Origin of the sequence: Gallibacterium genomosp. 1 (genome assembly GCF_001678575.1) — a bacterium.
GTDB lineage: Bacteria > Pseudomonadota > Gammaproteobacteria > Enterobacterales > Pasteurellaceae > Gallibacterium.
In genome coordinates this window covers 1-48,079 of record NZ_JTJP01000044.1, presented here as the reverse complement: position 1 = coordinate 48,079, position 48,079 = coordinate 1, and the positions used below count along the sequence as shown (strand labels likewise).

The window sequence follows — 48,079 nt, the reverse complement described above, 5'->3', positions numbered from 1 at the left end:
TTAAATATGAATGGATGTTAAAGGACGGTTATTCCTCATTAGATGAAGCTAATGGACGAGCTGGAATATTAACCTGTTTTTTGTACCGCCCCTAAATTTCAGGTATTTTGACCGTTTTGCTTTGATTGTGCCGCCAAAGTGATGCAGTGCGGCGTAATGCAGATTAGTGCTGACCATTGCATAATCATTATCCTAACGGGTATTTACTTGTCAATCCTAATGCTTTTTTACCTACTGTGAACTCACGTTCAAATTTTGCAAAATCTAATTTAAAACTTTCTTCACCCATTTTCCTGTTTGGCAAATTGATGGGCTAAGACTTCAGGGTAATTATCTAAATGCGGCTATAAACACTGCGACCGGCGTGATAATCAAAGCTTTTGTAGGCAGTAAACAGCTGATTACCGAGTTTTATACCGGTGGTGCGGTAGCTTGTTTTTTTCATTGACATACGTTTCCAGTTCAGCGGTTTCCACAGACGAAAAGAGTAAGATGGCTTTAATGCAACTGTGGTGTGATAAAAAAATTAAATACCTGTTAATAAATGTATCAACAGGTATTTAACATTATAATATTACCGACTAGTACACCCAATATTTTGTTGAATTTTGCAATTCCAGATTAAGTCTTATTAAGACACAAAGTTACCTCCTGAATTTCATTGATTCTTCAGATAAATTCGCATTTTTTAGTGCGAAATTGAGTTCCTGTAATAGTTGTAATCGCTCCTCATACGTAATAAGTGAATAATATCTGTGCTGCAATGCGCCAATGAGTTTCCAAAATAGATCTAGATGGACATTACCAATCAATTTTCTGATCCGAATATAAGTTTCTATCGCCCCTATCTGTCTTAGTGTGCGGACATTTTTTATATCAACACGATTCAATAACAACTCGTGTTTGAAATTAAGGTTTGGTAGATCCTTAATACGAGATTGGCGTTTTTTCTTAGTTTGTTGTTTTTTCTGTTTGACTTGTTCTATAGAAAGTAATATCAATGAACGATATTTTTGCTTATCTTCAGTAATTTCTTTAGGTAGATAGAAATACATATTTGAAGGTGATGTATATGGATAGGGAACACCTCCAAGTTGAATGATAAGTTTTGCTAATTCTCCAACAGCTCGAATATAAACAACATTATTTCTATAGATAGCAAACATATGAGAATCTTTGAAAATGCCATAGCCGTTAAATAGACTCTTTATTACGACTGTCCCAACTAACTCTCCCATAATTCTAGATACTTCGTCAGTGTTTCTTCCTGTATACGTTTGCAGAATCATAATAATTCACCTATAGTTGATGTAATTTAAACAAAAATTGCACTATCGGTAACGATTGCATAGAAAATATATCAATAAAAATTTTTATTTAGAAACGTTTTTATGATAAAAAAATGGATTATGTGAGGTTGATCGATAAACTGAAAAAAACTTGCATTTTTTATAACACTTTTGCCGTTATGTGAATAATAATGATATAAAATGTAAGTTTTTTTAACATTTGATGTTTGTAAATGCATCGTGTTCTGCTATACGGAAACATAAAAGAGATTAGAACAATGAAAGGAAACCATAATATGCAATGTCCTTGCCAATCTGGATTTGAATATCAAGACTGTTGTCAGCCATTACATCTATATCAAAAAAAAGCAGCAACTGCAGAACAATTAATGCGTTCCCGCTATTCGGCATTTGTATTGGCAGAGATTGATTATATTGTAAAGACGACAGCACCAGTACAGCAATCACTACTAAATAGCAAAGCGTTACATCAATGGGCGTTAAATACCCAATGGGACGGATTGGAGATCGTGAAGGTCGTACCGGAAATGGATAATCATCACGCACTGGTTGAATTTAAAGCTTTTTTTCTGCACCAAAAGAAACGAATGACACACCACGAATTATCTATTTTTGTGCGGATTGCGCAACAATGGTATTTTTTAGATCCGACAGTTGCCACTAAATGGGGATTAAAAGAGCCCTGTTTCTGTCATTCAGGAAGAAAATTTAAACAGTGTTGTGCTAAATATTTGTAAATAATCGTATCCTTAAATTCTTAGTTATTATCGTTGTATGTACTATACGCTTCCATCAATTCTTTTCCTTGTTTACCTCAAAGTAAAAAAACAACGGAATAGACGGAATTTCGCTATAATAGCCTGTAAAAATTGGAGAAAGGTCGAAGTTCAATCATTAAAGAGGTGTAAATAATGATGCAGGCTATTCACAAACAGGATCAAGGATATTGGTTATTAACGCAAGGATCGGCAATTTATTTGCAGCAGGGAGAGTTGCCTTATGGAGAGGCAGCATTATATGGAGTAGAAGGGTTATTTGGTTGTGTAATTGGTGAATATCACCAACACCCATTATGGTTGGTGGAAGAGATTCCTAATGATGAGCAACGCGAGTATGTATCGTTGCGTTCACAGCTTTATCGTAAAGAAGAGGAATTTAATCTATTAAATCGAGGTGTGGCGTTGAATTATTTCTTTAAAACACACCGTTATTGTGGAAAATGTGGCGAGAAAACCTATTTGACAACTGGTGAATTTGCTGTGGAATGTCCTAAATGTGGCTATCGTCATTATCCGGTGATTTGTCCTTCAATTATTGTTTCTATTAGAAGAGGAAAAGAAATTTTATTGGCAAATCATCAACGCCATATCGGCGGAATTTACACCACATTGGCAGGCTTTGTCGAAGAGGGGGAAGCATTGGAGCAAACTGTTGAGCGAGAGATTTTCGAAGAAGTTGGTTTAAAAGTAAAGAATATTCGTTATTTTGGTAGTCAACCTTGGGCATTTCCAAATTCATTAATGGTTGGTTTTTTGGCTGATTATGACAGTGGTGAGATTCGTTTACAGAATAGTGAAATTCACGATGCAAAATGGTTTCGTTATGATGATGAGCTTCCTCTATTGCCGGAGGAGGGGACAATTGCACGCAAATTGATTAAAACAACATTGGCACTTTGTGCAGAGGATTAATAATTTATGACCCAATTAAAAAATGATCGTTATTTACGCGCTTTATTACGGCAACCGGTTGATATGACACCGGTTTGGATGATGCGTCAAGCAGGGCGTTATTTACCAGAATATAAGGCGACTCGGGCGAAAGCCGGTGATTTTATGTCATTATGTCGTAATGCAGAGTTGGCGTGTGAAGTAACCTTGCAACCACTGCGTAGATATGATCTCGATGCAGCAATTCTATTTTCTGATATTTTAACCATTCCAGATGCAATGGGATTAGGTTTGAGTTTTGGTGCAGGAGAAGGGCCTAAATTTGCAAAACCAATTAATTGTAAAGAGGATATAGATCAATTACCGATTCCCGATCCGGAGCAGGAGTTGGGCTATGTGATGAATGCGGTAAGAACAATTCGTCGTGAATTGAATGGTGAAGTGCCATTAATTGGTTTTTCAGGTAGTCCGTGGACATTAGCGACTTATATGGTAGAAGGCGGATCAAGCAAAGCGTTTACCAAGATTAAGAAAATGCTCTATAGCGAACCAGCATTGTTACATGCTTTATTGGATAAATTAGCAGATAGTGTGATTTTATATCTTAATGCACAGATTAAAGCAGGCGCGCAGGCAGTAATGGTCTTTGATACGTGGGGTGGTGTGTTAGCTCACCAACAATATCGTGAATTTTCATTGCGTTATATGGAAAAAATTGTTAAGGGTTTGATTAGGGAATCTGAAGGGCGGATTGTACCGGTTACTTTATTTACTAAAGGTGGTGGTTTGTGGTTGGAAGCAATCGCAGATACCGGATGTGATGCAATAGGTTTGGATTGGACGATTGATATTGCGCAAGCAAAAAAGCGTGTTGGTGATAAGGTAGCGTTGCAGGGAAATATGGATCCTAGTGTTTTATATGCGCCAGCGGAACGTATTGAACAGGAAGTTAAAGCCATTTTAGCCGGATATGGTAAAGGTTATGGACACGTCTTTAATTTAGGACACGGCATTCACCAAGATGTGCCGGTTGAAAGTCCTAAAGTGTTTGTTGATGCGATTCATCGTTTTTCAAAAGTGTATAAGACAGCCTAAGAGGTAGATATGAGGAACCCGATTCAAAAACGTTTGGCAAATTTGGAAAGTTGGCAACAGTGTGTTTTTATGGCCTGTTTGTGTGAACGAATGTATCCTAATTTTGTGATGTTTTGCAATATTACCGAACAACCGCAGCAGGCAAAGGTTTACCATAATATTATGAACCTTGTTTGGGAACATTTAACTATTAAAAATGCAAATATTAATTTTGAACACCAGTTGGAGAAGTTTGAGCAAGTTATCCCGAATATTAATGACTACGATTTTTTCGGTATTGTTCCGGCGGTGGATGCTTGTGAAGCATTATCTAATTTGTTACACGCGCTAATTGGTGGAGAAAGTTTAGAGCAAGCAATAAGAATTAGTTTGTTATCTTTGCAAACCATTGTGTCATTATTGGAAACGGAAGAAAATCGCCATTTTAGTGATGATGAATTGAAAAATAATGAGTTAATTATTGATGAGTTAGATATTCAATGGGCGATTTATCGTACACTCAATGAACTGGAAAAACGTGATATTGAGGTGATTAACGGTTTGAAAAATGAGATCCATGCCACAAAAATGAGTAATATCGGAGTTGAATTAAGCAATTAATGTGACTTTTTTCTAATTTTAGTAATAAATCTCTTTTAATATGATTAAAGTTAGATTAATCTGTTCACTCAAGACAAGGCTTGAGCTGGGGTGGATCAAGGGATATTCACCAACGAGGCTATCTCGGCTTTTTCAAAAAATTGAAAGAGAATCTATTCAATTTCTAAACCACAGTAAAATATAGAGGGTAATATTTATGAACAAAACTGAATTAGTTGACGTAATTGCAGAAAAAACTAAGTTAAGCAAAAAGGATTCTAAAGCAGCATTAGAAGCTGCCTTAGAAGCAATTACTGAAAGCCTTAAAGCAGGTGATGCAGTACAATTAATTGGTTTCGGTACATTTAAGGTTAACCAACGTCAAGAACGTACAGGACGTAACCCACAAACCGGTAAAGAAATCAAAATCCCAGCAACTAAAGTGCCTGCATTTGTTTCCGGTAAAGCTTTAAAAGATGCTGTAAAATAATTTTGGTGAAAAAAGTCGCTATTTTTTATAATAGCGGCTTTTTTAATGGCTAAAAATAGGCTTTTATTGCCTGTTGAGTAAATAGTTGTTTATCTTCCCAGCGTAACATCGTTAATCTATTGCCCCAAACACAACCGGTATCTAATGCATAAATATTTTTAGGCGTTGGATAATCAACAAGGCTTGCCCAGTGACCGAATAAGATTGCTATTTGCTGATATAGTGGATTTTCTAATTCAAACCAAGGTTTTAATGGGGCTGGTGATTCATTTGGCGGTAATTTACACTCAAATTCTAAGCGATTATCCGGATAGCAGTAACGCATACGCGTAAAAACATTAATGCTGTAACGTAAACGTTCAATGCCGGTTAAGTCTTTAGACCAGAGATCAGGTGAGTTTTGATACATTTCACGTAATAATTGTAGATAATCGCCCTGTTGCAACACCTGTTCAACTTCCGCAGCACATTGTTTCGCCGTTGCCAAATTCCATTGTGGACAGATACCAGCGTGAGTAATGACGAAACCAAGATCGGAACGATCAATCAGCAAAGGCTGGTGACGCAGCCAATCAATCAAGTCTTTAAAATCCGATGCTGAAAAAATAGCATCAACGTGATCTTTTGCTTTAATTTTTTTAATGCCGAAAGCAGTGGAAAGCAAATGCAGATCGTGATTTCCTAATACGGTTTGTGCTGATTTGTCTAATGATTTGACAAAACGTAGACATTCGAGAGATTTATCGCCACGAGCAACTAGATCACCGACAAGATAGAGTTTATCCTGTATTGGATTAAAATTGACTTGTTGTAATAGAAGCTGTAGCTCATCAAAACAACCTTGTAGATCGCCAACAATATAGGTCGCCATAAATTTTTCCCTTTATAGTGTAATGATTAAGTAAGCGAGGTAGATAAAATATGTTGCTAGTAGAATTACTCCTTCACTTCTGGATATTTTTTTACCTGTTGCTGCAAATAGCCAGAGTAATAACATACTAATAATCAACATTGCAAAATCAAGATAAGATATATCTCCGACAGCAAGTGGAAATATGCTTGAACAAGCGCCCATTACAAAGAAAATATTGAAAATATTGCTACCGACAACATTGCCAATCGCAAGATCTGAACTGCCTTTTTTGGCAGCAAAAATAGAAGTTGCCAATTCAGGAAGTGAAGTACCACCTGCAACAATAGTTAAACCGATAACAGCATCACTAACGCCAAAGTTTTGTGCGATCTGAATTGCTCCAGAAACAAAGAGATCTCCACCAATAATTAACACTGCTAAACCGATGAACAGATAGAATATTATTTTTATTGAAGAGTGCGGTGTTATCTCATCTATTTCATTCTCTTCGGTTGTATCCTGTCTTGCATTGGCAAAGGTGTAGCTTAAGAAAATAGTAAAAAACAGTAATAAAATTAAGCCATCACCACGAGAAATAAAGTCAATAGATTGATTATTCAATAGGCGATCAAAACAGAGAAAAATAAAAGCCAAGGAAGCCAATAGAGCAAAAGGAATCTCTTTTTTTACTGAACCAGCTTTGATCATAATAGGTGATGCTAGGGCACTGGCGCCAACAATGACTAATGTATTAAATAAATTGCTACCGATAATGTTACCGACAGATACACCGGAATTGCCTTTTAATGCTCCCCAGAAGCTAGTAATGAACTCTGGTAGTGAAGTGCCAAAAGCAACAATAGTTAAACCGATAATCAATTCATTAATTTGGAAACGGCGAGCAACGGCAATTGCGCCGTCAGTAAAGCGGTCTGCTCCCCAAAGAATGCTGACAATACCAATGAGTAACGTAATATATTCCATTATTATGCCTCATCCTTATTTGTTGGAAGTGGGGGATTATCAGCAAGCCAATTAGCTAAGCGAGTATAATCTGCAATAGTAAGGTTTTCAGCACGATCGGTCAGTTTAATACCTAATTCTGTAAGTTGTTCAGCTGTAAAGAGATCCATCAATGAATTTCTTAAAGTTTTACGACGTTGATTAAATGCTTGGGTACAAACGCGGTTTAACCAGTAAAGATCTTTTACTGGATGAGGCAATACTTTATGGGGAACTAAGCGTACAACGGCGGAATCTACTTTGGGAGCAGGTTTGAAAGCTGATGGGGGAACTTCCAATACAGGAATAACTTGGCAGAAATATTGAGCCATAATGGTTAAGCGACCGTATGCTTTACTATTTGGGCCTGCACATAAACGGTTTACCACCTCTTTTTGTAACATAAAGTGCATATCCTGAATCACATTGTGATATTGGAAAAGATGAAACATCAAAGGTGTTGAAATGTTATAAGGCAAATTGCCGAAAATTCGTAATGGTTTCTCTGCCTGCTGTGCTAATTGTTGAAAATCAAAACGCATTACGTCTTGCTCAATAACGGTCAATTTTTGATGTAAAAACGGATGGTGGCGTAATCTTTCTGCTAAATCACGATCCAATTCGATCACGGTTAAATGTTCAATTTGTTCAGCAACCGGTTCGGTCAAGGCACCGAGACCGGGACCAATTTCGATAAGAAAATCATTTGCTTGCGGATTAATCGCAGCAACAATACTTTGAATAATTTGATCATCGTGTAAAAAGTTTTGCCCGAAACGTTTTCGTGCCGTATGTCCTAAATGTGTTTTTGAATTCATCAAAAAAATCTCCTCAATAGTTGGAATCTTGCTGTTGGTGGCGACAGAATGTATTTATATTGTTGTTTTTGCAATAATCTTTTCTAGAAAAAATAACCGCACACAGAGTGTACGGTCGCTATTATAACTAAATCGCTTAATGTTGAATAACGAGCAATTACTTTTGTAAAATCTTAATATCAGCTGATTTTCTCAAAGTTTTTACCCAATCTTTAGAGGCTTCCATTGCTTGTTGATTAACTACTTGCTGATAGGCCTTTTGCATATAGGCTTCTTTGGTTTTATCCCCTTCACGTTTATCAACAACTTCTAGAATATGCCAACCATATTGGGTTTTAAACGGCTGAGAGATCACACCTTTTTTACTATTTTTTATCATTGCTTGAAATTCCGGATCATATACTTCAGGGAAATTCCAACCTAAACTCCCTCCGTTAGCTCCGGAAAGGTAATCTTTGGAGTAAGATTTTGCTGCAGCGGCAAAAGTGGTTTTACCTGCGATAATATCACTACGCAAATCAGATAATTGTTTTTTGGCTTGAGCATCATTTAATAGAGGATTTGTCTTTATAAGGATATGGCTGACAAGATATTGTGGAGATTTTACAGTCTGCAATGTACCTTTTTGCTTTGCTTCATTGTACATCTGCATACCCAATTTTTCTATTTGTTCACGTGAAACAGAGATACTTTCGTTTATTGCTTTATTACGAACTTCTCCCATAATAATTTGGTGGGCAATCTGTTGACGGAACTTTGCTTCACCGATTCCTTGATAATCTAATACGTCAAGGAATTGACCATAAGTTAATCCATTCTCATTGGCAATTTGGTGCATAATTTGTTGAATTTGTTGTTGAGATACATTGATGTTAGCACCTTTGATTGCTTTTTGTACCAACATATCATCAATGATGTCATTCAAGGCAGCGGCACGATTGGCTTCAGTATTGGTACGTTTACCCAAAGCCTGTTTAACTTGACTACTTAATATCGGCGTACCGTCAACGGTCGCTACAACTTTTTCTACGGCATAGCTTGTTGATGCTAATGATAAACAGCCTGTTAAAAGTAAAAATTTGATCCATTTTGTTTTCATAACCTATTATCCTATTTGCTATATTTTGTACTGTGTTCCGTTTCACATTAGATGACTAGATAAAAAGATCTTAATTATTTCTTAATAAATCTACTTGATAGCAGCCATCATATTTCATTGTTTTCACTTGTATCTGTTCCTGTCTTGAAGTAGGGATATTTTTACCAACATAATCGGCACGAATAGGCAGTTCACGATGCCCTCTATCAACAAAAATTACCAGTTCGATTTTTGCTGCTCTGCCGAAATCGATTAATGCATCCAGTGCAGCACGAATGGTTCGACCAGTGAATAATACATCATCCACTAAGATAACTTTTTTATTTTGAATATTGATTGCTTCCGAAGAGCCGTGATACACCGGAGATTCACTGGATTCCGCATATTGTAAATCATCACGATAAAAAGTGATGTCCAGTTCCATATAAGGCAAGGTTGTGCCGGTCAGCTGTGCAATTTTCTGCCGTAAAAGATCAGCAATTTCCGCTCCTCTACGGCGAATACCCACAATGATTAAATCATCCAATGTTTGGTGTTTTTCAATAATTTCATGGGAGATACGTGAGATCGTACGAATAAACTGGTTTTCATCGATAATCACTTTTTCCATAAATAAAGTAACCTTCTAATTTAGGATAAAACGGGATTAAAAATAACATAAAATCACAGTTAACGCACATTGAAAACGTATTTTTCAGAAAAATTAGGTTTTGTCGAAATGACAAAACCTAATAGCAAGATTAGATAGCCCAATGACCAGCATAGAATATCACTAAAATGATAGCAATAATGACTGTGCCAAGGTTGAGTTTACGCCACTCACCGGCGATAATTCTCCCAATGACTAAAGAAGCAAATCCTAGCATAATGCCGGTAACGATATTGGCGGTTAAGACGATAAATACCGCACAGATTAAACCACTCATTGCAGCGACAAAATCATTGAAATCCAATTTAGCAACATTGCTCAACATTAATAGACCAACATACATCAATGCTGGTGCCGTGGCATAACCGGGTACTAGAGCAGCCAGTGGTTGGAAGAATAACATTAATAAGAATAATAAACCGACAACAATTGCAGTAATACCAGTTTTACCTCCGGCAGCAGTGCCGGCAGCTGATTCAATATAAACGGCAGCAGGTGCGGTGCCGAACAGACCAGAGAATAAACTACTCAAGGAGTCTGAGGTTAAGGCTTTGCCTCCGTTAATGATTTGCCCATCCTTATCCAATAAATTAGCTTGCCCTGCTACTGCTCGAATAGTTCCAGTAGCATCAAAAACAGCTGTCATCACTAAGGCGAACACAGCTGGTAATACCATTGGTTGTAATGCACCGGCGATATCTAATTGTAGAAAATGTGAGGTTTCACCGAAAGATGGTAATTTAAAAACTTGACCGGCAAAATTAACATTAGGATCGAAAATTAAACCGATAATCGTGATGGCGATAATAACTAACAGAATACCACCTTTTACTTTTAAACGCTCTAAACCGATAATGGCGGCAAGACCAATCAAAGCCATCATTACTGGGAAAGAGGTGAAATCACCTAATTTAACTGGTAAGCCAGCATTGTTAGCGACAACTAAACCTACACCGTTTGCAGCAATCAAAAGTAGGAATAAACCGATTCCAATACCGGCACCGTGAGCGATACTAGCAGGCAGATTACGTAAAATCCAAGCACGAATACCGGTGGCGGAAATCAATGTAAAGATAACCCCCATTAAAAAAACAGCACCCAATGCCACCGGAATGCTTACTTGTTGTCCAAGTACTAAGCTAAAAGCGGTAAAGGCAGTTAATGAGATTGCCACGCCAATAGCCATCGGTGCATTTGCCCAAAAGCCAATAAGGATAGAACCTAAACCTGTTACTAAACAGGTAGCAATAAAGACGGATTCAGCGGAAAAACCTGCGTTGCTTAACATTCCCGGCACAACAATAACAGAATAAACCATTGCTAAGAATGTTGTTAGCCCGGCAATAATTTCTTGGCGTAAAGAACTTTTGCGGGCGGAGAGTTCAAAACGCTGTTCAAGCATATTAGACATTGAAATACCTTAAATTAGGATAAAAGGGAAATGTAGGAAAAGAATTTTACCTGAGTCAGCAACAATCTACTATTAAAAAATGCAAACGTTTGCGTTTTTTTGAAAATAAAACGCCTTACCTCTTTAAAGTAAGTCAGGTAAGGCGTTATTGATTTTAGCTCTGTAATGAGTAGATATTTAGGTGATCAAGTTTGTTTAAACCGTTTGCCAAAGCGGTTGCACCATTCATTGTGGTTAATACCATCACTTTATGTTGTAAGGCACTACGACGAATAGAGTGACTATCTGCAACAGATTCAGGTTTGCCGTCAACTGTGTTGATAACCAGTGCTATTTCTCCATTCTTGATTGCATCAACGATGTGAGGACGCCCCTCACGAACTTTATTAACGTGTTGAACAATAATGCCTTGTTCCGCAAGGAATTTAGCAGTGCCGTAAGTTGCGCATAAACCGAAGCCAAGTGCTTGTAATTGTTTGACTACAGTCAATAAACGTTGTTTATCCTGATCGGCAACAGATAGGAACACTTTTCCTCCGTGAGGGATATGTTCACCAGCACCAAGTTGTGCTTTGATAAAGGCTTCAGCAAAAGTTTCACCTACGCCCATTACTTCGCCAGTCGAACGCATTTCAGGGCCTAAAATAGTGTCTACTCCCGGGAACTTGATAAATGGGAACACTGCTTCTTTAACTGCAAATTTTTCCGGAATCACTTCTTTTTTAATATTTTGCTCTGCTAAGGAAATACCTGCCATAACGCGTGCAGCGATTTTAGCTAAAGGTACGCCGGTAGCTTTACTAACGAAAGGAACTGTACGAGAGGCACGTGGATTAACTTCAAGCACATAAATAGTGTCGCCTTTAACGGCAAATTGAACGTTCATCAACCCGACCACTTTTAAAGCAAATGCCATTTCAGTGGTCTGACGGCGGATCTCATCCTGAATTTGTTGGCTCAAAGAATATGCAGGAAGAGAACAAGCGGAGTCGCCACTATGGATACCAGCCTGTTCAACGTGCTGCATAATACCGCCAATAACAACTTGTTTCCCATCGCAAATACAGTCGACATCGACTTCGATTGCATTATCGAGGAAATGATCCAGTAAAATCGGACTATCATCAGAAACCTGTACGGCTTCGCGGATATATTTATTAAGTTCATCTACATTGTAAACAATTTGCATTGCACGGCCACCTAAAACATAAGACGGACGCACAACTAAAGGATAACCGACTTCGTCAGCTAATTTTACGGCTTCTTCTGCATTTTTTGCCGTGTGGTTAGATGGCTGTTTTAATTTCAGATCATTTAAGATCTGTTGGAAACGTTGTCTATCCTCTGCTGCATCAATGCTGTCGGCAGATGTTCCAATAATATTGACGCCGTTTTGTTGCAATTTATTGGCTAGTTTTAGTGGGGTTTGACCACCATAATGCACGATTACGCCATACGGGTTTTCAATGTGAATAATCTCTAAAACATCTTCAAGTGTTAGCGGTTCAAAATAGAGACGATCAGAAGTATCGAAATCAGTAGAAACGGTTTCCGGATTACAGTTAACCATAATGGTTTCAAAACCACTTTCTCGCAAGGCAAGAGCGGCGTGTACACAGCAATAATCGAATTCGATTCCTTGACCGATACGATTTGGACCACCTCCCAAAATCATAATCTTTTTACGATTTGATGGGGTAGCTTCACACTCTTCTTCATAGCAAGAGTAGAGGTAAGCCGTATCTGAATTAAATTCACCTGCACAGGTATCAACACGTTTGTAAACTGGATGTAGATTGAATTGATTACGGCGTGTTCTCACATCACTTTCACTAGTTTTAGTTAATTGCCCAATACGTTTATCGGAGAAACCTTTTCGTTTTAAACGGCGCAACTCAGCGTAGTCTAATTGATCCAATGTTTTTTGTTCTAGTGTCAACTCTTCTTGTACAAGATCTTGAATTTGTCGTAAGAACCACGGATCAATTTTAGTGTAACGATAAACCTCATCTAATGACCAACCTAAACCAAAAGCATCTGCAACATAGAGTAGGCGTTCAGGGCCAGGATTAGAAATTTCGTGACGTAATTTTTCATTATCTTCTGAACGTAAATTAAATCCGCAAATGCCTGTTTCTAAACCACGCAATGCTTTTTGTAAACTTTCTTGGAAAGTACGCCCCATTGCCATCACTTCACCGACAGATTTCATTTGCGTGGTTAAACGGTCATCTGCTTGTGGGAATTTTTCAAAGGCGAAACGTGGTACTTTAGTAACAACATAATCAATTGAAGGCTCAAATGATGACGGAATTAATCCGCCAGTGATGTCATTGCGTAACTCGTTTAATGTGTAACCGACCGCTAATTTAGCCGCTACTTTGGCAATCGGGAATCCTGTTGCTTTTGAAGCAAGTGCAGAAGAGCGGCTAACACGAGGATTCATTTCGATCACAATCATTTCGCCGTTTTCAGGATTGATAGCAAATTGTACATTTGAACCACCGGTATCTACACCAATTTCGCGTAACACCGCAAGGCTTGCATTACGCATAATTTGGTATTCTTTATCAGTGAGAGTTTGTGCCGGAGCAACGGTAATTGAGTCTCCAGTGTGTACTCCCATTGGGTCGAGATTTTCAATGGAGCAAACAATAATACAGTTATCTGCTTTATCACGTACTACTTCCATTTCATACTCTTTCCAGCCTAACACCGATTGCTCAATTAATAGTTCGTGAGTTGGGGAGGCATCAAATCCACGTTCACAAATAGCTTGAAATTCTTCCCGATTATAAGCGATACCACCACCAGAACCGCCCATTGTGAATGACGGACGAATTAAGGTTGGAAATCCAACTTGTTCCTGAGCTTGCCACGCTTCAGCAAAGGTGTGGCAAATGAATGATTTTGGCGTATGTAAACCGATTTTCGCCATTGCTTCTTTAAAACGACCGCGATCTTCTGCTTTATCAATTGCATCTTCAGTCGCACCGATTAATTCCACATTATATTTTTGTAAGATACCGTTTTTGGAAAGATCTAATGCGCAGTTCAATGCAGTTTGTCCGCCCATTGTCGGCAAAATGGCATCCGGGCGCTCTTTGGCGATAATTTGTTCCACTGTTTGCCAACGAATTGGCTCAATGTAGGTAACATCAGCCATATTCGGGTCGGTCATAATGGTTGCTGGATTTGAGTTAACAAGGATAACTTTATATCCTTCTTCACGCAATGCTTTACAGGCTTGTGCACCGGAATAGTCAAATTCACACGCCTGCCCGATAACGATTGGACCGGCACCGATAATTAATATTGTTTTAATGTCTGTGCGTTTTGGCATAATTTATTTTTCACCCATTTTACTGATTAACGTGCCACATAAGAAGTTGCTGTTTGTGTATGGCTTGCAATATCCATTTCGTGAATAAATTTATCAAAGAGATAAGCAACATCGTGCGGACCTGGGCTGGCTTCTGGATGACCTTGGAATGAAAAAGCTGCTTGTGTTGTTAATTCAATCCCTTGAACCGAACCATCAAACAGAGAACGATGTGTGATGCGAACATTATTTGGCAGACTATCAGCATCCACTTCAAAACCGTGATTTTGACTGGTAATTAATACTTTTTTGTTATCTAAGTCTTCAACAGGATGGTTTCCGCCGTGATGACCAAATGCCATTTTTTTTGTTTTCCCGCCAACAGCTAAACCGAGTAATTGATGTCCTAAACAGATACCGAAAATAGGTTTTTTACTTTCTAATAATTGACGGATAGCAATAATGGCGTATTCACAAGGTTCAGGATCGCCAGGGCCGTTAGAAAGAAAAATGCCATCCGGATTCAGTGCTAGCACTTCACTAGCTTGGGTATTTGCCGGAACAACCGTAATATGACAACCACGTTCCGCCAACATTCTGAGAATATTCCGTTTAACGCCGAAATCATAAGCGACAACGTGAAAACGGTAATGTTGTTGTTGAGGATAACCTATGCCAAGCTGCCAAACACATTCAGTCCATTCATAACTATTTTTACAAGTTACCTCTTTAGCGAGGTCTTTACCTGCCATTGAACCGAAACTTTGTGCTAGAGTTAATGCTTTTTGCTCATCAATTTCACCTGCCATAATACAACCAGACATTGCACCTTTGTCTCGTAATAGACGAGTTAAGCGGCGAGTATCAATATCTGCAATTGCGACCACATTATTTTGCAGTAAATATTGATGCAAAGACATTTCACTGCGGAAGTTACTGTGTAAGAGTGGCAGATCACGAATAATTAAGCCAGCAGCGTAAACTGCATCGGATTCTACATCTTCGCTGTTGGCACCGGTATTGCCGATATGTGGATAGGTTAAGGTAACAATTTGTTTTGTATATGAAGGATCAGTGAGGATTTCCTGATAACCAGTCATTGAAGTATTAAAAACCACTTCACCTATGGTATGTCCTAGTGCGCCAATGGCTTTACCTCGGAAAACAGAACCGTCAGCGAGGACGAGGATAGCTTGTTCAGACATCAATTACTCCTAAATAATTTTATGTGTTAGGTTGAACACTTACGAATGCTCATTAACCACAACTTAGATCAAATGGCGATTTACGCTTTTGGCTAAATTGTGCCTGAAAGTTTTCGCTAAAACCGAAAAAATCGCATTATTTTAATTGAGCAAACGATTAAATACAATGTTTCAACCGCTAACAATCTTGTTTAATTGTTAATGTTGTAGTGTACTTTATGAAATAATATGCAATATTTTTGAATATTTATTCATTTAAGGCAAGCGGTATTTTTGATTTAACGATTTTTTTCAGCCTGAAATTTGATTAGAATAAATAAAGTTTAGAGAAAAATAAAATGGGAATGACTATGGTAAGACAATTGAAAAAAACATTATTTACTGCAATGGTAATAATTCTGGTTGGTGGTTGCTCAAGCCATCAGGATAATGGAGAACGCAGTGACCCATTACAGGGGATTAATCGTACAATGTGGAACGTAAATTATAATTATCTTGATCCCTATATTGTACGTCCTATGGCTAAAGGTTGGCGTGATTATGTGCCACAACCAGTGAAAACTGGAATTATTAATTTTGCAGATAATTTAGATGAGCCTATGAGCTTTGTTAATCGCTTATTGGAAGGTAATTTTAAACAAGCAATGGTGCATTTTGACCGTTTTTGGATTAATACGATTTTTGGTTTAGGAGGCTTTATTGATCTTGCCAGTGCAAGTGAACCATTAAAAAAGCAGGAAAAGCGTGAATTTGGTGATATGTTGGGGCATTATGGTGTTGGTACTGGTGCTTATGTGATGGTGCCAGGGTATGGTGCTGCGACACCACGCCAGGACTTAGGGCATTTAGTTGATATGACTTATCCAATGTTGTCTTTTCTTGGACCTTGGGGGCTTTTGAAATGGGGAGTTCAGGGTATTGATAGTCGTTCTAGAGTATTAGATCAAGATGTTCTATTACAACGATCACAAGATCCATATGTTACTTATCGTGAGGCTTATTTCCAAAACCTTAAATTTAAAGTGAGTGATGGTAAGTCAGAAACGAAGACAAGTGAGAAGCTGGATAAAAATATTTTAGATGAAATCGATTAATCTTTAATTTTATTGATTGAAATTAATAACTACAGTCGAAGAATCCTTTACAGTAGTTAGCAGTTTAATTTTTGATTTAGAAAAGGATAAAAATATGGAAATGACATCCATTCAACGTTTAATTTTGGCTAACCAGTATGAATTAATGGCATTATTAAATCCAGAACAGGCAGTGCATTTTCGTCGGTTGAAAACAATTGTACAGTCAGGTTTTGCAAAAGAATTGCAAGAATTGGATAAAGGCTTCTCCTATTTGAGTGAAGCGGAATGTGATGCTGTACGAGATACTTTAGAGATGTATCACGCATTGCAGATTTGCTATAACAAATTACCGGATAAATCCGTGATTAGTGCTAACCAAATCAAGTTTATTGGTTATTGTGCTATTAGAGAGAAAAAATATTGTCAATATGTGAAATTTTTACGAGAAAGTGAAAAGCTTTATGCAGATGTTGAATTTTATGCCGATGATAATGATGCACAAATCTGTATGGCAGAAAAATATCAAAAAATGTTGGCTGTTTGGCGTAGTTGTCCACACGAATACCACCTCAGTGCGGAAGAAATACATCGTATTTTGGTAGCTTAGCAAGAGTGCATGGTAAAAACGGTAGGTTTAAGTACCTACCGTTTTTCTTTATTTATTTGCCTGAATTTCTATTTCTTTATTAACTTGACCGTAAATCATCATCGTAAAGACAACTGTTCCACCCAGAATATTGCCGAAACAGGTTGGTAATAAGAAAGTGATGAAGTAGTCATAAAGTGAGGTTTCACCTTGGAATACAAGATAGGCAATTTCCGCTGAACCGACAATAACGTGTGCAAAATCACCAAGAGCTATCAGATAAATAAAGAAGAAAATCATAATAAATTTTCCACTGTTGACTGATGGCATCATCCAAACGATAGAAGCAATCAGTATCCCAGCAGGGATTCCTTTTAAAATATTTTCGGAAACAGTCATCTGTTTAACGTGCATTGCAATTTCGTGCATTGCATTGACAAACTCAGGGTTAAATGCCTGATGATTTTGTAAAAATAGTGCGGCTAATGCTGTGCCTATTAAGTTTGAAATAAGCACAATAGACCATAAACGTGCGACTGCTGCGACTTTACGCCAAGTCAATGGATTAAACAGCGGTACAACAGTTGTGATAGTATTTTCCGTAAACAATTGCATTCGTCCGAGAATCACAAGTAGAAAGCCGACAGTATATCCCATATTAGTGACCAACGGTGACCAGCTTTCGTTAGGCAAATAGGCGGTAAAAATTGCTTTAAAAACAAACGAGAATGTTACTACTAAACCGGCAGTAATACCGGAAAAGATAAGTGCTTTTGTTGGACGAGTTAGCTCTTCAATGCCATCCTGTCGAATAATTTCATATAATAATCGTGGACTAAGACGTTCATATTCCTCAATCGCCATTTTATCTCGATAGGAAAGGGTTGAAGTATCTAATTCTGATTTCATTGCGTTTCCTTTTTAGTTAAAAATTATAAAAATAATAGCGAAAACTATCTAAAAAATAGGGTGTATATCTTAACATAATGCAAAAATCACACCTAATTTTCTTGTTAAAGAAACTAGGCTAAAACAACGGAATATTTTATAATCACGCGTTCTTGAAACAGAAAGAATAAATGAAAAGATATGTTTGAAATTAATCCTGTAAAAAATAAAATCAGTGATATTAGTGAAAGAACCTTGGCACTTAGGGGGTATCTTTGACTTCGACAATAAAGTTGAACGATTAGAGGAGGTCAGCGCTGAATTGGAGCAGCCGGATGTATGGAATAATCCGGAAAAAGCACAAGCATTAGGAAAAGAACGTTCTTCATTAGAATCAGTGGTAAATACCATTAAATCTTTGCAACAAGGTTTAGATGATGTTGAAGGATTATTAGAATTAGCAATTGAAGCAGATGATCAGGCAACATTTGATGAAGCTGTTGCCGAACTGGAACAGCTGGAACAAAGTTTGGCTAAACTTGAATTTAGAAGAATGTTCAGTGGCGCCAATGATGCCGCTGATTGCTATGTAGATTTGCAAGCTGGTTCAGGTGGTACTGAAGCCCAAGACTGGACAGAAATGTTGTTACGGATGTATTTACGTTGGGCAGAGAGTAAAGGATTTAAAACTGAATTAATGGAAGTGTCCGATGGTGATGTTGCTGGCATTAAATCAGCAACCATTCGTGTTAGTGGTGAATATGCTTTTGGTTGGTTGCGAACAGAAACTGGTATTCATCGTCTAGTGCGTAAAAGCCCATTTGATTCTAATAATCGTCGCCATACCTCCTTTAGTGCGGTATTTGTTTATCCTGAAATTAATGATGATATTGATATTGAAATCAATCCGGCGGATTTACGCATTGATGTTTATCGTGCATCTGGTGCTGGTGGGCAACACGTTAACAGAACCGAGAGTGCAGTGCGAATTACTCATATCCCGACCGGTATTGTAGTGCAGTGTCAAAATGATCGTTCTCAGCATAAAAATAAAGATCAGGCGATGAAGCAGTTAAAAGCTAAATTGTATGAGCTTGAATTGAAAAAGAAAAATGCTGAAAAACAGGCATTAGAAGAGAGTAAGTCTGATATTGGTTGGGGCAGTCAGATTCGCTCTTATGTGTTGGATGATGCACGTATTAAAGATTTACGCACTGGCGTTGAAAACCGCAATACACAAGCTGTATTGGATGGCGACTTAGACAAATTTATTGAAGCAAGTTTGAAAGCTGGACTATAGCTATGCAAGGTTTGTTTAGTAAATAAAATTGACTGATTTTAGTAAGAATTGAATAACGATTTGCAAGAATATGCATTAAAAAATTAAAGGTAAAAAAATGACAGAACATACTCAAGAGTTAGATTTAAATGGAGAAATGCTTGCTCGCCGTGAAAAATTGGCAACCTTACGCCAAAAAGGCAATGCATTTCCGAACACATTCCGCCGAGACAGTTTAGCCGGTGATCTTCATCAACAATATGAAAATGAAGATGGTGAAGTATTAAAAGAGAAAGCTATTCCTGTCAGCGTAGCAGGACGTATTATGACACGACGTAAAATGGGAAAAGCTAGTTTTATCACGTTGCAGGATATGAGTGGAAAAATCCAACTGTATGTCGCTAGGGATTTATTACCGGAAGGTGTTTATGAAGAAATTATGGCGATGCTTGATCTTGGCGATATTGTTGGAGCAAAAGGAACGCTATTCAAAACTAAAACTAATGAATTGACTGTACGTTGTACTGCTCTTGAATTGTTGACTAAAGCATTGCGCCCATTACCGGATAAATTCCACGGTTTAGCAGATCAAGAAATGCGTTACCGCCAACGCTATTTGGATCTTATTTCTAATGAAGAATCTCGTCGCACTTTTATTATTCGTTCAAAAGTGATTGCAGGTATTCGTGAATATTTTATCGGCAAAGGTTTTATCGAAGTCGAAACCCCAATGTTGCAAGTGATTCCGGGTGGGGCGGCGGCACGTCCGTTTATTACTCACCATAATGCGCTTGATATTGATATGTACCTTCGTATCGCACCGGAACTTTATTTGAAACGCCTTGTTGTCGGTGGTTTTGAGCGTGTATTTGAGCTAAACCGTAACTTCCGTAATGAAGGGGTTTCTGTACGTCATAATCCAGAATTTACGATGATTGAATATTACCAAGCTTATGCGGATTATCACGATTTAATGGATAATACCGAAGAATTATTGCGCAAATTGGCATTAGATATTTTAGACACTACAATTGTGCCTTACGGTGAATATGAATTTGATTTCGGTAAACCGTTTGAACGTATTACAATGCACGATGCCGTATTGAAATATGGTGCAGATAAAGGCATTGTTAAAGAAGATCTTTATGACTTTGAACGTGCTAAAGTGGTAGCTCAAAAACTTGGCATTGAAATTCAAAAGTCTTGGGGCTTGGGAAGTTTAGTCAATGCGATTTTTGAAGAGATAGCGGAACATCACTTAATTCAGCCAACCTTCTTAATGGCTCACCCTGCTGAAATTTCACCGTTGGCTCGTCGTAATGATGAAAATCCAGAAGTTACGGATCGTTTTGAATTATTTATTGGTGGACGTGAAATTGGTAACGGTTTCTCTGAGTTGAACGATGCGGAAGATCAAAATGAACGCTTTAACGCACAAGTAGCAGCGAAAGAAGCAGGTGATGATGAAGCAATGTTTAAAGATGAAGATTTCGTGGTGGCGTTGGAACACGGTTTGCCACCAACAGCAGGTGAAGGCTTGGGAATCGACCGTTTGGCGATGTTGTTTGCTAATGCGGAATCAATCCGTGATGTGATTTTATTCCCAGCAATGAAACATAAATCTTAAAATTTTTTAGTAACGAAAAGGTTGGTTGTGAAAGGCAATCAACCTTTTTGATTTTTGCGATCTGCTCCACATTTTTTCTCTTTTTTTGCTTATATACCCATCAAATACTTTATGCTGAACACCTGATATTTAGAGGAGAGCATAAATGTACTATCTATATCTATTTTTAGGTTTAATTTCTTTTTCTGTGATGGCAAAAGAGTCGGTAATGTTATTGCAGGAGTATAAAGATCAAGATTTACAAGGTTGGGTGATGAGCGAAAAACTAGATGGTGTAAGAGGATATTGGGATGGAGAAAAATTGTTTACTCGTCAGGATAATCTTTTGAATCCTCCGGGTTATTTTATTAAAGATTTTCCACCATTTGCGATTGATGGGGAGCTATTCAGTGAGCGAGGCAAATTTGAGGAGATCACCAGTATCACCCGTTCTATAAAAGATAAAGGTTGGCATAAATTAAAATTATATGTGTTTGATGTACCGAAAGAAAAAGGAGATTTGTTGCAAAGGCTGGATGTGCTTAGACAATATTTATTGCAACACCCAACGCCTTATATTGAAATCTTACCGCAGATGCCGATAGAGAATAAACAAGCTGTTTATCAGTTTCTTGATCAAGTAGAAAGTTTAGGTGGAGAAGGGGTTGTGGTAAGAAATCCGAAAGCGAATTATATCGTAGGGAGAAGTAGCCAAATTTTAAAGTTGAAACGTCATCAAGATGAAGAGTGTACTGTGATAGCTCACCATAAAGGAAAAGGACAGTTTCATAATGTGATGGGATCATTAACTTGTGAAAATGAACGTGGGCAATTTAAAATTGGTTCTGGTTTCAGTTTAGCTGATCGAGCTAATCCGCCGGCGATTGGTTCGATAATTACTTATAAATATCGGGGGTTAACCAAAAACGGTAAACCAAAATTTGCTACTTATTGGCGTCAACGTTCGTCAATGTCGTCTGTTGAAACTAATTGATAATGAATAACAAAAAGTTGTTCGGCATCAGGATAAATTTGACGAATTACTTTTTTTAGCTCGGTTAGTGTCATATTTTCCTGCTGTGCGTGTTTTTCTGTTAGTTGTGAAAATTGAATTGGTGTTACAGAGAGGATTTTAATTTTGGCGAACCACTGATGTTGTTCAAACGTAAAAACATCAATGATACTGCCGATTTTAAAATCTTTTTCACTATTATCACGAATAGTAATGGTTTTACTACCATTAAGTATGTTCTCTCTAAAGCATTGATAAAAAGTGATTTCCATCATTATTTTTTCCTTTTCGGTAATTTTTCTACCCACGACCAGTTTTTATCTTCCTGATAATCAAAAACAGGGAGTCCTAAGCCAAATCGGATAGCTAGCAAACGTAATAAGAAACCGGTCACTAACGTGATTAAAATCACAATATCTTGCGGAATGTGGGTGTGTTGTAACCCGATATAGATAGCGGTAGCAAGAAAGGCGATACTGGCATAGAGTTCTTTTTGAAAAACCAATGGAATACGGTTGCAGAGTAGATCCCTCAGTACACCGCCAAAGGCTCCTGTGATGATAGCGGCAACAGAGGCGATAATAAAACCATGCCCCATAGTGAGAGCAACTTGTGCGCCAATAATGGAAAATACGATTAAACCTAGTGCATCCAAAATTAAGAAGACCGCTTTTAAATAACGCATTAATGGTGCAATAATCACGGTCAATACCGCTGCACCGGCAACGATAACGATATATTCCGGGTGTTTTACCCAACCTAATGGATAATGACCTAAGAGAACATCCCTAACAGAACCACCACCAATAGCGGTAACGGAGGCAATAATAATAACGCCGAAAATATCCATTTTTTCTCTGCCGGCAGCTAAAGCGCCGGTGATTGATTCGGCAGTAATTCCAATTAAATAGAGAATGGTGAGTAGCATAATCTTATTGAACGATGATTCAGTATGGAAGATTGTACTAGAAACTCTACCATTTCGTTAGTTTTGTTTATTGAGTTTATTGGTAAAAAGTTTTTATGTATAAAAGATAGTCAAATAAAATAATAGGGAGCATTAAATTTTAAAAAAATTAAACGCTAATAATTATTTTGGTTTAAAAACAAACCTCTTGTTATGATTATAAGTTAGTTTTTTATACTAAAAATAAATAATAATTTAGAATTTTATATAAAAATAGCTGACTATTTTAATTATCTCTTCCTGTTGCTTTCAAAAAACATTTGTGATGATATTACAAAACTGTTTCATTTATATTAAAAAAGAGACTAATTTATGACAGCATCAATAACGACTGAAGAGCAGTCCTCTACATTAAAAAGTCGTCTTTCTGCACTAGGTCCAGGAATTTTAATGGCTTCTGCTGCGGTAGGCGGTTCTCACCTTATTGCTTCAACACAAGCGGGTGCAATTTATGGTTGGCAGTTAGCGATAATTATTATTTTAGCAAATCTGTTTAAGTATCCGTTTTTCCGTTTTGGTGTGCAGTATACGCTAGATACAAATAAGACCTTGCTTGAAGGCTATAAAGAGAAAGGAACAGCTTATTTATTCATCTTTTTTTTATTGAATGTTTTTTCTACAGTAATTAACACGGCCGCTGTATCTTTATTGTCCGCTGTTATTTTATCTTTTGTTGTACCATTACCTGTGCCAACGTTAAGTTTAACAGTATTAGTGGTGAGTACTGCGATTCTTTTATTCGGGCAATATCGACTTTTGGATGGCTTATCCAAGTTCGTGATGATTTGCCTTACTTTAGCTACTGTGTTAGCGGTCGTGATTGCTGCTTCTCGAGGAGCGGTTGCGCCGGAAGGTTACGTAAGTGAAAGTCCTTGGCAGTTAGGTGCATTAGCCTTTATTGTGGCATTGATGGGATGGATGCCTGCTCCGATAGAGATTTCTGCTATCAATTCAATGTGGGTGGTAGCGAAAAAACGCATAACCAAAGTTTCTTATCGAGATGGTATTTTTGATTTTAATGTGGGTTATATTGGTACTGCATTATTGGCTTTAGTATTTTTGGCATTAGGTGCTTTGGTTCAATATGGTTCAGGCATACCAGTTGAAATGGTGGGAGGAAAATATATTGCCCAATTAATTGGTATGTATGCGACAACTATTGGCGATTGGGCTAGGGGATTAATTGCATTGATTGCTTTCCTATGTATGTTTGGAACAACGCTTACTGTTATTGATGGTTACTCTCGTTCAAATATCGAAAGTTTGCGTATTTTATTGAAGAAGAAAGGTACAAGAGCCAGTTATTTGAATATTGCATTCGTTGCGGCATCTATTTCCGGAGCATTGATTATTTTCTTCTTTAATAATGCATTAGGACCAATGCTTAAATTTGCAATGATAGCTTCATTTGTTACCACTCCTGTATTTGCTACTTTGAATTTGTTATTAGTGTTAAAAGGTGAACATAAAGTGAAGGGCGGACTATTGTGGCTTTCTCTTATTGGTTTGTTATACCTTACCGTATTTACCTTATTATTTATTGTTTATCAGATGGGATGGTTAAGTTAAAACTTTATTTTTATCACTAAGACGGTAATTGTTTACCGTCTTTTCTTTGTTTATGATAAACACTTTTAACTAAAAAGTGAGCAGAATGATGCAAGAGTTTAGTGTTTTATTTGTTTGTTTAGGTAACATTTGCCGTTCACCAATGGCGGAATTTATTTTTAAACATAAATTACAACAGGCAGGTTTATCTGAATTGGTTAATGTGGATAGTGCTGGTACTGCCGGTTGGCATAGTGGTGAGGGAATGCATTGTGGTACAGCGGATATGTTGGAGCTACACAAAATAGACAGTAACGGTTTTCGTAGCCGTCAAATCAGAAAACAGGATTTGGCAAATTTTGATTATATTATTGCGATGGATGACAGCAATTTAGAGGATTTGGAGCGTTTTTTCGGCAAACACCCACAACAAATTTTTAAAATTACTCAGCTATGCCCAGATTTAGAAAAAGATCATATTCCTGATCCTTGGTACACACACAATTTTAATGAAACTTACCATTTGCTAGATCGCTGTTGTGATGCTTTGTTGCAAAAAGTTAAACAGAAAATAAGCAAAATGTGACGTTGTTCACAGCAGAAGAAATGGAAAAAAGCTATATTAACAATGTGTAATAATAATATAGAGGAGAATAGTTATGTTTCCAGAATATCGTGATTTGATCAGTGTGTTAAAAAATGAAGATAAACATTTTGCCCGTTTATTTGAAGAGCATAATGAATTGGATCATAAAATTCAGAATATGTTGGAAAAAATTGAATTCGGTACGCCGGAAGAGATAGAAAACTTGAAAAAAATTAAACTTCGTTTGAAAGATGAAATGTACGCTATTTTAAAAGAGTATGATGCGAAAAGAAAATAGTCATATTTAATTAAGCTGAAACCCAGTATTAATGCTGGGTTTCTTTTTTGTTCTTCTCCTAAAATGATTTTTAAATTTTAAGAATAAAAACAAGGCTAAATTTATGTTTAGCCCTGTTTTTCAGTGTCAGTTTTAATTCATTGCAATCCAGTTCGGTAAAGCCAAGGAGATTGCAGGAATGTAAGTAATGGCGATCAAGAATGCTAGCATTAGCATTAACCAAGGTAGTGCTGCTCTGATGACTTGTGGTAGAGTTAAGCCAGTGATAGCAGATGCTACGAATAAGTTAAGTCCGACAGGCGGTGTAATCATACCGATTTCCATATTTACTACCATAATTACTCCGAGGTGGATCGGGTCGATACCGAGTTGAGTCGCAATTGGGAAGAGAATTGGTACTAAAATCAGAATGATAGCGGAAGGTTCCATAAATGCACCGGCAATCAACAGGATAATATTGACGATAATGAGGAATTGCCAAGCGTGCAAATCCATTTCTACCACTAAGGCGGTTAATTGCTGCGGAATCTGTTCGGTTGTTAGGACGTGAGCGAAGAGCATTGCGTTAGCGATAATAAACATCAGCATAATGCTGAGTTTACCGGCTTCCAATAGGACTTTCGGACACTCTTTCAATTTAATATCTTTATAGACAAAAACGGCGACGAAGAAAGAGTAAACCGCTGCTACGGCAGCAGCTTCCGTTGGCGTAAACGCTCCGCTATAGATACCGCCGAGAATAATCACCATCAGGATTAAACCCCATAATGCACGGCGAGCCGCTTTGAACCACTCTTTCACACTGGCACGCGGTAATGCCGGCAAATTTTTAATGCGAGCGATAACATAAATACCGATCATTAAGGCAACACCTAATAATAAGCCGGGCATAACGCCAGCCATAAAGAGTCGACCGACGGATGATTCGGTTGCCGCTGCATAAACCACCATTACCACAGAAGGAGGGATAAGAATACCCAATGTACCTGCATTACAGATAATGCCTGTTCCGAATGCCTGCGGATAACCAGAACGAACCATTCCTGCAATTGCAATGGAGCCGACAGCTGCCACGGTTGCAGGACTTGAGCCGGAAAGTGCGGCGAAAAGCATACAGGAAAGAACAGATGCAATTGCCAATCCACCACGTATGTGTCCAACGGTTGCATTAGCGAAATCGATCAATCGGCGAGCCACGCCACCAGTGGTCATAAATGCACCGGCAAGCAAGAAGAATGGAATTGCTAATAAAGTATAGTGTTCAGAAGTTTCAAAAAGTTTAATCGCAACCGAGCTGATGGAATCCTGGCTGAAGAGAATTATCACAAGAGAACCGGATAATCCTAATGCAACGGAAATTGGCACTCCAATAAACATTAAAAAGAATAAACAGGCAAATAAGAAAACAATAGTCATAAATTACTCCTTATGTGCTTCAGATTCTTGTAGTTTTACTGCATCTTTTGCTTCATCAGCCAAGCCAAGATCATTTTGTTTTCCTTGTAATAAACGGATAAATATCTCAACAAAACGGGCGAAAATCATAATATAACCGATAGGAATAATCAGACCGAGATGCCAAAGTTTGATGCCAAATTGCTGTAGGTCTTCTGCACCGACTTTAGCAATGAGTAAAGCTTGAACCCAATCATAACTCGCAATAAAAATAATCCCTGAATAAATAAGACAAGTAAGACAGGCAAAGATACTGATATAACGTTGCATCGGTGTACTGAATTTTTTTACCAATGCGTCAATACCGATATGTCCGGCAGTACGAACACCATAAGATGCACCGAAAAAGATGAGCATTGCAAAAAATAATTTAGTCAGTGCGACACTCCAAGTCATTTCTTGTGCTACTGTCATACAAAAAGTAGCGATAGGCTCGAAAATAAATTCAAGGCTCGGATAAGCATCGGCTAAATCGTAGAAAGGATTATAAAGATTATTGAACATTACATAGACAAAAGTTACTAATGTCATTAACGCTAGAGAAAAACCGATCATAAATTCTTCGAGTTTTCCCCAGAGATAATTAAAGTGTTGCATAATTGCTCCTTAACCGACTTGAGCGATGAGAGTGCGATAGTCAGTCTATCGCACTTTGAGATTTGAAAATTATTTGTTGTTAGACTCTTCGGCAGCTTTAATTAAATCAGCACCGATAGCATCTTCAAATTTTTTCCAAACAGGGCGCATAGCTTCACGCCACTCTTTTCTTTGTTCAGGAGTTAAAATAGTAATTTCTGTTGTTTTTGCATCAAGAATGCGTTGTTTATCAGCAAGGTTGAATTCGTGAGATTTTTTATTTACATCATCACTAACAATATCCATTACTTCCATCAAACCTTTACGGATATCTTCAGGTAAACCTTCCCAGAATTTGGTGTTTACGATAACCATATAAGAAAGTAAACCATGGTTGGACTCAGTAATGTATTTTTGTACTTCATTGATCTTTTGTGAATAGATATTTGAGTATGGGTTTTCCGCACCGTTTACTACGCCTGTTTGTAAGCCTTGATACATTTCACCGAAAGCCATTTTACGAGGAACAGCTTTTAATTGTTTAAACTGAGCATCAAGTACTTCGGAATTTTGTACACGGAATTTTAATCCGCGTGCATCTTTTGGCAGTACCAATTTTTTGTTGGCGGAAAGTTGTTTTAAGTCATTATTCCAGTAGCCGATACCGGTGATGCCTTTATCTTTCATACTGTTAAGCAGGCTTTTACCGGCTTCGCTTTTTTCAAAACGTTGAACGGCTTCAATATCGTCAAATAGGAACGGTAGATCGAATAATTGGATTTTTGGCGTATATTTATCGAATTTAGCCAAAGATGGCGCAAGCATTTGTACATTATTTAATAATAATGCTTCCATTTCTTTGCCGTCACCGTAAAGAGATGAGTTAGGGTAAACTTCAACCACCACTCTACCGGGAAATTTTTCTTCAGCCATTTTTTTAAACATTAATGCACCTTGACCTTTAGGTGTATCTTCCGCTACCACGTGAGAAAATTTGATCACAATAGGATCAGCAGCCAAGGCATTGAATGATAATAGTGATCCTAATGCAGTAACAGTAGCGAGTATTTTGAACATATTTTGTTTGAATTTCATAAGTTTGATCCTCTTCTTGTGTATGAATGAGATATGTGAATGCACAGATAAGACTATGTAAATGCTAAAATTTAGTAAAGTAGATTTTTTTAAAAAGTTGATCTCTTTCTCAAAAATTTAATAAAAAATTAATAAAAATGTGAGAAAAGTCATATTTGTGTGTGCTTATTGAACAATATTTTGATAAATAATTCTCGAAAAAAGAAAATTAATTCTTTTGAAGTAATTAATGTAATTTTTTCTTAAATTAAAGTGTAAAAAGGAGGATAGGAGTTGAAGGTTTTCAACTCCTATACAATGCTTAATGACAAGATTTTTGTGTTTTAGAAGTAGATCCGCAACGGCAGCAATCTCCACATCCGCTTTGTCGTTTTTTGCGGAAGTTTGCGATAAGGTAGCCGACAGCGCCGATAAATAAAGCTATAACAATTAAATATTGAATCATAATCCTGCTCCTCGTGCGATATGATAAACGATATAAGCAAATAGATAAGCTAATGCGGTTAAATAGCACGTAATTAGTAAAGTCTGCTTAGCTGATTTGGTTTCGCGCTTAATAACGGCAAGCGTTGCCATACACATTGGGGCATAAACGTACCAAGCAAGGAAAGAGAATGCAGTAGCCAAACCCCAGCTATCGCGTATCAATGGAATAAGCATTTGTTGAGCGGCTTCTTCATTGGTTGAACCGACGGCATAGACTGTCCCTAACGCAGCAACTACCACTTCTCTAGCGGCAATGCCGGGTACCATTGCAATACACATTTCCCAAGTAAAGCCTAATGGGCGGAAAATTGGCTCAATTAGATGCCCCAACGCACCAGCAAAACTGTAATCGATTGGTGGTGAAACGGCATTTTCAGGCGCAGCAGGAAAGCTAACAAGCACCCATAAAATGATACTTAATGCGAAGATAATCGTTCCGGCACGTTTTAAAAATGCGCTGACACGTTCCCATAAAGTGATGACAATGTGTCTAAAATTAGGCATACGATAAGTAGGCAACTCCATCAATAATGGAAATTGCTGAATTTTACCTTTATGTTTAGCGAATAATTTTAGAATGAAAGCAATAAAGCCGGCAGAAAGCACTCCAATAGTATATAGTGCGAATAATGTTAAACCTTGTAGATTAAAAATTCCCCAGACTTGTTGATCTGGAATAACTGCTGCAATGATTAAAGTATATACTGGCAATCTTGCAGAACAAGTTAATAGAGGTGCGATTGCTATAGTAACTAAACGCTCTCTTGGGTCGGTAATGGTGCGTGCTGACATAATTGCCGGTACGGCACAAGCAAAACCGGAGAGTAAAGGGATAAAGGAGCGCCCAGATAAACCACTTTTCGCTAAGAAGCTATCTAGTAAATAAGCAGCCCTAGGCAAATATCCGGAATCTTCCAGGATAAGTAACAATGCAAATAAAATCGCAATTTGTGGTAAGAAAACTAGAACACTACTTACACCGGCAACAATACCATCAATCAATAGATCCTTAAGAATACCGTCTGGTAGAACAGATGCTAGCCATTCAGACAAAAGACTAAAACCGGTTTCAATACCATCCATAAATGGAGCAGCCCAAGCGTAAACAGCTTGGAACATTAGTAACATCACGATAATTAGAGTAAGTATGCCCCAAATGGGATGTAAGAAAATATGATCTAGCCTTTGGTGCCAACGCGGCAAAAAATTGATATTGTGTACACTTTGTTCAAGAATATGATCAACTTGTTGGAAAAGTTGTTCACTATCGAGTTGATTTGTAATCTGCTCCAATTGTTGAGATGTTTTTTGATGTGTTGATACTTGTCCGGCAAGTTGTTCCACGGCTTGTTTAATTTTCTGTTGCCCTTTTTTACTCACTGCAACTGTTCCTATGACAGGTACACCTAGTAACTCCGACATTTTATTGGTATCAATTTGCAGTCCGCGTGCATTAGCAATGTCAAACAGATTAATTGAGATCACCATTGGCAAACCAAGTGCTTTTAATTCTAGAGCCATTCGCAGAGTCATTCGCAGATTGGTAGCATCAGCAACGGCAATAATAGCATCCGGAATGTCGCCAAGATGACCTAGTAAAACATTACGAGAAACTTCCTCGTCTGGGCTTGTTGTATGTAAGCTGTAAGTTCCCGGTAGATCGAGAATAGTGATATTAGTGTGTCCGAGTAAAGTTCCTTCACGGCGATCAACCGTTACTCCGGGATAGTTGGCAATTCTAGCATTCGATCCAGTTAAAGCATTAAATAGTACGGTTTTACCACAATTGGGTGGCCCGATTAGGGCAAATTTAAGTTGATTATTCATAGAGTTATTTTAAATAGCAGAGAATCTTTTCTGCTTCTGCTTTACGTAATGAAAATTGAGAGTGATGATCCAAACGAACGACATAAGGCCCACGACCTAATAATCCTTTAGCAATAATGGTAACCGGACGATGGGAGGAAAAACCGAGATCTGCTAAACGCCGGCTAACGGAATTATCTTGGGATCCGAATGCCGGATTGGCGATAATATCTTTAATGTAGGCTTCTTGGTGTTTGGGTAATTGATGAAGAGGACATACTGACATAATGATTTCCTTACTTCTAAAATGGAATAGCCTATTTTAAATCTAAATAAGAAATATTCCTAATAATATTCGTGGCGACATTTTAGCGAACAATGACAGAATAAAATTTGATATATATCAATATTAGTAAGAGAGTAAGAGGGAGGATAAGCTGAAAAAAGGCTTATCCTTTGGTTTAGATAAAAAGTAATATGAAGGATAGATAAATTAATATTCCCAAGTGTCTGGATCTATGCCTTTTTGTCGCATTAATACTTTAGCCTCTTCCGGAATCTCATCGTGACGTTCTTTTAACAAATCTTCATCGGTCGGTAAAGGTTGACCAGTAAAAGCGTGTAAGAATGCCTCACAGAGCAATTCACTATTGGTTGCGTGACGTAAATTGCGAATTTGGCGACGAGTACGCTCGTTAGTGAGTATTTCTAATACTTTAATTGGAATTGATACAGTAATTTTTTTTACCTGTTCACTTTTTTTGCCGTGTTCCGCATAGGGACTAATATATTTCCCATCCCAATCAGCCATAGTTATTTCCTTCAAATCCACACAAGTTGTGGTATTTTAATCAAAATTTATTCTAATGACAATCTAGCCTTAAAGACATCTAGATTTCTTTATTTGATTATATATATTCGTGCTAAAATAGTGCGTCTTTGTATTGATATAGGCGGAGGTTTATGATGCAGCAGGTTGTTCGTCATCAATTACATAAATTTGGCGGTAGTAGTTTAGCAAATGTTGAATGTATCAAAGGCGTTGCTTCGATTATTCAGAATTACAGTAAAGAGAATGATGTTATTGTGGTATCTGCAATTGGTAAAACCACAAATTTATTGATTGAATGGGTGGAAGCTTCACATAAAGATACAGTGGGAGCTAACCGTATTTTGCAGAATCTTCGCCATCAGTATCTGTCAATGGTTAATGCATTACTTATACAGCCGGAGCCGGTTGCTCAAGCCTTCATTGATGATATTCATCAGTTTTCCGCATTGTTAGATAAACCATTCAGTGAAGCGATTTATTCCGAAGTGGTCGGACACGGAGAGATTTGGTCGGCACGGCTGGTTAGCGCTTATCTGAATCAACAAGCTATTCCTTCCATTTTTGTTGATGCCCGTGATTTTATGGTGGCGGAGCGAACCGTTTTACCTAAGGTACAGGTTGCACAAAGCCAGCGTCGATTACAACCTATTTTAGATGCTAATCCCAATAAACGTTTGATTGTTACTGGTTTTATCAGCCGAAATACAAAAGGCGAAACCGTATTATTGGGAAGAAACGGCTCCGATTATTCTGCAACCCAAATAGCAGGGTTAGCTGGTATTGAGAATGTTACTATCTGGAGTGATGTAGCTGGAGTTTATTCTGCGGATCCTCGTCACGTAAAAAATGCTACATTATTGCCACTATTACGTTGGGATGAGGCAAATGAATTGGCACGTCTTGGCGCGCCTGTGCTGCATAGTCGCACACTAGAACCTGTTAAAGAGTTTCAATTAAAATTGCAGTTACGCAGCAGTTTGAAACCCAATGAAGGTACGAGTCGTATTGAACATATTTATTCTTCTTCAGCGCAAGGTAAAATTGTGACATCTCATAACCATATCGGTTGGATCGAATTGGTGATTCCGCAAAATCAAGTGTTAGATAGTTGGAAACAACGTTTGCAATCGTGGTTACAGGAGCATCAGTTGGAACCGTTGGTAGAGCAATTTATTGAGCAATCACGTACACTGCGTTTGATCTATACCAACGAGTATATTGATACGGCATTTATGCAGTTTAAAAAATTGCCATTAATTACTGATTCCATTTCTATTCGCTATGATTTGGCTTTGTTGGCTATTGTGGGGGCTGGAGTATGCCAAAATTCTTTACAAATGTTACGCTTTTCACAAATGCTAAAAACACAGCCGCTAGAATTTGTATGGCAATCTGAAGATAAAATCAGCGTAGTGGCGATTTTGCGTCAAGCCGTGAGTCGAGAATTATTACGCAACGTTCACGATGATCTATTTCGTGCGCATAAAACGGTTGGCTTAGTGGTATTAGGTAAAGGAGAGGTTTCAAAAACCTGGATCAGCCTGTTTAAACAGGAGCAGGAGAAGATCGCGGCACGTAGTCATTTTGATTTTTCTTTAATCGGTTTGGTTTCAAGTCAAAAAGCGTGGTTAGATTACCAAGGTATTTTGGCACATTTAAGTGAAAATAATTGGGATCAACAGTTTGAAGAATATGGTCGAGAATTGGTGCCAGAGGAATTATTGCAATGGTTGAGTCTACATCCGTTTGATGAATTGGTAGTGTTGGATTTTACCAATAGCGATGAGGTGGCGGCACATTATGAAGACTATGCAAAATATGGTTTTCATGTGATTAGTGCCAATAAACGTGCGGCTGCTTTTGATTTAGATAAATATCATCAAATAGAGAACGCTTTTTTGCAATCTGGAAGTTATTGGTTGTATAACGCTACAGTAGGTGGTGGTTTACCTATTAATCCAATCGTACACGACTTGGTAGAGAGCGGCGACACGATTTTGTCGATTGAGGGGACATTTTCCAGTACATTAGCGTGGTTATTTTACCAATATGATGGTTCTGTACCGTTTTCAATGCTATTAGAGCAAGCGTGGCAACAAGGAATGACAGAACGTGATCCGCGAGAAGATTTAAGAGGATTGGATGCGTTGCGTAAGCTATTAATTGTGGCACGTACCGCAGGTTATGATTTAGATCGTTCCGAGATTAAGGTGGAATCTTTGATTACGGAAGATATGATTGATTTGCCATTATCTGACTTTTTTGAAAAATTGGATGAGCTTGAGCCGCTAATTTATGAGCGTTATCACGATGCTGAGGAAGAGCTCGGGGTATTACGTTATGTGGTTCGCTTTTTGGCGAATGGACAGTCAAAAATTGGTTTAGAGGTGTGTAATGCTGATGATCCGATTGCGCGTGCTTTGCCGGGAGAGAATTTATTCTTAATTCGTAGTCTTTGGTATCGTGATAATCCATTGGTGATTCACGGTCCAAGTGCTGGCGTAAAAATGACTGCCGGTGCGATTCAGGCAGATTTAAATCGCTTAGTGAAATTATTGTAGTAAGGAGATCATCACTTGAGCAAGGAAGTATAACTTGCTAAAATTCGTAACGTTTTTATTCTTAGTAATAAACATCAAGTTCGGATGAAGGTAGCTGGAGAGTAGAGAATTAACTCTACGCCGACGAGGTAAACTCTTTCAGGCGCTGTTTTACAGCATGGACTGTTACTGGACGAACCCTTGGAGAGATCCACGTTAAGTGGACGCCGAAGGCGCAAAAAAATCTTAGATTTTTGAAACGCTCAGGCAAAAGGACAGGGGCAGGAAAGATAATCTTTTTTCAAATATCAGTTCTGGATATTTCTTTTTTCTTTTCTACTCCTTGTATTTAGCTTTTTTATTTACGAGGAAGTCAATGAATTTCAATCAAATTTTAGCTGAAATTGACAGCTTTATCTGGGGGCCGCCATTACTCATTTTATTAGCAGGAACCGGTATTTATTTCAGTATTCGCTTAGGTTTTTTACAAATTAAAGCATTACCACGAGCATTAAGATATTTGTTTCAAAAAGGTAATTCCGGTGAGGGCGATGTTTCTGCATTTGCTGCGTTGTGTACCGCACTTTCTGCGACTATCGGTACCGGTAATATTGTTGGTGTTGCTACAGCAATTCAAGCTGGGGGACCCGGAGCGATTTTTTGGATGTGGATTGTTGCTTTTTTTGGCATGGCGACTAAGTATGCGGAATGTCTGTTGGCAGTAAAATATCGTGTGAAAGATAAAAATGGTTTTATGGCTGGTGGGCCGATGTATTACATAGAACGTGGTCTAGGCATAAAATGGTTGGCTAAGTTATTCGCAGTATTTGGTGTGTTGGTTGCTTTTTTCGGTATCGGGACATTTCCACAAGTTAATGCTATTACACATGCTATGCAGGATACTTTCGGTGTATCAACAGTGATTAGTGCTATTGTAATGACGCTGTTGGTGGCGATGATTATTCTTGGAGGCGTTAACCGTATTGCTGTAGTATCTTCATTTATTGTGCCATTTATGGCAGTACTGTATGTTGGTACTTCGCTATTTATTTTATTAATTAATTGGAGTGTTGTGCCACAAGCGTTAGCATTAATTATTGAAAGCGCTTTTAACCCTCAAGCGGCACTAGGTGGAGCAGTTGGTTTTACTGTACTTAAAGCAATTCAGTCAGGAATGGCGAGAGGTATATTCTCTAATGAATCTGGATTGGGAAGCGCACCGATCGCAGCAGCAGCAGCACAAACACAGGAACCGGTACGCCAAGGATTAATTTCAATGACAGGAACTTTTTTTGATACTATCATTGTTTGTACTATGACCGGTCTAGTCATTGTTATCAGTGGTGTTTGGCAATCAGGAGTAGAAGGGGCAGCGGTTACTAATCTTGCTTTTGCTCAAGGTTTAGGAAGCAGTATCGGTGCAACTATTGTGACAATCGGTTTATTGTTCTTCGCTTTTACCACGATGCTTGGCTGGTGTTATTATGGTGAACGTTGTTTTGTTTATTTAATCGGCATTAGGGGTATTAAAATTTTCCGTAGTTGCTTTATTTTACTGATTGCGTGCGGCGCATTTATTAAATTGGATATTATTTGGAGTTTGGCTGATATCGTTAATGGATTAATGGCAATTCCTAATTTAATTGCATTGATTGGCTTGCGCAAAGTGATTATAGCCGAAACACAGGACTATTTTGCTCGTCTGCAAATTTCTGCTAAGGATCGAGATGAAGAGATAGCAGAAAATGGCAAGTTGAGTGAAAGTTATAATTGATGCTAAAAATGCGTGCTTAGCACGCATTTTATTTTCCGATACAGAAAGAGCTGAAGATATTACCAAGTAAATCATCAGAAGTGAATTGTCCGGTGATCTCGCTGAGTGCATTCTGTGCCATTTTCAATTCTTCAGCTAGCAGCTCACCGGCATAGAATTGCGTTAATTGGATATGCCCTTGTTGTAAATGTTGTGCCGCTTGCTTTAATGCCTCTAAATGGCGACGGCGAGCTAAAAATCCTCCTTCGGTAACGGTTTGATAGCCGATACTCTCTTTGAGATGCTCTTTCAGTAATTGGATGCCTTGTTGAGTTTTGGCTGAAAGGGTAATGGTAGTATAACCGTTTTCAGTGCGAATGCCTTCTGCTTCACCGCTAATATCCGCTTTATTACGAATAATTGTAACAGGGATTGATGGTGGCAATCTAGACATAAACTCCGGCCAAATTTTTTCCGGAAGTGTTTCATCCGTTGTCGTACTGTCGAGCATAAATAATACACGATCGGCTTGATCAATTTCTTGCCAAGCACGTTCTATTCCAATACGCTCCACTTCATCCGTAGCTGTACGCAAACCGGCGGTATCAATAATATGCAACGGCATCCCATCCAAGTGAATATGTTCTCGCAATACGTCACGAGTTGTGCCGGCAATATCAGTAACAATGGCAGCATCACGACCAGCTAATGCATTCAACAGGCTTGATTTACCAGCATTCGGACGACCGGCAATCACCACTTTCATCCCTTCTCTAAGTAAAGAGCCTTGTTTCGCTTGAGATTGAACTTCCGCCACTTTGGCTATAATTTGATTTAAATGTGCTTCGATTTTTCCATCGGCAAGAAAATCAATTTCTTCATCCGGAAAATCAATTGCTGCTTCAACATAGGTTCGTAGATAGATCAATTCGTCTACTAATTGGTGAACTTTGGTGGAAAATTCGCCTTGTAGTGATTTTAAAGCTGAACGTGCTGCCTGCTCCGAACTAGCATCAATCAAATCAGCAATTGCTTCAGCCTGAGTTAAATCAATTTTATCGTTTAAAAAAGCCTGTTCTGAAAACTCTCCTGGTCTGGCTAAACGAACACCTTTAATCTGTAGAATGCGTTTTAAGAGCAGATCCAAAATAACCTGCCCGCCGTGACCTTGCAATTCCAAAACATCTTCTCCGGTAAAGGAGTTGGGTGCTTTGAAAAAGAGGGCAATGCCTTGATCAAGTACAGAACCGTCAATGTCTTTAAAAGGAAGATAGTTAGCAAAGCGAGGTTTTAATGTTTTTCCCAACACCTCTTTGGCAACTTGTTCAGAAAGTGGGCCGGAAACCCGCAAAATGCCTACTCCTCCTCGACCAGGAGGGGTTGCTTGAGCGACAATCGTTTCTTTTTCTATCATATTTTTCTCTTGTTTCTATATAAATTTAAGGCATCTTAATTAAGATGCCTTTCTGTTATTTTGGAAATTTATTTATGACGAGAGTGTAATCCTTTTTTCTCTAAGCCCCGATAAATTAGTTGCTGTTGAATAATGGTAATGATGTTAGACACCAACCAATAAAGCACTAAGCCTGAAGGGAACCATAGGAAGAAGAAAGTGAACATCACAGGCATAAACATCATTACTTTTTGTTGCATTGGATCGGCAACAGGAGTTGGTGACATTTTTTGTAATAAGAACATTGATGCTCCCATTAACAATGGCAAAATGTAATATGGATCTTGTGCTGATAAATCCTGAATCCAACCAAAGAATGGTGCATGTCGTAATTCAACCGCTTCTAAGAATGTCCAATATAGTGCGATAAAAATTGGCATTTGCAGCAAAATTGGTAGACATCCACCAAGAGGATTCACTTTTTCTTCTTTATAAAGTTTCATCATTTCTTGGCTCATACGTTGACGATCATCACCGAAACGTTCACGCATTTCTTGAATTTTCGGTTGTAACATACGCATTTTTGCCATTGAAGTATATTGAGCTTTAGTAAGCGGATAAAGAATGGCTTTTACAACAATAGTAACACCTATAATTGCCAAGCCCCAGTTGTGAACAAGGCTTTGAATAAACTGCAATAACCAGAAGAGTGGTTTTGCAATAAACCAAGCCCAACCATAGTCAACAGTTAAATCCAAGTGTGGAGCGACGGTTTCCATTTCATTTTGTAATTTTGGCCCAACCCAAAGTTGGCTGGTAATAGTATCAGTGGCTCCGTTGGCAATGGATGTGATTGGACCGCGATAACCGATGTAAGCGAAATCACCTTGTGTTGAAGTATATAGTTGATTATCGGCATCTTGATTTGGAATCCACGCGGATACGAAATAGTGCTGAAGAATTGCAGCCCAACCTTGTTTAGTTTTAATTGCAAGATTGTCTTTTTGCATATCTTCAAAAGAGTATTTTTTGTAATTGGTTTCTGATGAAGAGTATGCACCACCGGTATAAGTCGGCATTGCAATGTTTCCAGAACTTTCTACTAAAGTATGTTTAAGCTGACCATATGGTTGGACTTGAATAGTTGAACCACTGTTATTGGTTACTTCAAAATTCACTTTTACATCATAACTGTTTCGGTTTAATGTAAAAATTTTGCGGTAGGTAACACCATCTTTGGTAAATGTAAACGGAATGCTAAGTTCATTTTGACCTTCTGCTAAAGTGAAATTATCGCCGTCTACTTGATAATCAGCACGCCCAGCAACAGTATCGCTACCATTGGCACCAATTAGCCCACTTTGAGCAATATAAACGTGTTTTGCTGTATTTTCCAGCAAAGCAAAAGGGGTTTCAGAGTGTAATTCAGCACCATATTTTAATAATTGGGCTTCGACAATATCACCGCCTAAGGTATCAATTTTTAAACGCAAGACATCACTTTGTAAGGTGATGATTTTACCTTGCTGTTGATTGTTATCAATGGTGGTGTTGGCTGCTGTACTGACCGTGGTCGGCACTTCACTCTTATCAACTTGAGTTTGGGTTGCAGTCTGCGCCGGTTGAGGATTGTTGTCTATTTCCCATTGTTGGTAAATCAAAAATGAGATAAAGAGCAAAGCAATTACGAGTAAACTACGTCTTGAATCCATTATTTTTTTCTCTGTGGTTTATGATTATCAATATGTGGCGGTACAGGATCATAGCCTGATGAACCAAAAGGATGACATTTTAATATACGCTTCAGTGTAAGCCAACCCCCTTTTATCACTCCGTGTGTTTGAATTGCTTCAATCCCATACTGAGAACAAGTCGGGGTGAAGCGACAACGCGGACCAATCAATGGGCTGATTGCAAGCTGATAAAAGCGGATTATGCCGATGAAGATTTTTTTGAAAAGCGTAGATGTCGTTGCCATAATTTATCTAACATTTTGAATAACAACGCATTATCTATATCACCAATGCCTTTTCTTGCAATGATAATGAAATCATAATCGGGTAATAAATGTTGTTGTAAACGGAAACTTTCACGACAAATTCGTTTAATACGATTGCGTTGATTGGCACGTTTTACATATTTTTTGGCAACAGTTAAACCTAATCGAGGATGCTGTAAAGTATTGGGACGAGCGATAATGGAAATTTCAGGCAAAGAAGCTCTGAAAGGTTGTTGGAAAACAAAATTAAATTGAGAGGGAGTTAACAAACGTAACTCCCGTGAAAAACCTAGCTTAGACACTCGATAATCAGATTATGCACTTAAACGCGCACGACCTTTAGCGCGACGACGAGCTAAAACTTGGCGACCTTTTTTAGTTGCCATACGAGCACGGAAACCGTGGGTGCGGCTACGTTTTAATACAGAAGGTTGGAAAGTACGTTTCATTTTCTTATCTACCTAATAAATAAAGTTTTAATATCCAAAATGTGAAACTGTTAGCGTGAAGCTGAACAGCACCATTTCATTAAAACAAAAAGTTACAATAAAAAGAGGACGCAATTCTAATCATAATTTTGCTGTTCGTCAAATATTAAAGGTAAAAAAGCAGTTTTTCATTTGCCTCAACGGGTAATTCTATGATTAGAGATTTGAATGACATTAGAAATAAAACTAAAAATTGATCTTTAGTGAAGATCTTAACTTGAGTTTATTGTATGATACACATCGATTTTAAATGAATTCATACAGAATAGATAACCATCAATAGACCAGACCTATGGAACAGCATAGATTTTCTTCTTTATGGCAAAGTTGCCTATTACAATTGCAAGATAAGACTTCCGAGATAGATTTTAGTACTTGGTTACGTCCACTACAGGCGGATATTTCAGATACTACAATGATTTTATATGCTCCGAATCGATTTGTTCGTGATTGGGTTCAGGATAAATATGTATCTCAAATAGAGGAAATTGTTCGTTTTTTAACGGAAAATCCGCAATTTGTTGTGCGTGTTCGAGAGGGAACGCGTCCGGTCAGGGAAGCGACTCAGGTAGCAGAAGAGATGTCTATTACTGTTACTGAAACGAATACGGAGCAAATACAGCCAACGCATAAATTTAAAACCAACCTTAATCCTAAATATGAATTTCATAATTTTGTGCAAGGTAAATCTAATCAACTGGCAAGAGTAGTTGCGCAAAAAGTTGCAGAGAAGATAGGTGATGAAGGCTATAATCCGCTATTTCTTTATGGTGGAACGGGCTTAGGTAAAACACACTTATTGCACGCTATTGGTAACGGTATTTTGAAGAATAAACCGAATGCAAGAGTGGTTTACATTCATTCTGAACGTTTTGTTCAAGAATTAGTAAAAGCATTAAAGTCGGAAACTATTGAAAAATTTAAGAAGTTTTATCGTTCTTTAGATGCATTATTGATTGATGATATTCAATTTTTTGCTGGTAAAGAAGGATCACAGGAGGAGTTTTTCCATACTTTCAACAGTCTATTTGAAGGGGGACGACAGATCATTTTGACATCTGATCGTTATCCTAAAGAGATTGATAAAATAGAGGAACGTTTAAAATCTCGTTTCAATTGGGGATTAAGTGTTGCAATCGAACCACCTGAATTAGAAACAAGGGTGGCAATTTTGTTGAAAAAAGCGGAAGAGAGCAATATTGTTTTACCTGAAGAGGTCGCTTTTTTTATTGGTCAGAAATTACGTACTAATGTGCGTGAATTGGAAGGTGCTTTAAATCGTGTCAGTGCCAATGCAAATTTTACTGGTCAGCCCATTACTATTGATTTTGTACGTGAAACGTTGAAAGATATGCTGGCAGTACACGATCGTTCTGTAACATTAGATAATATTCAACGTGTTGTGGCAGAACGTTATCGCATTAAAGTGGCTGATTTAAAATCAAAAAGTAAAGCACGATCAGTAGTTCGTCCTCGCCAAATGGCAATGGCATTGTCAAAAGAGTTAACAAATCATAGTTTGCCTGAAATCGGTCGTGCTTTTGGTGATCGTGATCATACTACTGTATTACACGCTTGTCGGAAAATTGCTGAATTGCGTGATTCAGACAATAATATCAGTGAAGATTATTCAAATCTTATTAGAACGTTATCAACTTAAAGGCGGGCATTATGCAATTTATTGTCGCAAGAGAAAATTTATTAAAACCTTTACAGCAGGTGTGTGGAGTGTTGAATAATCGTCCATCTTTACCTGTGTTAAATAATATTTTAGTTCAGATAGACGGTGATCGTTTAACCTTAACTGGTTCTGATCTTGAGGTTGAGCTTTCCACTTTTGTGCAATTAGTGTCATCCAGTGAAAACGGAACATTTACCATTCCTGCACGTAAATTTTTGGATATTTGTCGTTCCTTAAATGAAGATGCTCAAATTACTGTGAATTACGAAAATGATCGTGTTTTGGTTACGGCTGAACGCAGTAAATTTAACTTGGCAACGTTGCCAGCGGAGAGTTATCCAAATTTAACACAATTAGATTTTGATGTTGAATTAAATATTGAGCAATCTGTATTACGCCGTGTGATGGAAGCCACTCAATTCTCAATGGCAAATCAGGATGCTCGTTATTTTTTAAATGGAATGAAGTTTGAAACTGAAAATAATGTATTAAGAACAGTGGCAACTGATGGACATCGATTAGCAGTTTGTGGTATTCAATTGCAACAGGGAGTTCCTGATTATGCGATTATTGTGCCGCGTAAAGGTGTAATTGAATTGATGCGTTTGCTTGATAGTAATAGTGAGAATGCTTATATCCGAATGGGGCAAAGTAATATCCAAGTACACCTCAATAATGTGATTTTTACCTCAAAATTGATTGACGGACGTTTTCCTGATTATCGCCGTGTCTTGCCGAAAAATGCGGATCGAATTTTGGAAGTGGATTGGAATTCATTAAAACAGGCGTGTGTTCGTGCAGCTATTTTATCTAATGAACGTTTTCGTGGAGTGCGTTTGATTATTGAAGCTAATCAGCTAAAAATTTTAGCGCAGAATCCAGATCAGGAAGAAGCTGAAGAAGTTATTGATGTGAATTATCAAGGCGAACCAATGGAAGTCGGTTTTAATGTTAGCTATATTTTGGATGTGTTGAATGCGTTGAAATGCCAGTCAGTAAGAATGCGTTTAACCGATGCAACTTCAAGTTGCTTAATTGAAGATTGTGAACAGAGTAATGCCGAATATGTGATTATGCCGATGCGTTTATAGTTATGGCTTTATCTCAACTCAATATTCAACATTTTAGAAATATTAAAGCCGTGAATTTAGCCTTAAATTCAGGCTTTAATTTTTTGATTGGGCATAACGGCAGCGGTAAAACCAGCCTGTTGGAAGCTATCTATTTTCTTGGACATGGGCGTTCGTTTAAAAGCTCGGTAGTGAATCGTATTATTCAATACGATCAACCTGAATTTACTCTATTTGCTAAAGTAGAACAACAGCAACAAGCGTGGACATTGGGTTTACAGAAAACACGGCAAGGTGAAAATATTATTCGGATTAATGGTAAAGATGGTCATAAGATTTCCGAACTTGCCCATTTATTACCAATGCAGCTTATTACACCGGAAGGGTTAACGTTGATTAATGGTGGGCCGAGTTATCGACGTGCTTTTCTTGATTGGGGCTTATTTCATCTTGAACCTCAATTTCATTATCAATGGTCAGCGATGAATCGTTTGTTAAAGCAACGTAATGCAGCATTGCAACAAACGGAAGATTATGCATTGTTAAAAATTTGGGATCAGTCATTATGTCAACTAGCACAACAAATTAGTGACTGGCGACAACATTATGCGGACGAACTGAAGAAGGAAATTACACAGACTTGTCGATTATTTTTGCCAGAAGTGGAAATAGATGTTCACTTTTATCAAGGTTGGAATAAAGAGAGCGACTATGCTGATATTTTAATTGAAAATTTTCAACGCGATAGAAGCCTCGGTTATACGATGTCCGGTCCACAACGTGCTGATTTTAAATTTAAGGCGAATGGAATGCCGGCAGAAGATATCCTTTCAAGAGGACAATTAAAATTGTTAATGTGTGCGTTGCGATTAGCACAGGGAGAGCATTTAATGCGGAAGCAGCAACGACACTGTATTTTTTTAATTGATGATTTTGCTTCGGAACTTGATCCGAATAAACGGGCTTTATTGGCACAACGCTTAAAAGAGAGCCATTCTCAGGTGATTATTACAGCTATTACTGTAGAACAATTACAGCAACCTTATTGGCAGGAAGGGAGTAGATTTCAATTATTGAATGGGGAATTATCGCCTTTAGAATAATTCCCCAAGCGGAATATTAACTGCGCAGCTTTGCTAACAATTGTTTGCACTGTTGATCTAACGGTGCAGCAATAACCATTTGTTCACCACTTTTTGGGTGGGTAAAACGGATACTTGCGGCGTGTAGAAAAAGACGTTGCAATCCGAGCGATGCCAATTGTTGATCAAACTCTTTACTGCCATACTTAGTGTCGAACGCAATTGGATGCCCAGCATATTGCGTATGAACACGAATTTGATGAGTTCTGCCGGTCACCGGTGAGGCTTTTACTAAGGTTGCGATTTTAAAACGTTCTTCAACCTTAAATCTTGTTTCCGAAGGTTTTCCTTGATCACTTACTTTTACTATCCGCTCACCACTGGATAATTCATTTTTTAATAAAGGTGCTTTGACAACTTTACAATGCGATTGCCATTCGCCACGTACTAATGCTAAATAATCTTTTTGTATTGTTTTTTCACGAAGTTGTTCGTGCAAATTGCGCAAAGCGGAGCGTTTCTTAGCGACTAATAAAATACCAGAAGTATCCCGATCTAAACGGTGTACTAACTCTAAAAATTTGGCTTGAGGACGCAAAGCACGAAGTGCTTCAATAACACCGAAACTTAGACCGCTACCACCGTGTACAGCAATACCCGAAGGTTTATTGATAATTAATAGTTGATCATCTTCAAATAAAATTTGTTGTTCCAGCGTATTTACCTTATTTAATTTTGTTGAAATCGGTGCATTATTACTCTTTTCACTAATGCGTACTGGAGGAATACGGATAATATCTCCAACTTGCAATTTATATTCAGGCTTAATTCTACCTTTATTAACACGCACCTCGCCTTTGCGAATAATACGATAAATTAAGCTTTTTGGTACGCCTTTTAATTTGGTAAGCAGATAATTATCAATGCGTTGCAGCTCTTCCCCCGCTTCAATGGTAATAAGTTGTACAGAGGCATTAACCACTTTGTCTTCGGATTTATTCATAAGTACTCTAATCTTAAAATTTGTGCGTATCATATCATTAAGCGTTTTAAGTTGCGAAAATATTCTGTTGAGCTGTAGTTAATTGCACTATCTTTAGCTTTCCAAAAGTCAGAGAAAATGGAATAATAGAGAGCATTTTTGTAAATCAGATGCTACTGAATTTTTGTAGTTGTATTTGCAAAGAGTTGTCGAATAAAACAGATTTTTTGGTGCTGCGGTAGGCGTAAGACGCCAATATTGTTGATGTTATACAGAACACGATTCAATAAATTCAACAGAAGTCAGTCGGTAAGTGATATAGACCAATGATTGCCGGTTGGTATTCTATGCAAATAATGAGAGTCGAGAGATTGGCATAACCTGCAACGACAGAATAAAGTGTTGGTATAACATCGTATTGATAAAGCTATAACAAGAATAGAGAAATAACGATGAAAAGAATGTTAATTAACGCCACGCAAAAAGAAGAGTTGCGTGTCGCTTTAGTTGATGGTCAGCGACTGTTTGACCTAGATATTGAATCACCTGGACACGAACAAAAGAAAGCTAATATCTATAAGGGGAGAATTACTCGTGTTGAACCTAGTTTAGAAGCTGCATTTGTTGATTATGGTGCAGAAAGGCACGGTTTCCTTCCTCTCAAAGAAATTGCTCGAGAATATTTTCCGGAAGGTTATGTTTATCAAGGAAGACCGAATATTCGTGATATTTTGCAGGAAGGGCAGGAAGTTATTGTTCAAGTCAGTAAAGAAGAGCGAGGAAATAAAGGCGCAGCTTTAACGACTTTTGTATCTTTGGCGGGTAGTTATTTGGTGATTATGCCGAATAATCCACGAGCCGGTGGTATTTCTCGTCGTATTGAAGGTGATGAGCGTTTAGAACTTAAAGAATCACTGAGTTCTTTAGAAGTACCGGAAGGTGTCGGGCTTATCGTCCGTACTGCTGGAGTGGGGCGTTCTCCAGAAGAGTTGCAATGGGATTTGCACGTGCTGCTTCATCATTGGGAAGCCATTAAACAGGCTTCGGAATCTCGTCCTGCACCGTTCTTGATCCATCAGGAAAGTGATGTCATTGTGCGTGCGATTCGTGATTACTTGCGTCGTGATATTGGTGAAATTTTAATTGATAGCCGTAAGGTTTTCGATAAAGTTAAAGAACATATTAAATTGGTTCGTCCTGATTTTATTAATCGTGTCAAACTTTATCAGGGTGAAGTGCCTTTATTTAGTCATTTCCAGATTGAGTCTCAAATTGAATCAGCATTCCAACGAGAAGTACAATTGCCTTCAGGCGGTTCCATTGTTATTGATGTAACAGAGGCATTGACAGCAATTGATATTAATTCTGCCCGTTCTACTCGAGGTGGAGATATTGAAGAAACAGCATTGAATACAAACTTGGAAGCAGCCGATGAGATCGCACGTCAGTTGCGTTTGCGTGATTTAGGTGGCTTAATTGTTATTGACTTCATTGATATGACACCGGCTCGTCATCAACGTGAAGTGGAAAATAGAATGCGTGAGGCAGTGCGCCAAGATCGTGCCAGAATCCAAATTAGCCGTATTTCTCGTTTTGGATTATTGGAAATGTCTCGTCAGCGTTTAAGCCCTTCGCTTAATGAATCGACACATCATATTTGTCCTCGTTGTCAGGGTACAGGTAAAGTGCGTGATAATGAATCATTGTCACTTTCCATTTTGCGTTTGTTGGAAGAGGAAGCGTTAAAAGAACATACTAAACAGGTGCATACAATTGTACCGGTAAAAATTGCAACTTATTTGTTAAACGAAAAACGTAAAGCAATTACTGATATCGAAAAACGCCACAATGTTCAAATTGTTGTAGTGCCTCACGAACAAATGGAAACCCCTCATTTCTCGGTGTTCCGCTTGCGTGATGGGGAAGATAATCACACTTTAAGTTATAACTTGGCGAAACTTCACGATATTCAAGAAGATGCAGATAGTGAAGAATCATTGCTCAATCGTACAATTGATCTTTCCAATAGTACGACAGCTAATCCGGCAGCTGAAGTGGCTGCGGTGGAGATTACTATTTCTGAGCCGGCACCATTAGTGAAAAAAGAAGAAATTAAAGATTCTTTATTAGCACGCATATGGAAAAAATTAAAAGCGTTTTTTGCTGATAATACGCAAGAGGAAAAAGAGAAACAGAATCGAAGCCGTACTGGTAATAAACGCCATCGTCGTAGTGATAAAGAGAATAATCGTCAGAAAGACAGACGTAATGAAGAGCGTCGAGCAAAAGATTCTGCTAATGTTGCAAATAAAGAAGATCTTAAGCGCACAAAACGGGCTAACCGCAAGGTGGCGGAAGATCTGAATGAATCTGTTTCTGTCACGAAGAAAGTGGATGAAGCAAAGGAAAGCAGTAAAGAACAGCAGGTAGCTTCGCGTCGTCAACGCCGTGATTTACGTAAGAAAGTTCGTTTATCTGAAAATAATCTGCAGCTTAATGCTAATAGAGAAGGAAATAGTGTTGAAAAAACGGTTGAATCGGAGGATGTTTCTCAAGTTTCTATTGAAAAAATGGAAATAAACAATGTCACTGAGGTTGTTAAGGAAAATAGTGGCGTAACAACAGTTATACAAGAAAAAAATGAGCAGATACAAGATGATAAGCAAAAAATACAATCTCAGCTTTTAGAAGAAAAGAGTGAAACGGTAGCGGAAAATGCCCATACAGAGGATGCGGAAGAGAATGAAATCTGTCATCGTGAAAATAATCGTACCCGTCGTTTACCGCGTCATTTACGAATGAACAGTCGCAGACGTCGTCATTATCAAGAAACTGTTTCCCCAATGCCATTGTTTATGGCGGTAGCCTCACCGGAATTAGCAAGTGGAAAAATTCATTTACCATTTGTGAACCGCATAGAAAAAGAGAAAAATAATAACTTTGTTTCTGTTGATGAAATGCTTGAACAGCAAAAACAACATAAAAATGACACTTTAGTACCAGTAATTTCAGCAGTGGAGAGTAGAGAAAGCAACCCTCGTCCGTTGGAAGCTGTGTTGACAATGGAAGCGAACGGTAAGGAAGCAAAATCAAAACCAAACAGCAGCATTAATCAAGCGATGCAAGCCGAACAAGCAGCAGTTCGATATGGGGCAATGGAGCAATCATCTGCTGTTTCAGAGGAGAAAAAAGAAGATAAGATAAAGCCTTATTTGTCTGATTATCGATTTGATGGTCGTTTGGGTACATTTTCAGCGGTACATCATATTAAGGCAGAGATGACATTAGCGCAGGCTGATGAGTTGCCAATGATGCTATTAAATATTGTTGAATGGAAAGGTTCACGTTATAGCTTTAGAGGTCGTGGCGCAGCAGGCTATCATACTGCTATTGATCACGCTACTGTGGAGCCGACACAAGCAAAAGCTGAATAGATAATCAGAAAAATCATAGAGCCATACAAGTTTGTGATCTGATCCCGAAAAGTTGGAC

Annotated in this window: 44 protein-coding genes and 1 riboswitch; of the genes, 19 read left to right on the top strand and 25 right to left on the bottom strand. The window is 38.1% G+C overall.

Annotated elements, in window-relative coordinates; all coding sequences use genetic code 11:
- Positions 1-644 precede the first annotated feature (644 nt).
- Positions 645-1,289 (bottom strand): TfoX/Sxy family DNA transformation protein, encoded by a 645-nt coding sequence (locus QV04_RS08535; RefSeq protein WP_039135111.1) that lies wholly within the window; start codon positions 1,287-1,289, stop codon positions 645-647.
- A 278-nt stretch (positions 1,290-1,567) separates the two neighbouring features.
- Here QV04_RS08535 and QV04_RS08530 point away from each other — a divergent pair, with 278 nt between their 5' ends.
- The 5 genes from QV04_RS08530 to hupA all read left to right on the top strand — a co-directional run bounded on the left by QV04_RS08530 (position 1,568) and on the right by hupA (position 5,144).
- The gene (locus QV04_RS08530) at positions 1,568-2,047 is read left to right on the top strand and encodes a YchJ family protein (protein WP_065231624.1); all 480 of its coding nucleotides are present in this window, start codon (positions 1,568-1,570) and stop codon (positions 2,045-2,047) included.
- A 177-nt stretch (positions 2,048-2,224) separates the two neighbouring features.
- The gene (gene nudC / locus QV04_RS08525; RefSeq protein ID WP_197494820.1) at positions 2,225-3,001 is read left to right on the top strand and encodes an NAD(+) diphosphatase; all 777 of its coding nucleotides are present in this window, start codon (positions 2,225-2,227) and stop codon (positions 2,999-3,001) included.
- Between the two features lie 6 nt (positions 3,002-3,007).
- Complete coding sequence (gene hemE / locus QV04_RS08520; RefSeq protein WP_065231626.1) at positions 3,008-4,075, top strand: uroporphyrinogen decarboxylase; 1,068 nt, start codon at positions 3,008-3,010, stop codon at positions 4,073-4,075.
- Between the two features lie 9 nt (positions 4,076-4,084).
- A complete protein-coding gene (locus QV04_RS08515) occupies positions 4,085-4,675 on the top strand; it encodes a YjaG family protein (RefSeq protein ID WP_065231627.1) in 591 nt (196 codons plus the stop codon).
- Between the two features lie 196 nt (positions 4,676-4,871).
- Entirely contained in the window at positions 4,872-5,144 is a 273-nt protein-coding gene (hupA, locus tag QV04_RS08510) for a nucleoid-associated protein HU-alpha (RefSeq protein WP_013745698.1), read from the top strand.
- Between the two features lie 49 nt (positions 5,145-5,193).
- Here the strand turns inward: hupA and apaH are convergent, their stop codons facing one another.
- The 8 genes from apaH to carA form a co-directional block, all read right to left on the bottom strand.
- A complete protein-coding gene (apaH, locus tag QV04_RS08505; protein WP_065233393.1) occupies positions 5,194-6,015 on the bottom strand; it encodes a bis(5'-nucleosyl)-tetraphosphatase (symmetrical) ApaH in 822 nt (273 codons plus the stop codon).
- Positions 6,016-6,027: 12 nt separating this feature from the next.
- Positions 6,028-6,981, bottom strand: a complete 954-nt coding sequence (locus QV04_RS08500) for a calcium/sodium antiporter (RefSeq protein ID WP_065233392.1) — start codon at positions 6,979-6,981, stop codon at positions 6,028-6,030.
- A gap of 2 nt (positions 6,982-6,983) precedes the next feature.
- Complete coding sequence (gene rsmA, locus QV04_RS08495; RefSeq protein ID WP_065233391.1) at positions 6,984-7,817, bottom strand: 16S rRNA (adenine(1518)-N(6)/adenine(1519)-N(6))-dimethyltransferase RsmA; 834 nt, start codon at positions 7,815-7,817, stop codon at positions 6,984-6,986.
- A gap of 157 nt (positions 7,818-7,974) precedes the next feature.
- Complete coding sequence (locus tag QV04_RS08490; RefSeq protein WP_065231631.1) at positions 7,975-8,916, bottom strand: peptidylprolyl isomerase; 942 nt, start codon at positions 8,914-8,916, stop codon at positions 7,975-7,977.
- Positions 8,917-8,986: 70 nt separating this feature from the next.
- Positions 8,987-9,526, bottom strand: a complete 540-nt coding sequence (gene pyrR / locus QV04_RS08485; RefSeq protein ID WP_065231632.1) for a bifunctional pyr operon transcriptional regulator/uracil phosphoribosyltransferase PyrR — start codon at positions 9,524-9,526, stop codon at positions 8,987-8,989.
- A gap of 130 nt (positions 9,527-9,656) precedes the next feature.
- On the bottom strand, positions 9,657-10,976 hold the full coding sequence (locus tag QV04_RS08480; protein WP_065231633.1) for an NCS2 family permease: 1,320 nt from the start codon (positions 10,974-10,976) through the stop codon (positions 9,657-9,659).
- Positions 10,977-11,130: 154 nt separating this feature from the next.
- Complete coding sequence (carB, locus tag QV04_RS08475) at positions 11,131-14,319, bottom strand: carbamoyl-phosphate synthase large subunit (RefSeq protein ID WP_065233390.1); 3,189 nt, start codon at positions 14,317-14,319, stop codon at positions 11,131-11,133.
- A 26-nt stretch (positions 14,320-14,345) separates the two neighbouring features.
- On the bottom strand, positions 14,346-15,503 hold the full coding sequence (gene carA, locus QV04_RS08470; RefSeq protein WP_065231635.1) for a glutamine-hydrolyzing carbamoyl-phosphate synthase small subunit: 1,158 nt from the start codon (positions 15,501-15,503) through the stop codon (positions 14,346-14,348).
- Positions 15,504-15,853: 350 nt separating this feature from the next.
- Here carA and QV04_RS08465 point away from each other — a divergent pair, with 350 nt between their 5' ends.
- Positions 15,854-16,597, top strand: a complete 744-nt coding sequence (locus tag QV04_RS08465) for an MlaA family lipoprotein (RefSeq protein ID WP_065231636.1) — start codon at positions 15,854-15,856, stop codon at positions 16,595-16,597.
- Between the two features lie 94 nt (positions 16,598-16,691).
- Positions 16,692-17,186, top strand: coding sequence for a YfbU family protein (locus QV04_RS08460; RefSeq protein WP_065231637.1), 495 nt, complete (start codon positions 16,692-16,694; stop codon positions 17,184-17,186).
- Positions 17,187-17,234: 48 nt separating this feature from the next.
- On the opposite strand, the gene QV04_RS08455 is transcribed toward QV04_RS08460, so the two are convergent.
- Positions 17,235-18,074, bottom strand: a complete 840-nt coding sequence (locus QV04_RS08455) for a formate/nitrite transporter family protein (RefSeq protein ID WP_065231638.1) — start codon at positions 18,072-18,074, stop codon at positions 17,235-17,237.
- 180 nt (positions 18,075-18,254) lie between these two features.
- Here QV04_RS08455 and prfB point away from each other — a divergent pair.
- The 3 genes from prfB (at position 18,255) to QV04_RS08440 (ending at position 21,932) form a co-directional block, all read left to right on the top strand.
- Positions 18,255-19,353, top strand: a protein-coding gene (prfB, locus tag QV04_RS08450) for a peptide chain release factor 2 (RefSeq protein ID WP_156539726.1) whose coding sequence is annotated in 2 segments (ribosomal slippage) — positions 18,255-18,329 and positions 18,331-19,353 — 1,098 coding nt in all. Because the reading frame shifts where the segments join, the coding sequence is not laid out codon by codon here.
- 97 nt (positions 19,354-19,450) lie between these two features.
- Positions 19,451-20,959 carry a lysine--tRNA ligase gene (lysS, locus tag QV04_RS08445; RefSeq protein ID WP_065231639.1) on the top strand — a complete coding sequence of 503 codons (1,509 nt, stop codon included), beginning with the start codon at positions 19,451-19,453 and terminating at the stop codon, positions 20,957-20,959.
- A gap of 145 nt (positions 20,960-21,104) precedes the next feature.
- Positions 21,105-21,932 carry a DNA ligase gene (locus tag QV04_RS08440; RefSeq protein ID WP_065231640.1) on the top strand — a complete coding sequence of 276 codons (828 nt, stop codon included), beginning with the start codon at positions 21,105-21,107 and terminating at the stop codon, positions 21,930-21,932.
- On the opposite strand, the gene yqfB is transcribed toward QV04_RS08440, so the two are convergent.
- Together yqfB and QV04_RS08430 are read right to left on the bottom strand one after the other, a co-directional pair.
- Entirely contained in the window at positions 21,896-22,225 is a 330-nt protein-coding gene (yqfB, locus tag QV04_RS08435) for a N(4)-acetylcytidine aminohydrolase (RefSeq protein WP_039135152.1), read from the bottom strand. The two genes, QV04_RS08440 and yqfB, sit on opposite strands and share 37 nt — an antisense overlap.
- Positions 22,225-22,878, bottom strand: a complete 654-nt coding sequence (locus QV04_RS08430; protein WP_065231641.1) for a trimeric intracellular cation channel family protein — start codon at positions 22,876-22,878, stop codon at positions 22,225-22,227. The genes yqfB and QV04_RS08430 overlap by 1 nt, the downstream gene beginning before the upstream one ends.
- Before the next feature lie 351 nt (positions 22,879-23,229).
- On the opposite strand from QV04_RS08430, the gene QV04_RS08425 reads away from it, so the two are divergent.
- The 3 genes from QV04_RS08425 (at position 23,230) to QV04_RS08415 (ending at position 25,349) form a co-directional block, all read left to right on the top strand.
- Positions 23,230-24,486 (top strand): NRAMP family divalent metal transporter, encoded by a 1,257-nt coding sequence (locus tag QV04_RS08425; RefSeq protein ID WP_065231642.1) that lies wholly within the window; start codon positions 23,230-23,232, stop codon positions 24,484-24,486.
- Between the two features lie 88 nt (positions 24,487-24,574).
- On the top strand, positions 24,575-25,051 hold the full coding sequence (locus tag QV04_RS08420; RefSeq protein ID WP_039170981.1) for a low molecular weight protein-tyrosine-phosphatase: 477 nt from the start codon (positions 24,575-24,577) through the stop codon (positions 25,049-25,051).
- Positions 25,052-25,124: 73 nt separating this feature from the next.
- Positions 25,125-25,349 carry a YdcH family protein gene (locus QV04_RS08415; protein WP_039170983.1) on the top strand — a complete coding sequence of 75 codons (225 nt, stop codon included), beginning with the start codon at positions 25,125-25,127 and terminating at the stop codon, positions 25,347-25,349.
- A gap of 132 nt (positions 25,350-25,481) precedes the next feature.
- Here the strand turns inward: QV04_RS08415 and QV04_RS08410 are convergent, their stop codons facing one another.
- From QV04_RS08410 to metJ, 7 genes are all read right to left on the bottom strand, one after another.
- The gene (locus QV04_RS08410; RefSeq protein ID WP_039135164.1) at positions 25,482-26,765 is read right to left on the bottom strand and encodes a TRAP transporter large permease; all 1,284 of its coding nucleotides are present in this window, start codon (positions 26,763-26,765) and stop codon (positions 25,482-25,484) included.
- 3 nt (positions 26,766-26,768) lie between these two features.
- Positions 26,769-27,401, bottom strand: a complete 633-nt coding sequence (locus QV04_RS08405; protein WP_013745672.1) for a TRAP transporter small permease — start codon at positions 27,399-27,401, stop codon at positions 26,769-26,771.
- 69 nt (positions 27,402-27,470) lie between these two features.
- Positions 27,471-28,457 carry a TRAP transporter substrate-binding protein gene (locus QV04_RS08400; RefSeq protein WP_197494818.1) on the bottom strand — a complete coding sequence of 329 codons (987 nt, stop codon included), beginning with the start codon at positions 28,455-28,457 and terminating at the stop codon, positions 27,471-27,473.
- A 319-nt stretch (positions 28,458-28,776) separates the two neighbouring features.
- Positions 28,777-28,920 (bottom strand): FeoB-associated Cys-rich membrane protein, encoded by a 144-nt coding sequence (locus QV04_RS11345; protein ID WP_081964318.1) that lies wholly within the window; start codon positions 28,918-28,920, stop codon positions 28,777-28,779.
- Positions 28,917-30,788: a ferrous iron transport protein B gene (gene feoB / locus QV04_RS08395; RefSeq protein WP_065231644.1), complete on the bottom strand. Its 1,872-nt coding sequence runs from the start codon at positions 30,786-30,788 to the stop codon at positions 28,917-28,919. Before feoB ends, QV04_RS11345 begins: the two co-directional genes overlap by 4 nt.
- A 4-nt stretch (positions 30,789-30,792) precedes the next feature.
- Positions 30,793-31,053 (bottom strand): FeoA family protein, encoded by a 261-nt coding sequence (locus tag QV04_RS08390; protein WP_039135174.1) that lies wholly within the window; start codon positions 31,051-31,053, stop codon positions 30,793-30,795.
- Positions 31,054-31,260: 207 nt separating this feature from the next.
- On the bottom strand, positions 31,261-31,578 hold the full coding sequence (gene metJ, locus QV04_RS08385) for a met regulon transcriptional regulator MetJ (RefSeq protein ID WP_039135177.1): 318 nt from the start codon (positions 31,576-31,578) through the stop codon (positions 31,261-31,263).
- A gap of 152 nt (positions 31,579-31,730) precedes the next feature.
- On the opposite strand from metJ, the gene metL reads away from it, so the two are divergent.
- Both metL and QV04_RS08375 read left to right on the top strand, forming a co-directional pair.
- The gene (gene metL, locus QV04_RS08380; RefSeq protein WP_065231645.1) at positions 31,731-34,160 is read left to right on the top strand and encodes a bifunctional aspartate kinase/homoserine dehydrogenase II; all 2,430 of its coding nucleotides are present in this window, start codon (positions 31,731-31,733) and stop codon (positions 34,158-34,160) included.
- A gap of 170 nt (positions 34,161-34,330) precedes the next feature.
- Positions 34,331-34,428: riboswitch (glycine riboswitch) on the top strand.
- Positions 34,429-34,515: 87 nt separating this feature from the next.
- Positions 34,516-35,913: an alanine/glycine:cation symporter family protein gene (locus QV04_RS08375; protein WP_065231646.1), complete on the top strand. Its 1,398-nt coding sequence runs from the start codon at positions 34,516-34,518 to the stop codon at positions 35,911-35,913.
- Between the two features lie 28 nt (positions 35,914-35,941).
- Here the strand turns inward: QV04_RS08375 and mnmE are convergent, their stop codons facing one another.
- The 5 genes from mnmE to rpmH all read right to left on the bottom strand — a co-directional run bounded on the left by mnmE (position 35,942) and on the right by rpmH (position 39,733).
- The gene (gene mnmE / locus QV04_RS08370) at positions 35,942-37,303 is read right to left on the bottom strand and encodes a tRNA uridine-5-carboxymethylaminomethyl(34) synthesis GTPase MnmE (RefSeq protein WP_197494817.1); all 1,362 of its coding nucleotides are present in this window, start codon (positions 37,301-37,303) and stop codon (positions 35,942-35,944) included.
- Positions 37,304-37,374: 71 nt separating this feature from the next.
- A complete protein-coding gene (yidC, locus tag QV04_RS08365) occupies positions 37,375-38,997 on the bottom strand; it encodes a membrane protein insertase YidC (protein ID WP_039135188.1) in 1,623 nt (540 codons plus the stop codon).
- Positions 38,997-39,263 (bottom strand): membrane protein insertion efficiency factor YidD, encoded by a 267-nt coding sequence (gene yidD, locus QV04_RS11340; protein WP_018346328.1) that lies wholly within the window; start codon positions 39,261-39,263, stop codon positions 38,997-38,999. The genes yidC and yidD overlap by 1 nt, the downstream gene beginning before the upstream one ends.
- Positions 39,218-39,586, bottom strand: coding sequence for a ribonuclease P protein component (rnpA, locus tag QV04_RS08360; protein ID WP_080558794.1), 369 nt, complete (start codon positions 39,584-39,586; stop codon positions 39,218-39,220). The genes yidD and rnpA overlap by 46 nt, the downstream gene beginning before the upstream one ends.
- A gap of 12 nt (positions 39,587-39,598) precedes the next feature.
- The gene (rpmH, locus tag QV04_RS08355) at positions 39,599-39,733 is read right to left on the bottom strand and encodes a 50S ribosomal protein L34 (RefSeq protein ID WP_013745661.1); all 135 of its coding nucleotides are present in this window, start codon (positions 39,731-39,733) and stop codon (positions 39,599-39,601) included.
- A 331-nt stretch (positions 39,734-40,064) separates the two neighbouring features.
- Between rpmH and dnaA the strand changes: the two genes are divergently transcribed.
- The 3 genes from dnaA to recF are packed head-to-tail and all read left to right on the top strand — an operon-like array spanning position 40,065 to position 43,626.
- The gene (dnaA, locus tag QV04_RS08350) at positions 40,065-41,432 is read left to right on the top strand and encodes a chromosomal replication initiator protein DnaA (RefSeq protein WP_039135194.1); all 1,368 of its coding nucleotides are present in this window, start codon (positions 40,065-40,067) and stop codon (positions 41,430-41,432) included.
- Positions 41,433-41,443: 11 nt separating this feature from the next.
- The gene (gene dnaN / locus QV04_RS08345; protein WP_039135195.1) at positions 41,444-42,544 is read left to right on the top strand and encodes a DNA polymerase III subunit beta; all 1,101 of its coding nucleotides are present in this window, start codon (positions 41,444-41,446) and stop codon (positions 42,542-42,544) included.
- 2 nt (positions 42,545-42,546) lie between these two features.
- Entirely contained in the window at positions 42,547-43,626 is a 1,080-nt protein-coding gene (recF, locus tag QV04_RS08340; RefSeq protein WP_039170997.1) for a DNA replication/repair protein RecF, read from the top strand.
- A 16-nt stretch (positions 43,627-43,642) separates the two neighbouring features.
- Here recF and rluC read toward each other — a convergent pair whose 3' ends face one another.
- Complete coding sequence (rluC, locus tag QV04_RS08335) at positions 43,643-44,608, bottom strand: 23S rRNA pseudouridine(955/2504/2580) synthase RluC (RefSeq protein WP_065233388.1); 966 nt, start codon at positions 44,606-44,608, stop codon at positions 43,643-43,645.
- Between the two features lie 431 nt (positions 44,609-45,039).
- Between rluC and rne the strand changes: the two genes are divergently transcribed.
- Positions 45,040-48,021: a ribonuclease E gene (gene rne, locus QV04_RS08330; protein ID WP_065233387.1), complete on the top strand. Its 2,982-nt coding sequence runs from the start codon at positions 45,040-45,042 to the stop codon at positions 48,019-48,021.
- The last annotated feature ends 58 nt before the right edge of the window (positions 48,022-48,079 follow it).

Excerpts from the sequence above, each read along its gene's own strand:
- QV04_RS08535 (WP_039135111.1), bottom strand. The coding sequence starts at position 1,289 with ATGATTCTGCAAACGTATACAGGAAGAAACACTGACGAAGTATCTAGA.
- QV04_RS08530 (WP_065231624.1), top strand. The coding sequence starts at position 1,568 with ATGAAAGGAAACCATAATATGCAATGTCCTTGCCAATCTGGATTTGAA.
- nudC (WP_197494820.1), top strand. The coding sequence starts at position 2,225 with ATGCAGGCTATTCACAAACAGGATCAAGGATATTGGTTATTAACGCAA.
- hemE (WP_065231626.1), top strand. The coding sequence starts at position 3,008 with ATGACCCAATTAAAAAATGATCGTTATTTACGCGCTTTATTACGGCAA.
- QV04_RS08515 (WP_065231627.1), top strand. The coding sequence starts at position 4,085 with ATGAGGAACCCGATTCAAAAACGTTTGGCAAATTTGGAAAGTTGGCAA.
- hupA (WP_013745698.1), top strand. The coding sequence starts at position 4,872 with ATGAACAAAACTGAATTAGTTGACGTAATTGCAGAAAAAACTAAGTTA.
- apaH (WP_065233393.1), bottom strand. The coding sequence starts at position 6,015 with ATGGCGACCTATATTGTTGGCGATCTACAAGGTTGTTTTGATGAGCTA.
- QV04_RS08500 (WP_065233392.1), bottom strand. The coding sequence starts at position 6,981 with ATGGAATATATTACGTTACTCATTGGTATTGTCAGCATTCTTTGGGGA.
- rsmA (WP_065233391.1), bottom strand. The coding sequence starts at position 7,817 with ATGAATTCAAAAACACATTTAGGACATACGGCACGAAAACGTTTCGGG.
- QV04_RS08490 (WP_065231631.1), bottom strand. The coding sequence starts at position 8,916 with ATGAAAACAAAATGGATCAAATTTTTACTTTTAACAGGCTGTTTATCA.
- pyrR (WP_065231632.1), bottom strand. The coding sequence starts at position 9,526 with ATGGAAAAAGTGATTATCGATGAAAACCAGTTTATTCGTACGATCTCA.
- QV04_RS08480 (WP_065231633.1), bottom strand. The coding sequence starts at position 10,976 with ATGTCTAATATGCTTGAACAGCGTTTTGAACTCTCCGCCCGCAAAAGT.
- carB (WP_065233390.1), bottom strand. The coding sequence starts at position 14,319 with ATGCCAAAACGCACAGACATTAAAACAATATTAATTATCGGTGCCGGT.
- carA (WP_065231635.1), bottom strand. The coding sequence starts at position 15,503 with ATGTCTGAACAAGCTATCCTCGTCCTCGCTGACGGTTCTGTTTTCCGA.
- QV04_RS08465 (WP_065231636.1), top strand. The coding sequence starts at position 15,854 with ATGGTAAGACAATTGAAAAAAACATTATTTACTGCAATGGTAATAATT.
- QV04_RS08460 (WP_065231637.1), top strand. The coding sequence starts at position 16,692 with ATGGAAATGACATCCATTCAACGTTTAATTTTGGCTAACCAGTATGAA.
- QV04_RS08455 (WP_065231638.1), bottom strand. The coding sequence starts at position 18,074 with ATGAAATCAGAATTAGATACTTCAACCCTTTCCTATCGAGATAAAATG.
- lysS (WP_065231639.1), top strand. The coding sequence starts at position 19,451 with ATGACAGAACATACTCAAGAGTTAGATTTAAATGGAGAAATGCTTGCT.
- QV04_RS08440 (WP_065231640.1), top strand. The coding sequence starts at position 21,105 with ATGTACTATCTATATCTATTTTTAGGTTTAATTTCTTTTTCTGTGATG.
- yqfB (WP_039135152.1), bottom strand. The coding sequence starts at position 22,225 with ATGATGGAAATCACTTTTTATCAATGCTTTAGAGAGAACATACTTAAT.
- QV04_RS08430 (WP_065231641.1), bottom strand. The coding sequence starts at position 22,878 with ATGCTACTCACCATTCTCTATTTAATTGGAATTACTGCCGAATCAATC.
- QV04_RS08425 (WP_065231642.1), top strand. The coding sequence starts at position 23,230 with ATGACAGCATCAATAACGACTGAAGAGCAGTCCTCTACATTAAAAAGT.
- QV04_RS08420 (WP_039170981.1), top strand. The coding sequence starts at position 24,575 with ATGCAAGAGTTTAGTGTTTTATTTGTTTGTTTAGGTAACATTTGCCGT.
- QV04_RS08415 (WP_039170983.1), top strand. The coding sequence starts at position 25,125 with ATGTTTCCAGAATATCGTGATTTGATCAGTGTGTTAAAAAATGAAGAT.
- QV04_RS08410 (WP_039135164.1), bottom strand. The coding sequence starts at position 26,765 with ATGACTATTGTTTTCTTATTTGCCTGTTTATTCTTTTTAATGTTTATT.
- QV04_RS08405 (WP_013745672.1), bottom strand. The coding sequence starts at position 27,401 with ATGCAACACTTTAATTATCTCTGGGGAAAACTCGAAGAATTTATGATC.
- QV04_RS08400 (WP_197494818.1), bottom strand. The coding sequence starts at position 28,457 with ATGTTCAAAATACTCGCTACTGTTACTGCATTAGGATCACTATTATCA.
- QV04_RS11345 (WP_081964318.1), bottom strand. The coding sequence starts at position 28,920 with ATGATTCAATATTTAATTGTTATAGCTTTATTTATCGGCGCTGTCGGC.
- feoB (WP_065231644.1), bottom strand. The coding sequence starts at position 30,788 with ATGAATAATCAACTTAAATTTGCCCTAATCGGGCCACCCAATTGTGGT.
- QV04_RS08390 (WP_039135174.1), bottom strand. The coding sequence starts at position 31,053 with ATGTCAGTATGTCCTCTTCATCAATTACCCAAACACCAAGAAGCCTAC.
- metJ (WP_039135177.1), bottom strand. The coding sequence starts at position 31,578 with ATGGCTGATTGGGATGGGAAATATATTAGTCCCTATGCGGAACACGGC.
- metL (WP_065231645.1), top strand. The coding sequence starts at position 31,731 with ATGATGCAGCAGGTTGTTCGTCATCAATTACATAAATTTGGCGGTAGT.
- QV04_RS08375 (WP_065231646.1), top strand. The coding sequence starts at position 34,516 with ATGAATTTCAATCAAATTTTAGCTGAAATTGACAGCTTTATCTGGGGG.
- yidC (WP_039135188.1), bottom strand. The coding sequence starts at position 38,997 with ATGGATTCAAGACGTAGTTTACTCGTAATTGCTTTGCTCTTTATCTCA.
- yidD (WP_018346328.1), bottom strand. The coding sequence starts at position 39,263 with ATGGCAACGACATCTACGCTTTTCAAAAAAATCTTCATCGGCATAATC.
- rpmH (WP_013745661.1), bottom strand. The coding sequence starts at position 39,733 with ATGAAACGTACTTTCCAACCTTCTGTATTAAAACGTAGCCGCACCCAC.
- dnaA (WP_039135194.1), top strand. The coding sequence starts at position 40,065 with ATGGAACAGCATAGATTTTCTTCTTTATGGCAAAGTTGCCTATTACAA.
- dnaN (WP_039135195.1), top strand. The coding sequence starts at position 41,444 with ATGCAATTTATTGTCGCAAGAGAAAATTTATTAAAACCTTTACAGCAG.
- recF (WP_039170997.1), top strand. The coding sequence starts at position 42,547 with ATGGCTTTATCTCAACTCAATATTCAACATTTTAGAAATATTAAAGCC.
- rluC (WP_065233388.1), bottom strand. The coding sequence starts at position 44,608 with ATGAATAAATCCGAAGACAAAGTGGTTAATGCCTCTGTACAACTTATT.
- rne (WP_065233387.1), top strand. The coding sequence starts at position 45,040 with ATGAAAAGAATGTTAATTAACGCCACGCAAAAAGAAGAGTTGCGTGTC.